Annotated in this window: 40 protein-coding genes, 2 tRNA genes, 1 rRNA gene, 1 other RNA gene and 1 pseudogene; 16 read left to right on the forward strand and 29 right to left on the reverse strand. The window is 71.0% G+C overall.

Annotation, left to right across the window (positions count from 1 at the left end):
* Positions 1–53 precede the first annotated feature (53 nt).
* Positions 54–1,613 (reverse strand): histidine ammonia-lyase, encoded by a 1,560-nt coding sequence (gene hutH, locus ABZW17_RS41735; protein WP_354826963.1) that lies wholly within the window; start codon positions 1,611–1,613, stop codon positions 54–56.
* 72 nt (positions 1,614–1,685) lie between these two features.
* On the opposite strand from hutH, the gene ABZW17_RS41740 reads away from it, so the two are divergent.
* On the forward strand, positions 1,686–2,468 hold the full coding sequence (locus tag ABZW17_RS41740; protein ID WP_354826966.1) for an IclR family transcriptional regulator: 783 nt from the start codon (positions 1,686–1,688) through the stop codon (positions 2,466–2,468).
* Between the two features lie 97 nt (positions 2,469–2,565).
* A complete protein-coding gene (locus ABZW17_RS41745) occupies positions 2,566–3,849 on the forward strand; it encodes a GGDEF domain-containing protein (RefSeq protein WP_354826969.1) in 1,284 nt (427 codons plus the stop codon).
* Position 3,850: 1 nt separating this feature from the next.
* On the opposite strand, the gene ABZW17_RS41750 is transcribed toward ABZW17_RS41745, so the two are convergent.
* Together ABZW17_RS41750 and ssrA are read right to left on the reverse strand one after the other, a co-directional pair.
* Positions 3,851–4,060 (reverse strand): hypothetical protein, encoded by a 210-nt coding sequence (locus ABZW17_RS41750; RefSeq protein WP_354826972.1) that lies wholly within the window; start codon positions 4,058–4,060, stop codon positions 3,851–3,853.
* Positions 4,061–4,260: 200 nt separating this feature from the next.
* Positions 4,261–4,628, reverse strand: a transfer-messenger RNA (tmRNA) gene (ssrA, locus tag ABZW17_RS41755).
* A gap of 150 nt (positions 4,629–4,778) precedes the next feature.
* On the opposite strand from ssrA, the gene ABZW17_RS41760 reads away from it, so the two are divergent.
* Genes ABZW17_RS41760 through ABZW17_RS41770 form a run of 3 tightly spaced genes read left to right on the forward strand, consistent with a single transcriptional unit; the run spans position 4,779 to position 7,261 of the window.
* Positions 4,779–5,453: a sensor domain-containing protein gene (locus ABZW17_RS41760; RefSeq protein WP_354826975.1), complete on the forward strand. Its 675-nt coding sequence runs from the start codon at positions 4,779–4,781 to the stop codon at positions 5,451–5,453.
* Positions 5,450–6,580 (forward strand): sensor histidine kinase, encoded by a 1,131-nt coding sequence (locus tag ABZW17_RS41765; RefSeq protein WP_354826977.1) that lies wholly within the window; start codon positions 5,450–5,452, stop codon positions 6,578–6,580. The genes ABZW17_RS41760 and ABZW17_RS41765 overlap by 4 nt, the downstream gene beginning before the upstream one ends.
* Before the next feature lie 39 nt (positions 6,581–6,619).
* Positions 6,620–7,261: a response regulator transcription factor gene (locus tag ABZW17_RS41770; RefSeq protein ID WP_003082082.1), complete on the forward strand. Its 642-nt coding sequence runs from the start codon at positions 6,620–6,622 to the stop codon at positions 7,259–7,261.
* Here ABZW17_RS41770 and ABZW17_RS41775 read toward each other — a convergent pair.
* Positions 7,246–7,677, reverse strand: a complete 432-nt coding sequence (locus ABZW17_RS41775) for a heme-binding protein (protein ID WP_354826979.1) — start codon at positions 7,675–7,677, stop codon at positions 7,246–7,248. The two genes, ABZW17_RS41770 and ABZW17_RS41775, sit on opposite strands and share 16 nt — an antisense overlap.
* A gap of 142 nt (positions 7,678–7,819) precedes the next feature.
* Here ABZW17_RS41775 and ABZW17_RS41780 point away from each other — a divergent pair, with 142 nt between their 5' ends.
* Positions 7,820–8,044 (forward strand): hypothetical protein, encoded by a 225-nt coding sequence (locus ABZW17_RS41780; protein ID WP_354826981.1) that lies wholly within the window; start codon positions 7,820–7,822, stop codon positions 8,042–8,044.
* A gap of 124 nt (positions 8,045–8,168) precedes the next feature.
* Positions 8,169–9,485: an acyltransferase gene (locus tag ABZW17_RS41785; protein ID WP_354826984.1), complete on the forward strand. Its 1,317-nt coding sequence runs from the start codon at positions 8,169–8,171 to the stop codon at positions 9,483–9,485.
* 43 nt (positions 9,486–9,528) lie between these two features.
* Here the strand turns inward: ABZW17_RS41785 and ABZW17_RS41790 are convergent, their stop codons facing one another.
* The 8 genes from ABZW17_RS41790 to ABZW17_RS41825 all read right to left on the reverse strand — a co-directional run bounded on the left by ABZW17_RS41790 (position 9,529) and on the right by ABZW17_RS41825 (position 15,325).
* Entirely contained in the window at positions 9,529–10,428 is a 900-nt protein-coding gene (locus tag ABZW17_RS41790) for an amidohydrolase family protein (protein ID WP_354826987.1), read from the reverse strand.
* Complete coding sequence (smpB, locus tag ABZW17_RS41795) at positions 10,425–10,907, reverse strand: SsrA-binding protein SmpB (RefSeq protein ID WP_354826990.1); 483 nt, start codon at positions 10,905–10,907, stop codon at positions 10,425–10,427. The genes ABZW17_RS41790 and smpB overlap by 4 nt, the downstream gene beginning before the upstream one ends.
* A 47-nt stretch (positions 10,908–10,954) precedes the next feature.
* Positions 10,955–11,848, reverse strand: a complete 894-nt coding sequence (gene ftsX / locus ABZW17_RS41800) for a permease-like cell division protein FtsX (RefSeq protein WP_354826993.1) — start codon at positions 11,846–11,848, stop codon at positions 10,955–10,957.
* A gap of 43 nt (positions 11,849–11,891) precedes the next feature.
* Entirely contained in the window at positions 11,892–12,581 is a 690-nt protein-coding gene (gene ftsE / locus ABZW17_RS41805) for a cell division ATP-binding protein FtsE (protein ID WP_003082104.1), read from the reverse strand.
* 112 nt (positions 12,582–12,693) lie between these two features.
* On the reverse strand, positions 12,694–13,791 hold the full coding sequence (prfB, locus tag ABZW17_RS41810; protein ID WP_354826996.1) for a peptide chain release factor 2: 1,098 nt from the start codon (positions 13,789–13,791) through the stop codon (positions 12,694–12,696).
* Between the two features lie 63 nt (positions 13,792–13,854).
* Positions 13,855–14,355 (reverse strand): helix-turn-helix transcriptional regulator, encoded by a 501-nt coding sequence (locus tag ABZW17_RS41815; protein WP_354826999.1) that lies wholly within the window; start codon positions 14,353–14,355, stop codon positions 13,855–13,857.
* A 380-nt stretch (positions 14,356–14,735) separates the two neighbouring features.
* Positions 14,736–14,812 (reverse strand) — tRNA-Met (locus ABZW17_RS41820).
* 21 nt (positions 14,813–14,833) lie between these two features.
* Positions 14,834–15,325, reverse strand: coding sequence for a TetR/AcrR family transcriptional regulator C-terminal domain-containing protein (locus tag ABZW17_RS41825; RefSeq protein WP_354827001.1), 492 nt, complete (start codon positions 15,323–15,325; stop codon positions 14,834–14,836).
* A gap of 41 nt (positions 15,326–15,366) precedes the next feature.
* Here ABZW17_RS41825 and ABZW17_RS41830 point away from each other — a divergent pair.
* Positions 15,367–15,588 (forward strand): annotated as a pseudogene (locus tag ABZW17_RS41830) (FAD-dependent monooxygenase); the annotation flags it as partial.
* A 555-nt stretch (positions 15,589–16,143) separates the two neighbouring features.
* Here ABZW17_RS41830 and ABZW17_RS41835 read toward each other — a convergent pair.
* Together ABZW17_RS41835 and ABZW17_RS41840 are read right to left on the reverse strand one after the other, a co-directional pair.
* Positions 16,144–16,217 (reverse strand) — tRNA-Met (locus ABZW17_RS41835).
* 67 nt (positions 16,218–16,284) lie between these two features.
* Positions 16,285–19,293, reverse strand: a complete 3,009-nt coding sequence (locus tag ABZW17_RS41840) for a UPF0182 family protein (protein WP_354827003.1) — start codon at positions 19,291–19,293, stop codon at positions 16,285–16,287.
* 149 nt (positions 19,294–19,442) lie between these two features.
* On the opposite strand from ABZW17_RS41840, the gene ABZW17_RS41845 reads away from it, so the two are divergent.
* The gene (locus ABZW17_RS41845) at positions 19,443–19,982 is read left to right on the forward strand and encodes a PPA1309 family protein (RefSeq protein ID WP_354827005.1); all 540 of its coding nucleotides are present in this window, start codon (positions 19,443–19,445) and stop codon (positions 19,980–19,982) included.
* Here ABZW17_RS41845 and ABZW17_RS41850 read toward each other — a convergent pair.
* Positions 19,979–21,085, reverse strand: a complete 1,107-nt coding sequence (locus ABZW17_RS41850; RefSeq protein ID WP_354827007.1) for a PDZ domain-containing protein — start codon at positions 21,083–21,085, stop codon at positions 19,979–19,981. The two genes, ABZW17_RS41845 and ABZW17_RS41850, sit on opposite strands and share 4 nt — an antisense overlap.
* Positions 21,086–21,186: 101 nt before the next feature.
* Here ABZW17_RS41850 and ABZW17_RS41855 point away from each other — a divergent pair, with 101 nt between their 5' ends.
* Positions 21,187–22,542, forward strand: a complete 1,356-nt coding sequence (locus ABZW17_RS41855; protein WP_354827010.1) for a zinc-dependent metalloprotease — start codon at positions 21,187–21,189, stop codon at positions 22,540–22,542.
* 158 nt (positions 22,543–22,700) lie between these two features.
* On the opposite strand, the gene ABZW17_RS41860 is transcribed toward ABZW17_RS41855, so the two are convergent.
* Positions 22,701–23,210, reverse strand: a complete 510-nt coding sequence (locus ABZW17_RS41860; protein ID WP_354827011.1) for a M48 family metallopeptidase — start codon at positions 23,208–23,210, stop codon at positions 22,701–22,703.
* Between the two features lie 230 nt (positions 23,211–23,440).
* On the opposite strand from ABZW17_RS41860, the gene ABZW17_RS41865 reads away from it, so the two are divergent.
* The 3 genes from ABZW17_RS41865 (at position 23,441) to ABZW17_RS41875 (ending at position 26,935) form a co-directional block, all read left to right on the forward strand.
* Complete coding sequence (locus ABZW17_RS41865) at positions 23,441–24,487, forward strand: hypothetical protein (RefSeq protein WP_354827013.1); 1,047 nt, start codon at positions 23,441–23,443, stop codon at positions 24,485–24,487.
* Positions 24,488–24,547: 60 nt separating this feature from the next.
* The gene (locus ABZW17_RS41870) at positions 24,548–25,888 is read left to right on the forward strand and encodes an AarF/ABC1/UbiB kinase family protein (RefSeq protein WP_354827016.1); all 1,341 of its coding nucleotides are present in this window, start codon (positions 24,548–24,550) and stop codon (positions 25,886–25,888) included.
* A gap of 162 nt (positions 25,889–26,050) precedes the next feature.
* Positions 26,051–26,935, forward strand: a complete 885-nt coding sequence (locus ABZW17_RS41875; RefSeq protein ID WP_354827055.1) for a hypothetical protein — start codon at positions 26,051–26,053, stop codon at positions 26,933–26,935.
* Positions 26,936–27,474: 539 nt separating this feature from the next.
* Here ABZW17_RS41875 and ABZW17_RS41880 read toward each other — a convergent pair.
* The 6 genes from ABZW17_RS41880 to ABZW17_RS41905 form a co-directional block, all read right to left on the reverse strand.
* Complete coding sequence (locus ABZW17_RS41880) at positions 27,475–27,660, reverse strand: hypothetical protein (protein WP_354827018.1); 186 nt, start codon at positions 27,658–27,660, stop codon at positions 27,475–27,477.
* Complete coding sequence (locus ABZW17_RS41885; RefSeq protein WP_354827021.1) at positions 27,657–28,517, reverse strand: class I SAM-dependent methyltransferase; 861 nt, start codon at positions 28,515–28,517, stop codon at positions 27,657–27,659. Before ABZW17_RS41885 ends, ABZW17_RS41880 begins: the two co-directional genes overlap by 4 nt.
* Before the next feature lie 58 nt (positions 28,518–28,575).
* Positions 28,576–28,830 carry a hypothetical protein gene (locus ABZW17_RS41890; RefSeq protein WP_354827024.1) on the reverse strand — a complete coding sequence of 85 codons (255 nt, stop codon included), beginning with the start codon at positions 28,828–28,830 and terminating at the stop codon, positions 28,576–28,578.
* Entirely contained in the window at positions 28,827–29,183 is a 357-nt protein-coding gene (locus tag ABZW17_RS41895; protein WP_354827027.1) for a WhiB family transcriptional regulator, read from the reverse strand. The genes ABZW17_RS41890 and ABZW17_RS41895 overlap by 4 nt, the downstream gene beginning before the upstream one ends.
* Before the next feature lie 150 nt (positions 29,184–29,333).
* A complete protein-coding gene (locus ABZW17_RS41900; RefSeq protein WP_354827030.1) occupies positions 29,334–29,591 on the reverse strand; it encodes a hypothetical protein in 258 nt (85 codons plus the stop codon).
* A gap of 207 nt (positions 29,592–29,798) precedes the next feature.
* Positions 29,799–31,895: an ATP-dependent DNA helicase UvrD2 gene (locus tag ABZW17_RS41905; RefSeq protein ID WP_354827032.1), complete on the reverse strand. Its 2,097-nt coding sequence runs from the start codon at positions 31,893–31,895 to the stop codon at positions 29,799–29,801.
* Positions 31,896–31,951: 56 nt separating this feature from the next.
* Between ABZW17_RS41905 and ABZW17_RS41910 the strand changes: the two genes are divergently transcribed.
* Positions 31,952–32,680 (forward strand): DUF4191 domain-containing protein, encoded by a 729-nt coding sequence (locus tag ABZW17_RS41910; RefSeq protein ID WP_354827034.1) that lies wholly within the window; start codon positions 31,952–31,954, stop codon positions 32,678–32,680.
* A gap of 158 nt (positions 32,681–32,838) precedes the next feature.
* Here ABZW17_RS41910 and ABZW17_RS41915 read toward each other — a convergent pair whose 3' ends face one another.
* Entirely contained in the window at positions 32,839–33,228 is a 390-nt protein-coding gene (locus tag ABZW17_RS41915) for an RDD family protein (protein WP_354827058.1), read from the reverse strand.
* A 269-nt stretch (positions 33,229–33,497) separates the two neighbouring features.
* Here ABZW17_RS41915 and glnA point away from each other — a divergent pair, with 269 nt between their 5' ends.
* The gene (gene glnA / locus ABZW17_RS41920; RefSeq protein ID WP_354827036.1) at positions 33,498–34,922 is read left to right on the forward strand and encodes a type I glutamate--ammonia ligase; all 1,425 of its coding nucleotides are present in this window, start codon (positions 33,498–33,500) and stop codon (positions 34,920–34,922) included.
* Between the two features lie 64 nt (positions 34,923–34,986).
* Here the strand turns inward: glnA and ABZW17_RS41925 are convergent, their stop codons facing one another.
* The 5 genes from ABZW17_RS41925 to ABZW17_RS41945 all read right to left on the reverse strand — a co-directional run bounded on the left by ABZW17_RS41925 (position 34,987) and on the right by ABZW17_RS41945 (position 40,847).
* On the reverse strand, positions 34,987–35,412 hold the full coding sequence (locus ABZW17_RS41925; protein ID WP_354827038.1) for an acyl-CoA thioesterase: 426 nt from the start codon (positions 35,410–35,412) through the stop codon (positions 34,987–34,989).
* A 15-nt stretch (positions 35,413–35,427) separates the two neighbouring features.
* Entirely contained in the window at positions 35,428–38,403 is a 2,976-nt protein-coding gene (locus ABZW17_RS41930) for a bifunctional [glutamine synthetase] adenylyltransferase/[glutamine synthetase]-adenylyl-L-tyrosine phosphorylase (protein ID WP_354827041.1), read from the reverse strand.
* 28 nt (positions 38,404–38,431) lie between these two features.
* Positions 38,432–39,565, reverse strand: coding sequence for an inorganic phosphate transporter (locus tag ABZW17_RS41935; RefSeq protein WP_354827044.1), 1,134 nt, complete (start codon positions 39,563–39,565; stop codon positions 38,432–38,434).
* Between the two features lie 95 nt (positions 39,566–39,660).
* Positions 39,661–40,410, reverse strand: coding sequence for a type 1 glutamine amidotransferase (locus ABZW17_RS41940; RefSeq protein WP_354827047.1), 750 nt, complete (start codon positions 40,408–40,410; stop codon positions 39,661–39,663).
* Positions 40,411–40,424: 14 nt separating this feature from the next.
* Positions 40,425–40,847, reverse strand: coding sequence for a rhodanese-like domain-containing protein (locus ABZW17_RS41945; protein WP_354827050.1), 423 nt, complete (start codon positions 40,845–40,847; stop codon positions 40,425–40,427).
* A 111-nt stretch (positions 40,848–40,958) separates the two neighbouring features.
* Here ABZW17_RS41945 and ABZW17_RS41950 point away from each other — a divergent pair, with 111 nt between their 5' ends.
* Positions 40,959–41,411: an Lrp/AsnC family transcriptional regulator gene (locus ABZW17_RS41950; protein WP_354827053.1), complete on the forward strand. Its 453-nt coding sequence runs from the start codon at positions 40,959–40,961 to the stop codon at positions 41,409–41,411.
* 156 nt (positions 41,412–41,567) lie between these two features.
* Here the strand turns inward: ABZW17_RS41950 and rrf are convergent.
* Positions 41,568–41,660, reverse strand: a 5S ribosomal RNA gene (rrf, locus tag ABZW17_RS41955); the annotation flags it as partial.

Below are 41,660 nucleotides of genomic sequence, written 5' to 3' on the forward strand. Positions count from 1 at the left end.
CGCTCTGGGGGGGGGGTTTGTTATACCCCCCCCCGGTGGGGGGGGGTCTTCTGTTAAAACTTTTTAACAACCCGTTCTCCCCCCCCCCGACCCTCCAGACGGGCGGCGTCGAGGACGGCGCCGGAGCGGACGAGTTCTTCGGCGGCCGCGATCTCGGGCGCCAGGTGCCGGTCCGGGCCGGGGCCCGGGACCTTCGTGCGGAGCAGGTCGCGCACCGCGCCGGTGACCGGCGACGGTTCCAGCGGCGCGCGGAAGTCCAGCGCGCGGGCCGCGGTCAGCAGCTCGACGGCGAGGACCGTGGTCAGGCCGTCGACGGCCTTGCGCAGCTTCCGCGCGGCCGACCAGCCCATCGAGACGTGGTCCTCCTGCATGGCGCTGCTCGGGATCGAGTCGACGGACGCGGGCACGGCGAGCCGCTTGAGCTCGCTGACCACGGCGGCTTGGGTGTACTGCGCGATCATGTGGCCGGAGTCGACGCCGGGGTCGTGGGCGAGGAACGGCGGCAGGCCGTGCGAGCGCGCCTTGTCGAGCATCCGGTCGGTGCGGCGCTCGGCGATGCTGGCGACGTCGGCGATCGGGATGGCCAGGAAGTCCAGCACGTACGCGACGGGCGCGCCGTGGAAGTTGCCGTTGGACTCGACGCGGCCGTCGGCGAGGACGACCGGGTTGTCCACTGCGGACATGAGCTCGCGCTCGCCGACGAGTTCGGCGTGCGCGAGGCTGTCGCGCGCGGCGCCGTGCACCTGCGGGGCGCACCGCAGCGAGTAGGCGTCCTGGACGCGGTTGCAGTCCGGGCCGCGGTGACTCTCGACGATCTTCGAGCCCTGCAGCGCCTGCCACATCCGGGCCGCGGACCTGGCCTGGCCGGGGTGCGGGCGCAGGGCCTGGAGGTCGGCGGCGAACGCGCGGTCGGTGCCGAGCAGGGCCTCGACGCTCATCGCGGCGGTGAGGTCGGCGACGTCGAACAGCTGGTGCAGGTCGGCGGCGGCGAGCAGGAGCATGCCGAGCATGCCGTCGGTGCCGTTGGTGAGCGCGAGGCCCTCCTTCTCGGCGAGCACGACCGGCTCGATGCCGGCGTGCTTCAGCGCTTCCGCTGCTTCGATGACTTCGCCGCGGTACGTCACTTCGCCTTCGCCCATGAGCGCGAGCGCGACGGCGGCCAGGGGCGCGAGATCACCGGAGCAGCCGAGCGAACCGTACTCGTGGACGATCGGGGTGATGTCGGCGTTGAGCAGGGCCGCAAGCGTTTGCGCGGTCCCGGGCCGGACCCCGGTGTACCCGCTGGCGAGGGTCCGCAGCCGCAGCAGCATCAGCGCCCGGACGACCTCGGCCTCGACGGCGGGCCCGGCCCCGGCGGCGTGCGAGCGGATCAGGCTCCGCTGCAGTGCGGTCCGGCTTTCGACCGGGATGTGACGGGTAGCGAGGGCGCCGAAGCCGGTCGAGACGCCGTAGGTGGGTGTGACGGCGTGGGCGAGGTTCTCGATGTGCTGGCGGGTCGCGGCGAGGTTCTTCTCGGCGGCGTCGCCGAGCCCGACGGGCGCGTGGCCCCGGACGACGTCGACGACCTGGGCGGCGGTCAGCGGTTCCGCTCCCAGGAGCACTTTTTCCGGCATGGGCTCATTGCACCTCCTCGGAACCGCTGGTGGGATGCCCCACGGAGTGGTTCTGTCTGGTATCCCAGACGTATGGGCGAAAGCAGCGAAGTGCCGGCGTTGCGCCGCGGGCTGGCGGTGCTGCGCCTGCTGGCCACGCGCCCGGGCCCGGTCACGGCGGCGGCGATCGCCCGCGAAGCCGGCCTCCCCCGGTCCACCACCTACCACCTGCTCAGTGAGCTCGAAGCGGCCGGTTTCGTCGTCCACCTGCCCGCCGAACGCCGCTACGGCCTGGGCATCGCCGCGTTCGAGCTGGGCTCGGCCTACCTGCGCCACGATCCGCTGGAACGGCTGGCCGGGCCGTTGCTGCGCAAGCTCGTCGACCGCGTCGGGCACACCGCCCACCTGGGTGTCCTGCACGGCAACGAGTCCCTCTACCTGATCAAGGAACGCCCGGTGCGCCCCGAGACGCTGGTGACGGAGGTCGGCGTCCGGCTGCCGGGCCAGCTGACCGCGTCCGGCCGCGCGATCCTGCGGCACCTGCCCGCACCGCACGTGCGCGCGCTCTTCCCGTCGGCGACGGCGTTCGTCCTCCGCACCGGCCGCGGCCCGCGCACGCTGGCCGAGCTGCGCCGCACGCTCACCGCGGAACGCCGGCTCGGCTGGTCGGTCGAGGACGGCCACGTCACAGCGGGCTTCGCGTCGGTGGCCGCCCCGGTCTTCGACCACGGCGCCCGCCCGATGGCGGCGATCAGCGTGACGCTGCGCCACCACTGCACCGTGGAGCCGTGCCCGGAGACGTGGCCGGACCTGGCCGCCGAAGTGGCGGCCACGGCAGCCGACCTGACGACCCGGATCGGCGGCCACCCGGGCTGACCCGCTGCGGCGATCGGGGCAACTGTCACCGAACGGCTCGATTCCGCTCCGTCAGCTCTTTACCGTGGCTGAGCAGCGGTTCCGAGGGGTACCAGCGATGGATGACGCGCGCGTGGCGAAGGTGCGGCTGGGCCGTGTCCTCGCCCCGCCGGCGCGGTGGGCGTTGTGGCGGCAGGGTCCACGGGTGGTCGGTTACGGCCTGGTGACCGAGGCCGTGGCGGTGGTGCTGGCGCTGCGGCCGGTCCCGCAGGCGGTCGACCGGCGGACGCTGCTCGTGCTGGGTGCGCTGCTCCTGCTCGGGGTGGCCCAGGCCGAAACCGGCCGGCGGGTGGAGCGCAACCAGCGCCGGGTGTCGGCGGGACCGCACATCAACATGACATCGGCGTGGACGTTCGCCGGCGTCCTGCTGCTCCCGCCGCTGCTGCTGGCGGCGCTGGTCGGCGGGCTCTACCTGCACCTGGCCCTGCGCAGCTGGTACCGCTTGCCACGGGTACCGGCGTGGCGCACGGTGAACAACGCGGCGATCATCCTCCTGTCCTGCCACGCGGCACAGGGGGTGTTGCGGCTGACCGGCGTCGAGGACATCCGGGCGGCGATCACCCGCGGCGGGGCCGGCGCGGCGGCGGTGGTGGCGGCCGCGGTGACGTTCTTCGTGGTGAACGCGCTACTGGTGCTCCCGGCGCGCCACGAGGTGGGCCGGACGCCGCTGGCGTTGTTCGGCACGTGGTCGGACAACGGCCTGGAGCTGACCACGCTGTGCCTCGGCGCGCTCAACGCGCTGACGCTGGTGACGTTGCCGGGTTTGACCGCGCTGGTGCTGCCCCCGGTTCTGCTGCTGCACCGGACGGTGCTGGTGAAGCAGCTGGAGGTGGCGGCTCACCGCGACGAGAAGACGGGTCTGTACAACGCGGGCGGCTGGCGCGAACTGGCCGAGCGGACGCTCGGGGACGCCCGGCGCCACGCCGCCCCGTTCGGCTTGCTGATGCTGGACCTGGACCACTTCAAGCAGGTCAACGACACGTACGGCCATCTGGCGGGTGACGCGGTCCTGCACGCGGTGGCCCACACGATCACCTCGGCGGTCCGCGGCCGGGCGGACGCGGTGGGCCGCTTCGGCGGCGAGGAGTTCGTGGTCCTCCTCCCGGGCCTCGCGCACCCGGCGTCGGCGGCGGTGGCCGAGCGCATCCGCAACGCGGTGAGCACGCTGACCGTCCCGGTGGGCCAGTTGTCGATCAAGAACCTGTCGGCGTCGATCGGCATCGCGGTGTACCCGACGGCCGGCACCTCGTTGCAGCGTCTGCTCGACGCGGCGGACACGGCGCTGTACCACGCGAAGGCGACCGGCCGGAACAAAGTGGTCCACGTGGCGGACCTGGTGTAGCTCAGGCGGTCTTGTGCCGCCGCCCGGCGTCGAGACCCAGCATGGCGAGGAGTTCGGCGCACTCTTGGACGTCCGAGGAGTGCTGGGCCACGGTGAGGACGGCCCGGTCGTTCTGTTCGGCGAGGCGAACGGCCTCTTCCGCGCGGATAACCCCCATCCGGCTGTCGTCGTCGTGGGCAAGAGAGCTGCCGCTGTGCCGGGCCCAGGTCATCTGGCCACCTACTTCCGGCTCTGCGGGTGCGGAGCCATGGTCGGGAGACCAGCATGACACTCACGAAAATTTCACCCGCACGTGGGCCCTGTCACAGGGATTCTGTTGCTGTGGGTAGCAGCGGATACTACGGCCCGGCAATGCCGCGTGGGGCAAATGAAGAGAGGGCCCCAGCTCCGAACGAGCTGGGGCCCTCTCCGCTGTGGAGGTGCCGGGAATTGAACCCGGGTCCTCTGGCGTATCAACAGGACTTCTCCGTGCGCAGTCCGCTACGTCTCTGCTTGGCTCCCTCAATCACGCGAACAAGCTGAGGTGACGAGCCCAGCCACTGTTTGCTTCACGACTGTTCCCCGTGGCCGGGACAGCCGCTGAGCCTCCTAGCTGATGCCGGTACCCGGGCCGGAGGCGAACCCGGGCCGACAGAGTCGCACTCGCTCAGGCGGCGAGGGCGAACTCGCGCTGACTGGAGTCGGCGCTTATTTGGTTGCGATGACGCTTACGGTGGTCTCTCGCCTGCACCGGCACGCTTCTCCTGAATCAACGTCCAAAGTCGAAACCGTTCACCCCCTTGTCGGGACACAACTTGTTCATCATAACGCCTGGCGCCATCCCTTTGGTCCGGGTGGGGTGGGGCCAGCCCTACCGCCGGGATGCCCGCTCGCACCATGTCGCACGCCGCCGTGAAGCGCGAGGCTGGTAGCCGATGAAGGGAGCGGTCATGGTGCGCGACAGGCGGGATCCGCCGTTCGGTGGCTCGGTGGTGTTCTTGCTGATGAACCTGCCGCTGGGGGTGCTGGCGTTCGGGTTCCTCGCCGCGTTCGTCCCGGCCGGGGCGGGGACCGCCGTGGTGTGGGTCGGGGTGGGGCTGCTCGCCCTCGTCGTCCTCGCCGTCCGGGGGGCCGCGCGGCTGGAGCGGGCGCGGGTCTACGCGCTGCTGGACCGCTACATCGACCTCCCCTACCTGCCCCTGCCCGCCGGGAAGCAGGGACAACGCTGGAAGGCGCGGCTGAAGGACCCCTCGACCTGGCGGGACCTCACCTACTTCGCGCTGCTCTTCCCCGTCGGGCTCGTCGAGTTCGTGCTCGTGACGACGTTCTGGGCGACGAGCCTGGCGCTCGTGGCCCTGCCGGTGTACTTCCGGTGGCTGCCGGGCGGGGAGTACCGGTTCCCCAACTCGGAGGTGCCGTGGCTGACCGTGGACTCCACCGTGGAGGCGCTACCGTGGGCGGCGCTGGGGGTGTTGTTCGTCGCCTTGTCCGTCGCGCTGACGAAGGCGCTGGCGGGGACGCACGCCCGGCTGGCGAACGCGCTGCTGGGGCCGACCGTGGCGCAGCGTCACCGGATGGAGCGCTGGTGGGAAGACGCGGAACAGAAGAACCTGGTGGCGGGATGACCGAGGCACGAGAAGCGGACCACCCGCGGCCGCACCCGGCGCGCACGATCCTCTACATGATCGTCAGCTTCTTCTTCCGGAGCCTGCAGTTCGTGCTGATCGTGACCGGGATCGCGGTGGGGGTGTCGACCGCGGTGATCTGGATCGGGTTCCCGATCCTGCTGGCGACGACGAGTTTCGTCCGCTGGTCGGGCGACCGCGAACGGGGCTGGGCCGGGCGGATGCTGCGGGTGCCGCTGCCGCCGGTCGAGCGCCGGACGGTCGAGGGGCAGACGCTGCTGCGGCGGTGGGCCACCCGGCTGAGCGATCCGACGACGTGGCGGGACCTCGCCTACCTGATGGCGGCGTTCCCGCTGGCCTGCGCGGAGGTCGCGATCGCGCTGGCGTCGATCGTGCTGCTGCCGATGGCGATCTGGGTGACGCCGTGGCTGGGCTGGCTGCACGGCGAGCTGGCCCTGGCACTGCTGGGCCCGGACCGCACCAAACGGCTGGAGCAGAAGGCCGAACGCCTGCAGGCGTCGCGGGCCCGCGGTGTCGACGCGGCGGAAGCCGAACGGCGGCGCATCGAGCGTGACCTGCACGACGGCGCCCAGCAGCGGCTGGTGGCCGTCGCGATGAGCCTCGGGCGGGCGAAGTCGAAGTTCGACCACGACCCGGATTCGGTGCGGGAGCTGATCGACGAGGCCCACGCGGACGCGAAGCTCGCCGTGTCGGAGCTGCGGGACCTCGCCCGCGGCATCTACCCCGCCGTCCTCGGGGACCGCGGGCTGGACGCGGCGCTGTCGGCGCAGGCGGCGAAGTCGCCGATCCCGGTCGACGTCCGGGTGGACGTCGAGCCGCGGCCGCCGGCGGCCGTCGAGACGACGGCGTACTTCATCGTCGGCGAGACCCTGACGAACATCGCGAAGCATTCCGGAGCGTCCGAAGCGGGCGTGAAGGTGTGGCGGACCGACGACCACGTCGTCGTCGAGATCACCGACAACGGCCACGGCGGCGCGGAGGTGCGGCCCGGCGGCGGGCTGGCCGGGCTGGCCGACCGCGCGGCGACGATCGACGGCGTGATCACCGTGGTCAGCCCGATGGGCGGGCCGACCGTGATCCGGGCTGACCTCCCCTGCCAGTGGTGAATATTCTGGACCCCGTTCATCCACGAACCTGGGGGCCGGATGCGGGTAGTCATCGCCGAGGACGCCGTCCTGCTGCGGGCGGGGGTCACGCGCCTGCTCGCCGATGAGGGGATCGAGACGGTCGCGGCCGTCGACAATGGGGACGACCTGCTCGGCGCGGTCACCGAGCACCGTCCCGACCTCGCGATCGTCGACGTCCGGATGCCGCCGACGTTCACCGACGAGGGCCTGCGCGCCGCGCTGGCGGCGCGCAAGGAGGTGCCGGGCCTGCCGGTCCTGGTGCTCTCTCAGTACGTCGAGGAGTCCTACGCCGTCGAGCTGCTCTCCGGCGGCGCCGGCGGGGTCGGCTACCTGCTGAAGGAGCGGGTGGCCGACGTCGGGGACTTCCTGGACGCGGTCCGCCGGGTGGCCGGCGGCGGCACGGCGATCGACCCGGACGTCATCGCCCAGCTGATGGCCCGCGGCCGCCGCAACCCGCTGGACGCGCTGACCGCCCGCGAGTCCGAGGTCCTCGGCCTGATGGCGCAGGGGCTGTCGAACACCGCGATCGCGAACTCACTGGTCGTCTCGCACGGCGCGGTCGAGAAGCACATCGGCAACATCTTCTCGAAACTCGGGCTCGAGGCGAGTGCGGAGGAACACCGTCGCGTTCGTGCGGTGTTGACCTACCTGGGCCGCTGAGCCCGCCACCGTTCGACGGCGACCTGCACCGCCTCCTCGTCCTCGCGGGCGTGCGCACCGGAGGCCCCGGCGGCGCCGAGGACGACCTCGCCGTCGGTGACGAGCACCCCGCCGGCGTACGGGACGTAGTCGCCGTGGAAGAGGTGCTGGATGCCGTCGACGATCGGGCCGGGCAGCTCCAGCCCGCCCGAACGGTTCAGCGTGAGCAGCGCGGTGCGGGCCTTGGCCACGGCGATCCGGCTGGTCATCGGCATCCCGCCGTCGGCGCGGCGCAACGTGATGACTTCGCCGGTGAGGTCGAGCACGGCCACGGCCAGCGGCGGGAACCCGCGCTCCGCCCCGGCCGTGAGGGCGGCGTCCACCAGCCGGTCGGCGTCCGCCAGCGTGAGGCCCGGGAGGCGGGGAGAACCGGTCATGGGACCGAGCCTAGTGGCCGCTGAGCAACAGACGGTGACCGGAAGTCCCGTAAGGTGGACAACGGGTCACCCGTTCCGCGGGCGGCACCCGGGTGAGCGCTCACCTACCATGAGCGGACCCATCGGCGAGAGGAGCGCGCAGATGTCCGACGAGATCCGCTGCGTCCGCTTCTTCGGCGGCCCGCTCGACGGCCGCGTCCAGGAGCTCGGGGACGCCGAGCCGGTGCCCGGCACCGTCATCCGGCACATCCACCTGCACGGGGGCCCGAAGATCGAAACCCGCTACGAGCTCGGCCTGACCGAGACGGGCTGGGAGTACCGGGTCACCGCGACGCAGCACGAACCGGAGCCGGACGGCTCGAGGTAGGGACAACCCCCGCGTCCGAAGAGGTGGTAGGGGTAACCCCCGTACCCACCGGGGGTGAACAGGACCCCGGAAAGGCCGGTCAGCACCGCTGTTTCGCCAGGTCGCAGCGGCCAGGCTGAACGGCATGCAGACAAGCCAGCCAGGTGCGAGCCGGGACCGGTTTCTCGACGTCGTCCGGGCGGGGGCCATCCTCGCCGTCATCGCCCAGCACTGGACCATGCCGGTGCTCTCCTACGCCGACGGGCACCTCGCCACCGGCAACGCCCTGGCCACGCCCGGCTGGTGGGTCGTCACCTGGCTCAGCCAGGTCATGCCGCTGGTCTTCTTCGCCGGGGGCGCGGCGAACCTGATCTCCTTCCGGCGCGCGGGTTCGACGCGCCAGTGGCTCGGCGCGCGCCTCAAGCGCCTGATGGTGCCGGTGCTGCCGCTGATGGCCGTCTGGCTGGTGATGCCGGACTTCCTGCGCGGGCTCGGCGTACCACCGCAGCCGCTCCAGGTCGCCAGCGCCATCGCCGCGCAGTTGCTGTGGTTCCTCGCCGTGTACGTGCTCGTCGTGCTGCTCACGCCGCTCATGGTCGCCGCGCACCGCCGCTGGGGGCTGAAGGTGCCGCTGGTCATGGGGGTGGCCGGCGTCCTCGTCGACGTCGCGCGCTTCAACGACTTCGGCTACATCGGGTACGCCAACGCGGTCTTCGTCTGGGTCGCGGTGCACCAGCTGGGCTTCCACTACGTCGAAGGCCGCCTCGGTTCGCTGACCCGCCGAGCCGCGCTGACGCTGTCGGCCGCCGGGTTCGGCGTCACCGCGCTGATGGTCGCGTTCGGGCCGTACCCGGCCAGCATGATCGGCATGCCGGGCGCGCCGGTGTCGAACATGAGCCCGCCGACCGTGCTGCTCGCCTTCCTCGCCGTCGGCCAGATCGGGCTGCTGCTCGCCTTCCGCCCGCAGCTCAACGCGCTCGCGGCCCGGCCGGGCGTCGGGAGCGCCCTCGGCTGGCTCGGCGCGCGGTTCATGAGCGTCTACCTCTGGCACATGCCGGCGCTGATCGTCGTGGCGGGCGTGACGGTCTACGGCCTCGGCTACGAAACCCCGGCGCCGGGCACGGTGTTCTGGCTGGTCATGGCGCCCGCGTGGTTCGCGGTGTGCGGCCTGGTGCTGCTCGGCCTGCTGCGGCTGTTCGCGCACTTCGAGATGCAGCGCGACACCGCCGGCGTCGCCGTGGGCATCCCGCAGCTGGTGGTGGCGGGCGTGCTGATCTCCGGCGGCCTGCTCGGCCTGGCGGCCCACGGGTTCGCCCCGCTGTCCGACGGCGTCGCGCACGGCCCGGTGCCGTGGGTGGTCCTGGCGACGGCCGGGTTCCTGCTGGCGAGCAAGCCGGTCCCGGTGGTCGACCTGCTGGGCCGCGCGGTCACCGTGACCGAACGAGCCACCGTCAAGCGCTGACCCGGTCGTGAGTGGTAAGGCGGGTTCTAACCCGCCTTACCACTCACGAGGCGTTGAGCAGGCGCAGCGGGGTGTCGTGCAGGACGGCCCGCAGGAACGGCTCCCCCAGGCGATCGCCGGCCGCCCAGCCGGCGATCGCCTGCAGCTGCGTCGCGTAGGAGTACGGGATGTTCGGGAAGTCCGTGCCGAGCACGACGCGGTCGGCGAACTCCGCCAGCCGCGCGGTCCAGTCCGGCGGCAGCGGCGACATCGCCTCGGCGAACGGGACGCCCACCATCGTCGTGTCCAGGTGCACCCGCGGGTACTTCGCCAGCAGCTCGAACGCCGTCCCGAACTCCGGCATCGCCGCGTGCGCGAGCACCGCCGTCAGGTTCGGGTGCCGCGCGAGCACCTCTTCGAACACCGACAACCCGGTGAAGTCGCCCCGCAACGGACCGTGTCCACAGTGGACGACGACCGGCACGCCGGCGTCGGCCAGCGCGCCCCACACCGGCTTCAGCAGGTCGTCACGCGGGTCGTACGCGCCGACCTGCACGTGCGCCTTGAACACCCGGGCGCCGGCCCGCAGCGCACCGTCCACAGCGGACCCGGCGCCGAGCTCGGGGTAGAACGTCCCGGCCGGGACCGCGTCCGGAACCCGCGCCGCGAACTCCAGCGCCCAGTCCGTCAGCCACTGCGCCATCCCCGGCTTGTGCGGGTAGACCAGCGGCGCGAACCGCGTCACGCCCAGCGAACGCAGCGTGGCCAGCCTGTCCTCTTCGGACGTCCGGTAGAACACCGGCCACTCGGTGCCGTAGTGCGTCGAGGCCGCGTCGAAGTACGCCCAGACCTTGTCCATCACCGGCTTCGGCAGGAAGTGGACGTGCAGGTCGACCAGGCCCGGCAGGCCCAGCGACGCCGTCCAGCGCGCGACGTCCGCATCGGTTGCCGGGCCCGGCGTCACTCCGTGAACCGGCCCTTCAGCGCGCGGCCCATGGCCTTCCGGATGTCGCGGTCCGCGTCCCGCTTGGCGAGCGTCTGCCGCTTGTCGTAGGCCTTCTTGCCCTGGGCCAGCGCGATCTCGACCTTGACCTTGCCGTCCTTGAAGTACATCGACAGCGGAACCAGGGAGAGCCCGCTCTCCTTGGTCTTGCCGATCAGCTTCTCGATCTCGCGCCGGTGCAGCAGCAGCTTCCGGGTGCGCCGGGGCGTGTGGTTGGTCCACGTGCCCTGCGTGTACTCCGGGATGTGCACGTTGCGCAGCCACACTTCGCCGTCGTCGACCGTCGCGAACGCGTCCGCCAGCGACGCCTTGCCCTCGCGCAGGCTCTTGACCTCGGTGCCGACGAGCACGAGACCGCACTCGTAGGTGTCGAGGATGGAGTAATCGTGCCGCGCCTTGCGGTTCGACACGATCACCTTCTGGCCACGTTCCTTGGGCATACGACCACTCTACGTGATTCTCGAAACGACAAGCAGCTGGTTAAACGCTAGTGCCGGACGTACAGGCGCAGCGTGACGTACCCGGTGATGGCGGAGATCACCACGGACACCGCCAGCAGGATCGGCGCGACCGGGAACAGCAGCTCCAGCGTGGTGATCTTCGGGAACACGTCCCCGGTGAACACCGAGTCGAGGAAACCGGCCTTCGTGATGATCAGCATGATGATCCCGAGGATCGCACCGACCGCGCCGGCGACCACCGCCTCCAGGAGGAACGGCAGCTGCGTGTACCACCGCGTCGCGCCGACGAGCCGCATGATGCCGACCTCGGTGCGGCGGGTGAACGCGGACACCTGGATCGTGTTGGCGATCAGCAGCAGCGCGGCGATGGCCATGATGAGCGCGGCGCCGAAGGCCATGTTGCGGACGCCGTTGAAGGCGTTGAACACGCGGTCGAGGAACTTCTTCTGGTCGTCGACCTTCCGCACACCCGGCTTCGTCGAGTACTCCTGCACGATCGCGTCGCTGCGGTCCGGGTCCTTCAGCTTCACGTGCAGCGACGCGGGCAGCGACTCGGGGCCGGTGAGCGCGATCAGCTCCGGCTGGCTCTCGAAGATCTTCTTGAACCGGTCGAACGCCTGGTCGCGGTTCTCGAACACGACCGACTCGACGCCGTTGTTGCTCTGCAGCGACGTCCGCAGCGACTGGCACAGCGCCTGCGTGCAGTTCTTGTCGCCCGCGCTGATGTCGTCGGTGAGGTAGACCGAAACCTCGACGTCGGCGAGGAAGTTGGACTTCATCTTGTCGATCGTGCGCACGGCCAGGAGGCCGCCGCCGAGCATGGCGAGCGACACGGCCGTGGTCAGGATCATCGCGATGGTCATCGTGACGTTCCGGCGCAGGCCGGTGATTACCTCACTGAAGACGAAACTGGCGCGCATGTCGGGGTCAGGTCCTTGAAAGTCGGGGGCTGGGGCGGGGAGGTCAGCGACCGATGCCGTAGACGCCGCGAGCGTCGTCGCGGATCACCCGGCCGAGCTGCAGCTCGACCACGCGGCGCCGCATGGAGTCCACGATGGAGTGATCGTGGGTGGCCATCAGGACGGTCGTGCCGGTGCGGTTGATCCGCTCCAGCAGCAGCATGATGTCCTGGCTCGTGTCGGGGTCCAGGTTCCCGGTCGGTTCGTCGGCGAGCAGCACCAGCGGCCGGTTCACGAACGCACGCGCGATCGCGACGCGCTGCTGCTCACCACCGGAGAGCTCGTTGGGCAGCCGGTCGGCCTTGCCGTCGAGGCCGACGAGCTCCAGCACCTCCGGGACGACCTTCTTGATGGTCGGCCCGGGCTTGCCGATGACCTCGAGGGCGAACGCGACGTTTTCGGCGACGGTCTTGTTCGCGAGCAGCCGGAAGTCCTGGAAGACGCAGCCGATGGTCTGCCGCAGGCGCGGGACCCTGCGGCGGGCCAGCTTGGCGACGTCGAAGTTGGACACCATCACGCGGCCCTTGCTCGGCGTCTCTTCGCGCAGCAGCAGCCGGAGGAAGGTCGACTTCCCCGATCCCGAGGGACCGATGAGGAAGACGAACTCACCCTTTTCGATGTCGACGGACACCCGCTCGAGCGCGGGCCGCGTCGAGGTCTTGTAGACCTTGGAAACCTCTTCGAGCCGGATCACGATTCGGCATACTACCCACCGGTCTCGTGAAGCCCCGGTTGCCCGGTCCACCCGGGTGGAGCAGCGGGTGTTTGCGTACGGTGAGCGGTCACGCAAACACCCCCTGCGCCGATCAAGCGGTCTGGACCCGCCAGCGGATGCCGGCGTCGAGGAAGCCGTCGATGTCGCCGTCGAGCACCGCGCTCGGGTTGCCGACCTCGAACTCGGTCCGCAGGTCCTTGACCATCTGGTACGGGTGCAGCACGTAGGAGCGCATCTGGTTGCCCCAGCTGGAGCCGCCGTCCTTGAGCGCGTCCATCTCCTTGCGCTCTTCTTCCTTCTTCCGCTGCAGCAGCCGCGACTGGAGGACCTTCATCGCGGCCGCCTTGTTCTGCAGCTGCGACTTCTCGTTCTGGCAGGAGACGACGATGTTCGTCGGGATGTGCGTGATGCGCACCGCACTGTCGGTCGTGTTGACGCTCTGGCCGCCGGGGCCCGACGAGCGGTAGACGTCGACCCGGATGTCCTTCTCCGGGATGTCGACGTGGTCGACCTCTTCGACCTCGGGCAGCACCTCGACGTGCGCGAACGACGTCTGGCGGCGGCCCTGGTTGTCGAAGGGCGAGATCCGGACGAGCCGGTGGGTGCCCTGCTCGACCGAGAGGGTGCCGTAGATGTAGGGCGCGCTGACCTTGAACGTCGCCGACTTGATGCCCGCCTCTTCGGCGTAGGAGATGTCGTAGACGTCGGTCGGGTAGCCGTGGCGCTCCGCCCAGCGCATGTACATGCGAAGGAGCATCTCGGCGAAGTCGGCCGCGTCGACGCCACCGGCCTCCGAGCGGATGGTGACGACGGCGTTGCGGTCGTCGTACTCGCCCGAGAGCAGGGTGCGGACCTCGAGGCCGTCGATGGCCTTGCCGAGGTCGGCGAGCTCGGTCTCGGCCTCGCCCAGGCTGCCGGAGTCGCCTTCGGCCTCGGCGAGCTCGTACAGCACGCCGAGGTCGTCGAGCCGCTGGCGCAGGTCGGAGACCCGGCGCAGCTCGCCCTGCCGGTGGGACAGCTGGCTGGTGACCTTCTGAGCCTCCTCCGGGTTGTCCCAGAGGGTGGGGCTCGAGGCCTGCTTCTCCAGGTCGGCGACCTGGGCGCGCAGCGCATCCAGGTCCATCACCGACTCGATCTGCGTCAGCTTGCCGGCCAGGTCCCTCAGTGCCGCGTCGAACTCATCACTCACGTTTGTCAAGGTTACGGCAAAACCCACGACCGGTTGCGAGCACCGGTCGTGGGCGCGCGAACCTCAGGCCGCGGGGATGGCGTCGAGCAGCTTGAGCGCGGCCTTCGCCTGAGCCTGGGCGAACTCGGCGACGGCCTTTTCGTAGGGCCCTTCGGCCGCCTTGGTGGCCGACCTCGCGTCGTCGAGCTGCTGGCTGTAGCTGGCCCGGGCCGAGTCGAGCAGCGACTGGCGCTGCTTCGCCGTCAGCGACCCCGCGTGCACGAGCCGCAGGATGAGCGGGCTGCGCAGGTGGTCGGGGCCGGCTTCGGACGTCAGCCAGGCCTTGAAGGCCTTCTTGCCGGCGGCGGTGATCAGGTACTGCTGGCTGGAGCGCGGGCCCTGCTTGCCGAGCCGGACGAGGCCTTCCTTGGACAGCGCCGGGAGCTCCCGGTACACCTGGCTGCGGGTGACGCTGAAGAAGGCACCGAACCGCTCTCCGGCTCCGGCGACGAGCTGCCCGCCGGTGGCGGGACCGTCGTGGAGCAGACCGAGCAGGGCGGCGGCTGTTGCATTCAATTCGGACACGTCCCCTAGATTCCCACTTATCGGCGGCTGTGTCCACAGTGGTCAGCGTATCTGTCCATTGTGGCTAGTGAGATCCCCTCGTTCGGCCCAATGGAACGCGGTCCACTGTGGACGTGAATACGCTCTGCAACCGCTCCCAGGTTTTTTTGGTCCAACCAGACGCACGCGAACCACCTCGGCAACCTCCAGGCAGGTGAGTTCGCCGGGCGGCACTCCCCGGCTTGGCGGACCGCGGACACGCACCGCAACCACACCGAAGGTGCGTCCACATCGTGGGATCCGCAGTTTTCGGCGCGTTCCACGGAAAAGTCGGCAGCGAAAGTGTCCCGAGCATGAAAAAAGAGGCACGTTCCCGGATTTCCCGAGAACGTGCCTCTTGGTGGTAGCGGGGACAGGATTTGAACCTGCGACCTCTGGGTTATGAGCCCAGCGAGCTACCGAGCTGCTCCACCCCGCGCCGTTGTGGTACTTGAATAGATTACACGGCGTCGTCAGGGGCCGGACACCGGGGTGCCCAAACCGCCTGACCTGGCGTTACGCCGTCTCGAGCCACTGACGGGCTCCACTGAGGACCATCGCCAGCCCGTCCTCGAACCGCGCTTCGGCGTCCCCGCGCACCGCCTCGCCGGACGAAGCAGACGATGAAGGTGGCCCGGCTGGCCCGCCCCTCGTCGAGGCCGGCCTCGATGCTGCGGCGCAGCGGGTGCGGACCGACGAGATCGGTGTCGTCAAGGTACGTACCAGCGAAAACCTTGCCGCCGTCGCGGTAGGCGAGCATCATCCGCCGCAGCGCGCGGGCGCTGTGCGCAACCCCCTCCCACTCCCCCATCGACGCCGGCGGCTGCCGATCGGCCGCGGAGTCGCGGTACATCTGCGTCGCCATCTCGTCGAGCAGGGTGAGCCCGTTGAGCCCGACGTCATTGAGCAGCTCCAGCCCGGATCGGGCGGTGTCCTGCCTGGTCAGGGCCATGTTCAGCGGTCTCCTTGAGCACCGGGGTCGACACCTTAACGATGTTAAGGGCACCTGCGGAGGTGGTGGTCGCCGGCGCGGGCCCGACGGGTCTGATGCCGGCGAGCGAACTGGCATTGGCCGGAGTGGACGTTCAGGTGCTTGAGCGGATGCACGAGCGAACGGGCCTGTCGAAGGCCCTGAACCTCCAGCCGCGCCCGGCGGAAATCCTGGATCTGCGGGGGTTGCTGGGCCGCGCGGAGAAGCGCTCGTTCGCGACTGTCGCGGACGAACACCGCCGGGAGCCCCCACCCAGTGGCGTTCGACGACGAACATGGTGACGTCCCAGAGCCCGGGCAAGTTCGTGGGAGTGATCCCCCTGTCCGAGCCGAACGAGCCCTCTTCCGAGACTTGGCAGAAATCCCCGAAGCCCAGCACCACCTATCAGGCCAAAGCATCAAATACCCCACAGACGACCCCCCACCCAGCAGCAGGAACCCGCCTCCCCACCATCCCACTGCCACACGGCCACGCAAGCACCCTGTTCCACAAAGGAACCTGGGTCTTCCTAACAAAACCCCCACCCACCCCCACACCCAGCAATCCTCGTAGCCAAAACCCCAGAACTACCCTGGCCAGAGGTGGAGAGGATCCCGATCCGCCCAAACGGCTAAACAGCAAACACAACAGGAGCCTGGCCAACCAGGTAAAGGAAGCCCCCGCAGGGGGGTCCAGGGGCGGCGAAGCCCCCCTGGCGGGGGTCTGGGGGTCCGACCCCCAGAGCCAATGCGAAAGAGGCGTGGCTCGCGCAAACCGCGAGCACACGCCTCCAACCTCTGTAGCGGGGACAGGATTTGAACCTGCGACCTCTGGGTTATGAGCCCAGCGAGCTACCGAGCTGCTCCACCCCGCGTCGTGGCACCTACCTTACGCCTGCCTTTCGGGTGGGTGCAAAGCAGGTGCCGTTGACGTTACCGATGTCACCCTCCGGGCTGGCTGCTCGGTGGTGGGGTGCTGGTGCCGGGGGCTGCGGTCTTGGCAGCTTCGTAGGCGCGGGCGGCCGCGTCGAGGGCGGCGAGGGCGGCGCCTTGGTCGGTGAAGTTGCCGGACTGCTGGGCGGCTTTGAGTTTGGCGAGGGCGGCCTGGATGTCGGTGACGGCCTTGTCGAGGGCCGCGTTGCCGCCGCCGTTGTTGGCGGGCGGGGTGGTGGTCGGGTTGGGGTTGGTGGACGACGGCGGGGTCGTGGTGGGCTGGCCGGCTTGGGGTGGGGTGGTGGTGGCTTCGCCGGTGCCGGCGCCGAAGACCTGGTCGAGGGCTTCCTGGAGGGTGGCGCCGTAGCCGACCTTGGGTCCGTAGGAGACGAGGACGCGGGCCAGCTGCGGGTAGCTGTTCTGGTTGCGCTGCCGGATGTAGACGGGTTCGACGTAAAGGAAGCCGTCGGCGACCGGGAGGGTGATCAGGTTGCCGTAGATCGGGGTGACGTTCGGGTTGTTGAACAGGGTGCGGTCCTGGGCGACGCGGGAGTCGCTCTGGAACCGGTTCTGGACCTGGACCGGGCCGTCGACCTGGGTGGCTCCGGTGGCCGCGCTGGGTAGCTGGAGGACGCGGATCTTGCCGTAGTCGGCCGGGTCGGAGGACACCGACATCCAGGACGCGAGGTACTGGCGTTGGAGGCCGGTCAGGGAGCTGGTGAGCTGGAACGTGGGCTTGGTCTGGCCGGGGGTGTCGGCGAGGACGTAGTAGCCGGGCTGGTTGGCCGCGCCGGCCGCGGCCGGGTTGGAGCCGCCTTCGGCCGTCGGGTCCTGCGGGACGCTCCAGAACGCCTGCTGTGAGTAGAACTCCTGCGGGTTGCTGACGTGGTAGCGCGACAGCAGTTCACGCTGGATCTTGAACAGGTCCTCCGGATAGCGGAAGTGCGACCGCAGGTCCGGTGAGATCTCGGAGCTCGGTTTCACGAGTCCGGGGAAGACCTTCTCCCAGGCGTTGAGGACCGGTTCCTTGTCGTCGATCGAGTACAGCGTCACGGTGCCGTTGAAGGCGTCGACGGTGGCCTTGACCGAGTTGCGGATGTAGTTGATGGAGCTGTTGGCCTGCCGGGCGACGCCGTTGAGGGAGTCGTTGGTGGCCGCGCCGAGCTGCGTCTGCTGGGCGTACGGGAAGTTGTTGAGCGTGGTGTAGCCGTCGATGATCCACTGGATCTTGCCGTCGACGACGGCCGGGTACGGGTCGCCGTCGAGGGTCAGCCACGGCGCGACCTTGCTGACGCGGTCGCGCGGGTCGCGGTTGTACATGATCTTGGAGTTGTCGCCGATGGCGTCGGAGAACAGGATGTTCCGTTCGCCGTATTCGGCGGCGAAGGCGAGGCGGTTGAACCAGTTGTCGATCGAAACGCCGCCGGTGCCCTTGTAGGTGTAGCGGTCGGTCGCGGTGTCGTACTCGCCCGGCGCGTTGCCGGAGGTGCCGCCGACGATGGCGTAGTCGGACTCCGCGGCGGACAGCTCGCCGTAGTAGATGCGGGGTTCCTTGACCTGGATGCCGGTCTGGTTCGCGCCGGCGGCGCCGGCGCCGGACGGGTTCTGCGTGTCGCTGGTCGTCGCGATCGGGTAGCCGCCGTCGGAGTTGGCGTCCTTGACCGCGCGGTCGATCGTGTTGGCGGGGGCGACGACGAAGCCGTTGCCGTGGGTGTAGACGAGGTGCTTGTTGATCCAGCTGGTCTGGTTGCCGGTGAGGCCCTCGGTCTTGATCTCCTTGGCGGCGACGATGTAGTCCTGCGTCACGCCGCCGACGGTGTAGCGGTCGATGTCCAGCTTGGCCGGGAAGCCGTAGAAGTTCTCGCGGCCGACGCGCTGGGTGAAGGTGTCGGAGAGGATGTTCGGGTCGAGCAGCCGGATGTTCGACATCGTGCCGGTGTCGGCCTTGATCTGGTCCGGGGTGGCGTCCGACTTGCCGGTGTAGGGCTGGTACTGGACGTCGGTGAGGCCGTAGGCGCGGCGGGTGGCGTCCATGTTGCGCTGGATGGACGTCGCTTCCTTCTCGTTGGCGTTCGGCTTCACCGAGAACTGGTCGAGGATGGCGGGCCAGGCGACGCCGACCAGGATGCTCGACAGGATCAGCAGCACCAGTGCGATGGCCGGGAGCTGCAGGTTGCGCAGGAACGCGCCGGCGAAGAACGCGATCGCGCAGATCACCGAGATGCACAGCAGGATCAGCTTGGCCGGCAGGACCGCGTTCAGGTCGGTGTAGGTGGCACCGATGAACAGCGGGGCCCCGCGGTCGGACAGCAGCAGGTTGTAGCGGTCGAAGAAGTACTCGACCGCCTTCAGCAGCACGAAGAGCCCGACGGTGATGGCGAGCTGCGCGCGGGTCGGGCCGGCGAGCTGGCCGCCCTTGCCGGCCAGCCGGATGCCGCCGAAGACGTAGTGGGAGATCAGCGCGCCGAAGAAGGAGATGACGACGGTGATGAACAGCCAGCCGAGCAGCCAGTTGAAGAACGGGAGGTCGAAGGCGTAGAAGCCGACGTCGTTGCCGAACTCGGGGTCGGTCTGGCCGAACGAGGTGCCGTTGAGGAACAGCTGCACGACCTGCCAGTCGCCCTGGGCGGACAGGCCGGCGATGAGCCCGGTGAGCACCGGGATGCCGACGCCGAAGAGGCGGATGCGGGCGACGATCGCGGAGCGGTAGCGCGCCAGCGGGTCGTCGGCGCCGGAGATCGGCACGAACACCGGGCGGGTGCGGTAGGCGATCATCAGGCTGATCGCCAGCGCGCCGCCGACGAGCAGCCCGACGGCGAAGAAGAGGATGACCCGGGTGATCACCTGGGTGGTGAACACCCCGCGCGCCCCGACTTCGCCGAACCACAGCCAATCGACGTACGTGTCGAGGAGGCGGGCCCCGAGCAGCAGCGCCAGCACGATCACCGCGGCGATGATGAGGAGGATCCGGCTCCGCCGGGACAGCTTCGGCAGGCTCACCGGGGGCCGAGTCGCCACGGCACACGCTCCTGTCTTCGTCAACACTTGAGCAGGGGCGCGTGCGCCCCCTGATTCCCTAACTCTACGGATGCCCGGTGAAGTTCCCGGGACCCGCCCAAACCGGACTCGCGGCGTCGCCGCCCCGGCCGACCTGACACGATGTGCGCATGGCAGCGAACGAAGCGCGACAGGCCGGCGTGGCCGCGCTCGCCCGTGAAATCGAGGACTTCATGGCCGCGGGCGGCTGGGACCAGCCGCCGCAGCTGTTCGCGCTGGTCCCGACGGCGGCGCTGCTGGACGAGCAGCCGGAGCTGGCCGGCCAGCTGGACCGGGCGAACCCGCTGACCCCGGTGGCCCAGGAGGCGCTGCCCGAGGGCGACCTGGCCGACGCGCTGGCCCGGATCGCCTGGCCCGACCTGGTCGTCGGGTGCGCGCTGGCCCAGGAGATCATCGTGCTGCCGCCGGGCTCGGAGTCGGAGCTGCCGGACGTCGCCGAAGCGGACGCCGAGAGCCTCCGCCGCGCGGCCGCCGACCACCCGCAGCGCACGGAGGCCCGCCTGGTGGCCGCGGTCCTGCGCGACGGCGAAGGCGCCTGCGTGATGCGGCTGCGCGGGGCCGGCACGGACGAATCGGTCGACGAGATCGTGGAAAGCCCCGACCTGGCCCCGAATCTGGTCGAGGCGTTGAAGGCCACGCTGCTGCCCTAGCAGGAGGCTGTCGGGCGGCCCGCCTTCAGGTTGGCCAGCTGCGCGAGCGCGTCGTCCAGTGTGGACACCTTGATGAGGTTGAGCCCGGCGGGGGCGTTGGACTTCGCCTCGGCGCAGTTGTGCTCGGGGACCAGGAAGTCGGTGGCACCCGCCTCCCGGGCACCGACGACCTTGAACGAGATGCCCCCGATCGGGTCGACCTCGCCGGTCTCGGTGATCTCGCCGGTGCCGGCGATGTGCCGGCCGCCGGCCAGGTCGCCGGACTGCAGCCGGTCGATGATGGCGAGGGTGAACATCAGGCCGGCCGACGGGCCGCCGACGTCCTGCAGGGAGATGTTGACGGTGAACGGCGCGTCGGCCCGGTCGACCGCGGTGAGGCCGACGAAGCCCTCCTTGCGGTCGGGGCGCGCGGCGAGGGTGAGCGGCACGGTCCGCTCGGGCTGGCCGTCGGACTGGAAGGTGATCTGCACGGTCTGGCCGGGCAGGGTGCCGGTGAGCGCGGCCCGCACGTCGGCGGCCTCGACGATCTTCTTGCCGTTGACGGTGATCAGCTTGTCGCCGGGCGAGAGCACGTGGTCGGCGGGGCTGCCGGAGACGATCTGCTTCGCCAGCACCTTGACCGGGTAGCCCAGCTTGCGCAGGGCGGCGACCTGGGCGTTCGTCTGCGAGTCCTGCAGCTGCTGGATGTTCTCCTGCTTGACCTGCTCGTTCGTCTCGCCCGGCTTGAAGTACTCCTCGCGCGGCGCGAGCGCGTACCGGCCGCTGGCCCAGAAGCCGAGGCCCTGGAAGAGGGTGACGCCGTCGTGCAGGGAGACGGTCGTCATCCGCAGCTCGCCGGTGGTCTGGAAGGTGTCGTGGCCGGTGACCTGGATGACCGGGTTGCCGGCGGCGTCGCGACCGAGCGTGTCGTAGGTCGGGCCCGGGCTGATCGCCACGAACGGCACCGGCACGACCGAGCCGAGCACCACGAAGATCAGGAACAGCGCGCCGCTGACCACCAGAGTCCAGCCGCGCCGGGTCATCCGCCGGGCCTCGCCGGGCGGGTCTGCCGCCGGGTCCGGAGCGCTCTTCGCGGGGGCGGTCTCCTCGGAAGACTTGGTCACGCCCGACAGCGTACGGTGACCGCGTTCGCTTCTCGGTGAAGGCCACGCACATGGGTCCGGTTGACGCGCTCGGCGGCCCTCGACCCGCGTACGGTGGACACATGAGCAAACCCCCGTTCGGCTTCGGACCTTCCGATCCCGACAAACGAGGTGAGAACGACCCCTCGGAAGGCGGGCAGCAGTCCGGCGCCGAGGCCTTCAACCAGCTCGGGCAGATGCTGAGCCAGCTGGGCCAGATGCTCAGCCAGGCGGGCACCTCCAGCGGGCCGGTGAACTACGACCTCGCCAAGCAGATCGCCCTGCAGACGCTGGGCAGTGCCGGCAACACCGGCGAGAGCAAGCTCGGCTTCCGCGGCGGCGACGACGCGAACGCGGCGGTCCGTGACGCGGCCCACCTGGCCGAGCTCTGGCTCGACGCGGCGACGGTGTTCCCGGCCGGCGCGACGTCGACGGTGGCCTGGTCCCCGCGGTCCTGGGTGGAGAAGACGCTCCCGACGTGGCAGCGGCTGTGCGACCCGGTGGCGCGGCAGGTCTCGGGTGCCTGGATGCAGGCGCTGCCCGAGGAGGCCAAGCAGGCCGCGGGCCCGCTGCTGCAGATGATGGGCCAGATGGGCGGGATGGCCTTCGGCTCCCAGCTCGGCAACGCGCTGGCCCAGCTGGCGTCGGAAATGCTGACGTCGTCGGAGATCGGCCTGCCGCTGGCCCCGGCGGGCACGTCGGCGCTGCTGCCGGCGAACATCGAGAAGTTCGCCGAGGGCCTGGAGCTGCCGAACAGCGAGATCCTGGTCTTCCTGGCGGCCCGCGAGGCGGCGCACCAGCGCCTGTTCACGCACGTGCCGTGGCTGCGGCAGCGCCTGCTGGCGACGGTCGAGGAGTTCGCGCACGGCATTTCGGTGGACACCTCGGCGCTGGAGTCCCTGGCCGGCCAGATCGACCCGGCGAACCCGGCGAGCATCGAGGAAGCGATGTCGTCCGGGCTGCTGGAGCCCCAGACGACGGACGAGCAGAAGGCGGCGCTGCGGCGTTTGGAGACGCTGCTGGCCCTGGTCGAGGGCTGGGTCGACGTGGTGGTGGCCGAAGCGGTGGGAGACCGCCTGCCGGGAGCGGACGCCCTGCGCGAGACGCTCCGCCGCCGCCGCGCCACGGGCGGCCCGGCCGAGCAGACGTTCGCCACCCTGGTCGGCCTGGAGCTGCGCCCCCGCCGCATGCGGGACGCGTCGAACCTGTGGAAGCTGGTGGGCGACCGCCACGGAACGGAGAAGCGCGACGGCCTCTGGTCGCACCCGGACCTGATGCCGACGGCGGAGGACCTGGACGAGCCGATCGACTTCGCGGACCGCGTGGGCTCCCCCGACCTGCTCGACGGCCTCGACCCGATCGCCGAGCTGGAGCGCACGGAGAAGGCCGAGCGCGAAGGGCGTGAGGAAAAGCCCGAGGAGGGCGAGAACCCGGCGTAGGTCCGGGAGGTCTTGGAGAGGCCGGTGGTCCGCAACGCGGGTCACCGGCCTTTCTGCTGCTCGGGCGCACTTCTCCGGCCTGACCTGCGCAAGCCCTCGGGGGCGGAATCAACCGGGGCGGCCCCGATCCACGGGCCGCCCCGATCCGCCTCACCCGCTCAACACTCCGTGTCGATCCCCCACCCGGCGGCCGCCGCCAGCCCCTCGAGGTACCCCATCGCGCGTTCCGTCTTCGGGTACCGCCGCACCAGCGCCCAGAACGCGGCGTCGTGCCCCGGCTCCCGCAGGTGCGCCAGCTCGTGCACCAGCACGTAGTCGAGCACCCACGGAGGCACCTTCCGCAGCCGGTCGCTGACCCTGATGGTCGCGTCGACCGGCGTGCAGGAAGCCCACCGCGTGCGCATCGGCTGCACCCAGCGCACGCTCGCCGGCGTCGCGGTGCCGTCCAGGTACTTGCCCGACAGCAGCGCGCACCGCGCCAGCAGGGCTTCGTCCGACGTCTTCGGGGCCGCCGGCCGACGTGGTTCCGCGCGCTGCAGCTTGCGCTCCATCTCGGCGACCCAGTGTTTCTCCTCCGCCCTGGTCATCCGCGCGGGGATGAGCACGACGAGCGTGTCGTCCTTCCAATACGCGGTGACCGTCCGGTGCCGGCGCTGGCTGCGCCGCACTTCGACCTTGTGTCCGGGTGTGTCCGACGGGGGGTTCGTCTCCCCCCTGCCTCTCAGCGAGGGCGTCCGTGCTTCGACCACCCGACAACGGTAAGGCCAGGCACCGACAACTCCGAGCGCCTTCGGGTCACAGACCCGAGTTGTCCACAGCCGGTTCCACTTGTGGACAACTCGGCCGATCCGGCGCCTTCCCGGCCTTCCCCGTCGCCGCCGGATGCCATCCTGCGGACATGCTCCTCGCCACCGCCGACATGCCCCCGGTCCTCCTGCCCGCCCATCCCGCCCTGCTCCCGGGCCTCACCGTGCTGGAACGCGGCCCGCGCGAGATCCAGATCGGCCTCGACCCGCGCCACGGCGTGATCGTCGAAAACCTCACCCCGGACCTCGCCGCGAAGGTGCGCGCCCTCGACGGCAGCAAGCCCGTCGAACGCCTTCTGCTCGCCGAGAGCGAACACCGCGACCAGCTTCGGACGCTCCTGCGGCAGCTGACCGCGCTCGGCCTGGTCACCGACGCCGGCCGCCCCGACGGCCCGGGGCTCCGCGGCGAGTGCGGGCTCTGGTCGCTGCGGGCGCGCCACCACCAGGCCGCGCTCGCGGAGCGCAGGCGCGCCGCCGCGGTCACGGTGCACGGCGAAGGCCGGGTGGCGGTCGCGGTCGCCGTGCTGCTGGCCAACGCCGGCGTCGGGCACGTCGAGCTGCGGGCGTCCGGCGCGGTGACCGAGCACGACCTCGGCTCCGGCCTCACCGACGCGGACCTGGGACGGCCCCGGCGGCAGGCGCTCGCCGACCTGCTCCGCCGGGTCGACCCCCGCGTCCGGGTCACCCGGCTGCACGACCGGTACCCGGACGTGGCCCTGCTCACCGACGCCGTCGTGCCCGCCCCCGAGCAGGTCGCCCAGCTGATGGAGGACGGCGTCCCGCACCTGGCGGCGCGCGTCCGCGACGGCACGGCCATCGTCGGGCCCCTGGTGGTGCCGGGCCGCAGCTCGTGCCTGCGCTGCGCCGACCTGCACCGCACGGACCGCGACCCGTGCTGGCCGCGCGTCGCCGGGCAGCTCGCCGGCCGCCACCAGCGGCCCGACCTCGGCGCGGTCCACGCCTGCGCGTCGCTGGCGGTCGCCCAGGCCATGCGGCTGCTCTCCCCCGCCGCGCCGGCGCCGCCGGCGTGGAACGCCACCCTCGAGATCGACGCCTTCGACGGCCGCATCCGGCACCGCGGCTGGCCCCCGCACCCGCGGTGCGGCTGTGGCGCCCAGGGGGTACCGCGGGAGACGTAGACCACTAAGTCGTCGCGCGCAGGCTGCGCGCCGTCGTGGCCGCAGGGCAGAATCGCCGGTGTGACCGACTTCCGCGACCCGGGCGATCGTGACACCGCGATGCCGCGCAAAGGTGCCGCCCGCACCGCCAAGCTCGCCAGTCTTCCGCTCGGCATCGCCGGCCGGGCGGTGGGCGGCTGGGGCAAGAGGCTCGCGGGCCAGAGCGCCGAGCAGGTGAACGCGACGCTGTCGGCCAAGGCGGCCGAGCAGCTGTTCGAGGTGCTCGGCACGCTCAAGGGCGGGGCGATGAAGTTCGGCCAGGCGCTGAGCGTGTTCGAGGCGGCGGTGCCGGACGACATGGCGAAGCCCTACCGCGAAGCCCTGACGAAGCTGCAGGCCGCGGCGCCGCCGATGCCGGCCCGGCAGACCCACCGGGTGCTCGCCGAGCAGCTGGGCCGCACCTGGACCAGCCGGTTCGCGTCGTTCGACGACGAGCCGGCGGCGGCCGCCAGCATCGGCCAGGTGCACCGCGCGGTCTGGCACGACGGCCGCACGGTCGCCGTCAAGGTGCAGTACCCGGGCGCCGACGAGGCCCTGCGCAGCGACCTGCGCCAGCTGCAGCGGTTCAGCCGGCTGTTCCAGGCGTTCGTGCCCGGGACCGAGGTCAAGCCGCTGCTGGCCGAGCTCGCCGAGCGGATGAACGAAGAGCTGGACTACCAGTCCGAGGCCCAGCACCAGCGGGCCTTCGCGAAGGCGTTCGACGGCGATCCCGGCATCCTGGTGCCGCGGGTGGTCGCCAGCGCGCCGAAGGTCGTGGTCACCGAGTGGGTGACGGGCACCCCCTTGTCCCAGGTGATCGCGGACGGCGACCGGGAGACGCGGAACCTGGCGGGCCGGCTGCTGGCGGAGTTCCACTACTCCTCGCCCGAGCGCGTCCACCTGCTGCACTCGGACCCGCACCCGGGCAACTTCATGATCACCGAAGACGAGCGGCTGTGCGTCATCGACTTCGGCGGCGTCGCCCGGCTGCCCGAGGGCATCCCCCGCCACCTGGGCGAGATGACGCGGCTGGCCCTCGACGGCCAGTCCGCCGAGCTGATGCGCCTGCTGCGCGAGAACCGGTTCATCCGGCCGGACAGCGACCTGACGGCGGAGGAGGTGCTGGCGTACCTGGCGCCGTTCACCGAGCCGCTGGCCGCGCCGACGTTCCACTTCACCCGCCGCTGGATGCAGAAGCAGGCCGGCCGGGTCGGCGACAGCCGCGGCAACGACTTCCGCGTCGGCCGGATGCTCAACCTGCCGCCCGAGTACCTGATGATCCACCGGGTGACGGCGGGGTCGACGGGCATCCTCTGCCAGCTCGACGCGGAGATCCCGGCCCGCGGCATCGTGGAGCGCTGGCAGCCCGGGTTCGCCGCCTGAGTTGTCCACAGGTGGGGCCGCGAACGGGCGGAATCCGCCGAGTTGTCCACAGCCGGCGGGAACGGGGTTCCACCCGGTTGGCCGAGCCGCCATGCTCGAAGGATGACTGCTACTCAGTGCACCGACCCGCTGGCCCTCGGTAATCCCGGCGCGGGCGAGGTGATGAACCTCGAACAGTTGCGAAGGGCCGGGGTATCGGACCGAAGAACCCGGCGGCTCTGCGGCCCCGGCGGGCCGTGGCGCCGCCTGCACCCCGGTGTCGTCCTGCTGCGCAACACCGCGCCGACGCGGCAGGAGCTGCTGCGCGCGCTGCTGGTGCGGTACGGGCCGAAGGTGGTGATCACCGGCGCCGACGCCCTGCAGGCCCACGGCGTCAAGTGCGAGGCGGGCGACATCCGCCTGCTGGTCCCCGACCACTGCCGGGTGGTGGCGGGCGAAGGGGTGCGCCTGGCCCGGACGGCACACATCCCGGAGCCGGTCATGGTCGACGACCTGCCGTTCGCCCCACCGGCCCGGGCCACCCTTGACCTGGCCCGCACCGAACCGGACCCGGCCCGCATCCGGCACCTGCTGACGCTCCCGCTGTACTGGGGCCTGTGCAGCCTCCAGGAGCTGCTCCTGGAGCTGGACGAAGGCCCCCAACGCGGCACGGCGGCGGTCCGCAAGGTGCTGCGCTACCTCGACGAGGGCCCGATCCAGGCCCACGGCCTCGCCGCGCGCATCCTGGACCTGGTCCCCATCCCCCCACCGAGCTGGGACCAGACGATCTGCGACCGCCGGGGCCGCCCCCTCGGCGAAGCGGACGCGTGGTGGGACGAGATCGGCCTGGCCTGGCAGTACCGCTGCACCCCAGGAGTGGGCGGCGGCTTCAGCCACCTCGCCCTGGCGGCGACGGGCATAGTCCTGGTCCGCTGCACGGTCCGCCAGCTCCGCCAGGTCCCGGACGAGGTGGCCCAGGAGCTGGCCCGCGCCTTCGGCGACGCCTCCCGCACCCCCCGCCCCAAGGTCCGCACAACCCCCCAATCCCCCGAAGGAGACGCCGCCTGACCCACCCGTCAGATCCCGCCAGCCTCCCCAACCGACCCTCCAGGCCCGCGGACCGACCCCCGGGGCACGCCAACCGACCCTCCAGGCCCGCGGACCGACCCGGGGGCACGCGAGCCGACCCGCCAGATACGCGAGCCGACCTCCTAGGTACGCGAGCCGACCCTCCAACTTCGCGAGATGCCCCTCCAGTCACGCGTGATGCCTTCCCAATCACGCGAGATGCCCTTACAAGCACGCGAGTTCCGCTTTCAATCACACGAGGTACGGCTGCGATCACGCGAGTTCGCGTGCCGGAAGGGGTCGGCTCGCGTACCGAGACGGTCGACTCGCGTGCCGGGACAGTCGGCTCGCGTACCTAGGCGGTCGGCTCGCGTGCCGGAAAGGTCGGCTCGCGTATCTGGAGGGTCGGCTCGCGTACCGGAGAGGTCGGCTCGCGTACCGGGACGGTCGGCTCGTGTGCCAGGAGGTCACCTGCCCGAACCGAGCCAACTTCCCGCACGAACCCCGCGGGCGAAACCCCACTCAGGAGCGTGACTTGATCACCAGTACTCGTCCGGCAGCTTGCCCTCGATGTCCCGCACATGCTGACGCGCGCAGGTCGGGCACAGCCACCGCACCGCGCCCCGCTCGCGGGTCGATACCCAGGCGAGGGCCGTGACCGGGTCTTCGTCGGCCGTCCGGGTGTGGCCGCAGCGGGTGCACACGCGGGGCTCCGGCTCGCTCATCGCGACCGTCCACTGTGGATCGCCTTGGCGCCGAAGAGGTACAGATCATCCCTATGGCCGAGGAAATGCGGACTCCTCGGATCGGTCAGGGTCGCCACCGCGGCGCGGTCGTCGGGGTCGAGCCACTCCGTGGCCCAGTCCGCGAGCCAGCCGATGCGGTGCACCACGTACTCGCGAAGGAGGTCCGAACCCGGCATCGGGTGATCGATGAGCGCACCGAACGACTCGACGTCCGAGAGGCCGGCTTCGCGGAGTGCGCGCGTCCAGCCGTACAGCATCGGGACGCTGCCCGGCAGCCCGGCGCGCATCCGGGTGAACCACGCCGCCCGCGCCGCGTGCAAGCGCTGCTCCAGCCCCGGCCTGCCGACCCCGAGCTCCCACGGGAGGCACCGCAGCTCCAGCCCGCCCTCGGCGATGGCCAGCACCCCACCCGGCCGCACCAGCCCGGCGAGCGTGCGCAACGCGGCCTGCTGGTCACCGACGTGGTGGACGACGCCGGACGCCCACACCAGATCAGCTGCGGGCGCGGCCAGCCCGGGATCGGCGAGGTCCCCCTGCAGGCTGACGACCTCCACCGAGCCGGCGGCAGCCTCCGCGACCGCCCGCTCTGCCTCGGCGAGCAGCTTCGGCGTGGCATCGACGAGCACGAGCGTGCCCCCGCGAGCCAGTTCGCGCGCGAACAGCACGCTCATCCCGCCCGCGCCGCAGCCGACGTCGACGATCGTCGGGTGCTCCGGCAGCCCGGCCAGCAGGCGCCGGGCGACCGGGGTCAACGCCGACGCGTCGAGCGTGTCCGCCATGCGCAGCTGGGTCAGGCGGTCCGCCCAGTCGATGTCGTCGTGGGTGTGTCCGGACATCGGCCCATTGAACACCAGGAAGGGCCCCCGCCGCCCGGAAGCGGCAGGGGCCCTGCTCTCAGCTCTGCTCCTGGTGGCGCTCCACCCGGCGAGCCGCCCATCGGGCTACTCGCGTCCAGCGGCGGACCGCGCGTGCGCTACCTCGGGCCCGCTGGGCGCGGACCCCTTCCTCGAGGTCCCGTATTCGGGCCCTGGACAGTTCTTCGTAAAGCAACATCTCGCTGGTCTCCTCGATCTCGGTCTTCGTCAGCTGCAGCTGCGGACGGCACATCCGCGCTTCGTAGTCCTTCGCGGTAACCGGTTCGACGCTCATGCGGCGGCGCTCCGGTGATCGCCAGCGGCCTTGGCCGCGGCGGGCTCGACGACTGCGTTCTTGCGCGGGCGGCCGCGGGGCCGCTTGCGCGCGATCACGACGCCGCGCTCGAAGATCTCGCCGCCCCAGACGCCCCACGGCTCGCGACGGGCCAGGGCACCCGCGAGGCAGGCCTCGCGGACCGGGCAGTCGGCGCACTGGGCCTTGGCCCGCTCGAGCTCGGCCGGGGACTCGGCGAACCACAGGTCCGCGTCGCCGGAACGGCAGGGCAGCGCCACGTCGGGCACCGCGATCGGGTCGAGCAGGTCGGCGAATATTGCCTCACCGGAGGTGTAGGCGATGGCCGAAGACATGGGGGTTCCTCCTTGTGTCGTACGGGTTTTCGGTTGAGTGACGGAGCTGGGCAACGCTGGTTCCTCTTGGGTTGTGCAGCCAAAAACACGAAGGCCGCGGATCCGGGTTTTCCGGTTCCGCGGCCTTCGTGAGCCTCTGTCCTGACTAGGTCAGGAACTTCGCTCCCGTATCGACGACGGAACACGGAACTGCTTGATGGTCGGCAGATCGGCCTGCGGGTACGCGGCGAGAACGCCCTGCGTCCCGAAGACGACGACACCGGTGGCCCAACGACGCTCGACGCGCCGCATGCCACGGATCTCGTGCGCGCTCACGGACACACCGGTGCCCGGGCGCGAAGCGACCGCGGCTTCCGCGGCACAGGACAGACGGGTGCCCGGGTTCGTGAGCGTCATGTTGATGGTCATTTCACCGGCACCTCCTTCTGTACTCTGCACACACGGCCGCCGAGCGGCGCTGCAACGTGGATCCCCAGCCGAGCCCTTCGGGCTCGGTACTGGCAGGTTATTGCCCCGCACCACACGGGGGCAACTCAATTAACGGGAAAATCCTCGAAGTTACGAAGATCGCCCCTGAGCAGCGGGTTCGCCGCGTCGATCATGGTCCGGACGCGGTCAAGAACCCGTCGACGCCCGGACGACGCCGAGGATCTCCGCGCCGAACCGTTCGAGCTTCGTCGCGCCGATGCCGGAGATCGACACCAGTGCCGCCTCGTCGGCCGGGCGCTGCTCGGCGATGGCCATCAGCGTCGCGTCCGTGAACACGACGAACGCCGGCACCTTCAGCTCGCGCGCGCGGTCGCCGCGCCACGTCTTCAGCCGCTCCAGCAGGCCCTCATCCACTGTGGACGGGCAGCGCCCGCACCGGCCCAGCTTGACGTCGATGGTCTCCAGCAGCGGCCCGCCGCAGACGCGGCAGCGCGCCGCCTTCACCGGCGCCGCCTTCTGCTGGGCCGACCGCGCCACCCGGGCGGCCGGGTGGTCCTCCGGGATCAGGCCGTACAGGAACCGGCTGCGCCGCCGGTTGCGGCGCCCGCCCGGGGTCCGGGCCAGCGCCCAGGACAGCCAGAGGTGCTCGCGGGCCCGGGTGACGCCGACGTAGAAGAGCCGCCGCTCCTCCTCGATCGCCGCCTCGTCGTCGCCCGCGTGCAGGATCGGCAGCGTGCCCTCGGCCAGGCCGACGAGGAACACCGCGTCCCACTCCAGGCCCTTCGCGGCGTGCAGAGACGCCAGCGTCACGCCCTCGACCGTCGGCGGGTGCTGGGCCGCGGCGCGCTGGTCGAGCTCGGCGCAGAAGCGCGGCAGGTCCGCGTCCGCGACCGTCGAAGCGAGCTCTTCGGCCAGTTCGACGATCGCCAGGAGCGCGTCCCAGCGTTCCTTCGCCGCGCCACCCGCGGGCGGCGACTCGGTCAGGCCGACCCGCGCGAGCACCGAACGCACCGTCGTGACCAGGTCGGAGCTGCCGTCGCCGCTCGCCGCCCGCAGCGCGGACATCGCCTGCCGGACCTCCGTCCGGTTGAAGAACCGCTCGCCGCCGCGGACCAGGTACGGGACGCCGGCTTCGGCCAGCGCCGACTCGTAGGCCTCGGACTGCGCGTTGACCCGGTAGAGGATCGCGATCTCGCTCGCCGCGACGCCGCCGTCCAGCAGCTCGCGCACCCGCCGGGCGACGGCCTCGGCCTCGACCGCCTCGTCGTCGAACTCGGCGAAGCGCGGCTCCGGCCCCGGCGGCCGCTGCCCGATCAGCTTCAGCCGCGAGCCCGCCGGCCGGCCCCGCGCCGCGCCGATCACCCGGTTCGCCAGCGAGACGACCTCGGGCGTCGACCGGTAGTCGCGCTCCAGCCGGACGACGGTGGCGTCCGGGAAGCGGCGCGTGAACTCGAGCAACGACCGCGGCGACGCGCCGCCGAAGGAGTAGATGGTCTGGTTGGCGTCGCCGACGACGGTGAGGTCGTCGCGCCCGCCGAGCCACGCGTCGAGCAGGCGCTGCTGCAGCGGCGTCACGTCCTGGTACTCGTCGACGACGAAGCAGCGGTAGCGGTCGCGGAACTCCTCGGCGACGACGCCGTGTTCCTCGAGCACCGCCGTCGTGTGCAGCAGCAGGTCGTCGAAGTCGAGGACCTGCGCGGCGGTCTTCAGTTCTTCGTACGTGCGGTAGACCTCGGCGACCTGCGCCGCCGGCGCCGGGATGTCCCGCTGGGCGCGCGCGGTGACGGCCGGGTAGTCGTCCGGGCCGACCAGCGACGCCTTGGCCCACTCGATCTCGCTCGCGAGGTCGCGCAGCACCTCGACCTCGGTGCCGAGCCGGTGCCGGTTCGCGGCCTGGCCGACGAACCGCAGCTTGTTCTCCATCAGGTCCCACGGCCGGTCGCCGACCACGCGCGGCCAGAAGTAGCGCAGCTGACGGCGGGCGGCGGCGTGGAACGTCAAGGCCTGCGCCGCGTCGACGCCGAGCCCCCGCAGCCGGGTCCGCATCTCCCCCGCGGCGCGCGTCGTGAACGTGACGGCAAGCACCTGACCGGCGGAAACGTGCCCCGATCGGACGAGGTGGGCGATGCGGTGGGTGATCGTCCGGGTCTTGCCCGTGCCGGCCCCGGCGAGCACGCAGACCGGCCCCCGCGGGGCACTGGCGGCGGCGCGCTGCTCGGGGTCGAGACCATCCAGCAGACGGGTCACACTCTTGGGGGGAAGTACGCCGGTCACGTCCCGCATCCTCGCAGAGGGGGACGGGGAATCGGGTCAGGGGCACGCGGCCGTATCCTGGTCATATGGCGGGACAGCAGGACAAGGAAGCGGCCAAGCAGGCCAAGAAGGAGAAGCGCGCGGCGAGCAAGGCACGCCGTGGCCAGCTCTTCGAGGCCTTCAAGATGCAGCGCAAGGAAGACCCGTGGCTCATCCCGTGGATGGTCGGGGCGATCGTCGTCGTCGCCGGCGTCCTGTTCGGGGTCGGGTTCTTCTTCAACGCGCAGTGGGTGCTGCTCCCGCTGGGCCTGGTGCTCGGCGGCCTCCTCGCCATGATCATCTTCGGCCGACGCGTCCAGAAGACCGTCTACTCGAAGGCCGACGGCCAGCCCGGCGCCGCGGCGTGGGCGCTGGAGAACCTGCGCGGCCGCTGGAAGGTGACGCCGACGGTCGCGGCGACGACCCAGCTCGACGCGGTGCACCGGGTCCTCGGCGGCCCCGGCGTGGTGCTGGTGGCCGAAGGCGCGCCGCACCGCGTCAAGACCCTGCTCGCGCAGGAGAAGAAGCGCGTCTCCCGCCTGATCGGCGACACCCCGATCTACGACGTGACGATCGGCCACGAAGACGGCCAGCTCCCGCTGAAGAAGCTCCAGGGCTACCTGATGAAGCTGCCCCGCAACCTGAAGCCGGCCCAGGTCGACGCCCTCGAGGCGAAGCTGGCCGCCCTCGGCAACCGCGGCGCGGCGCTCCCCAAGGGCCCGATGCCGGCCGGCGCGAAGATGCGCAACGTTCAGCGGACGATCCGCCGCCGCTGACCCCCGCGTAAGGAAAAGGCCCCGCCCGGATCCCGGGCGGGGCCTTTTCACGCCCGGGATCGGGTGGGCGACGGCGACTCCTCGCGTGCAAGTGGGGCAGCCGAGCCGTCCGGCGGCAAGCACCGTGGCGGCAGGGCAGGCCGTCGAACGTCGGCCGCTCAGCGCATCCGGATGACGACGGTGCCGGTCAGCCGGTCGAGCCAGCTGCGGCCGTCGGCGTTGCGGACCGCCGCCGGGATGAGCACGAACGTCAGGGCCGCCCGGACCAGCGCGCGCACCGGGCCGACCAGCGCGGCGCCGTCGAGGCGGGCGACGCGGATGCCGACGGCGGCCATCCCGGGCGTGAAGCCGAAGAACCCGGCCGAGATGACCGAGATGACCGCCCACACGCCGCCGGACCACAGGTTGAACTGCTGCATCGCCGCCGGGTCCTGCAGGCTGGGGTGCAGGAAGATGGCCGTGACCAGGGCCGCGACCACCAGGTCGACGATCAGCCCGAGCAGCCGCGCGCCCCCGCTCGCCGCCGCGCCGACGCCGGACTCGGGCAAACCGAACTTCTCGCCCGGCCAGCGCGAGCCGTGTTGATCAGTGCCCGGGCCACCGTCGCCGGTGCCGGGTAGCCATTCACCGGTCCATCTCGCCACCCATCCAGGGTATGCCGGTGGCGTGGAGCACATCCGACCTGGTCGGATACCCGATATCGACCACCCGTTAACACCCGCGAAACATACGGGTGACGGTCGGGCAACACCGCACTTTTAGCGTGAGCCGAAGAGAGCACTGCCGTACGAGCTCGAACGAGAAGGAGTCACCGAGGGTGCCCACTACTCCAGACGACATCCAGCGCCTCATCGCCGACGAGGACGTCGAGGTCATCGACGTCCAGTTCTGCGACCTGCCCGGCGTGATGCAGCACTTCACGGTCCCCGCGAAGGCCTTCACCGAAGAGGCCTACGAAGAGGGTCTCGCGTTCGACGGCTCCTCGGTGCGCGGCTTCCAGTCCATCCACGAGTCCGACATGCTCCTGCTGCCGGACGCGGCGACCGCGCGGATCGACCCGTTCCGCAAGGCGAAGACGCTCGCGCTCAACTTCTTCGTGCACGACCCGTTCACCCGTGAGGCGTACAGCCGCGACCCGCGCAACATCGCGCGCAAGGCCGAGCAGTACATCTCCGAGTACGGCGTCGCCGACAACGTGTACTTCGGCCCCGAAGCCGAGTTCTACATCTTCGACTCGGTCCGCTTCGACTCCGCCGAGCACGCCTCCTTCCACGAGATCGACTCGATCGAGGGCTGGTGGAACACCGGCGCCGACGAGGTCGGCGGCAACCAGGGCTACAAGACGAAGTTCAAGGGCGGCTACTTCCCGGTCCCGCCGGTCGACCACTTCGCCGACCTGCGCGACGACATCGTCCGCAACCTGACGAACACCGGTTTCGAGATCGAGCGCGCGCACCACGAGGTGGGCACCGCCGGCCAGACCGAGATCAACTACAAGTTCAACACGCTGCTGCACGCGGCCGACGACCTGCAGCTGTTCAAGTACATCGTGAAGAACACGGTGTTCGCGGCGGGCAAGACGGCGACGTTCATGCCGAAGCCCCTGGCCGGCGACAACGGCTCGGGCATGCACTGCCACCAGTCGCTGTGGAAGGACGGCCAGCCGCTGTTCCACGACGAGTCGGGCTACGCCGGCCTGTCGGACACCGCGCGCCACTACATCGGCGGCCTGCTCAAGCATGCGCCGAGCCTGCTGGCCTTCACGAACCCGACGGTGAACTCCTACCACCGCCTGGTCCCGGGCTTCGAGGCCCCGGTTTCGCTGGTGTACTCGCAGCGCAACCGCTCGGCGTGCGTCCGCATCCCGATCACGGGCAACAACCCGAAGGCGAAGCGCGCCGAGTTCCGCTGCCCGGACTCGTCGGGCAACCCGTACCTGGCGTTCTCGGCGATGATGATGGCCGGCCTCGACGGCATCCGGAACAAGATCGAGCCGCCGGACCCGATCGACAAGGACCTGTACGAGCTCCCGCCGGAGGAGGCCAAGGACGTCAAGCTCGTCCCGGGCGACCTGGGCACGGTGCTGGACACCCTGGAAGCCGACCACGAGTACCTCCTCGAGGGCGGCGTGTTCACCCCGGACGTGATCGAGACGTGGATCTCGTACAAGCGCGAGAACGAGATCGACCCGCTGCGGCTGCGCCCGCACCCGTACGAGTTCGCCCTGTACTACGACGTGTGATCCGGTAGTACGGCCCTGAACACGCCGGTGGCGAGGAGCGAAGAGCCCTCGCCACCGGCGTTTCTTATTCCGCCGTCGACAGCAGCTTCAGATCAGCGCCCGCGGCTTCGAAACGGCCGCGCGGGTTCTCCACCAGTTTCCGGCGCTCCAGATCCATCAGCCCCAGCGTGCAGGTGATCTCCGCCGCCACCGTTCCGTCGAGTTTGGTGATCGTCGAATCCATCCGGAACGTCTTGCCGCTGCCGAACTTCACGTCGCAGGTCACGTCGACTTCGTCGCCCGCGCGCAGCTCGCGGCGGAACACCACGTGGGTCTCCAGCAGCACCGATGCCACGCCCGGCAGTCCCTTCACCGCGCCCGCTGCTTCGAGCAGCTCGAGGCGGGAGACCTCGCCGTACGAGTGGTACACGGCGTGGTTGAGGTGGCCCAGGGTGTCCAGCTCGTAGTGCCGGACCTTGATCCGGGTGCGGAACGGTTCGCGATCGGTCACCCGGCCCACTGTAGGTCAGGCTTCGTAGAACAGGTGCTCCACCACCGTGTGCGCGCGGCGGGTGATGCGGCGGTAGGTGTCCAGGAACTCGCCCGGGTCGTCTTCCGCCGGGCGGCCGAACACGCGGGCCACCGCCGCCAGGTCGCGGCCCGAGCCCGGGACCTCGTCGACCGCCTTGCCGCGGACCAGCATTCCCGCGTTGCGCACCCGGGTCGCCAGCAGCCACGCCTCGCGCAGCGAGTCCGCTTCGGACTGCGTGGCCAGGCCCGCGTCCGGCAAGCAGGCCAGCGCGTCCAGCGTCGACGTCGTCCGCAGGCCGGGGACCGAACACGCGTGCTGCAGCTGCAGGAGCTGCACCGTCCATTCGACGTCGGCGAGGCCGCCGCGGCCCAGTTTCGTGTGGCGGGTCGGGTCGGCGCCGCGGGGCATGCGCTCGGTCTCGACGCGGGCCTTGATGCGGCGGATCTCCCGGGCCTTCGTCGCGTCCAGGCCGCCTTCGGGGTAGCGGATCGGGTCGATCATCGCGATGAACCGCTCGCCGAGGTCGTCGTCGCCGGCGATGAACCGCGCGCGCAGCAGCGCCTGGGCCTCCCACACCTCGCCCCACCGCGCGTAGTAGGCGCGGTACGACTCCAAGGTGCGGACCAGCGGCCCGCTGCGGCCCTCCGGCCGCAGGTCGGCGTCGACCACCAGAGCCGGGTCCGAGCTCGGCGCGCCGAGCATCTTCCGGACCGTCTCCGCGACCGACGAAGCGAACTTCACCGCGTCGGCGTCCGAAACGCCTTCGGACGGCTCGCACACGAAGAGCACGTCGGCGTCGGAGCCGTAGCCGAGTTCCGCGCCGCCGAGCCGGCCCATTCCGATGACGGCGATGCGGGCCGGCGTGCGGCCGAGCTCGGCTTGACGCTGGCGGAACGCCGCGGCCAGCGCGCCCTGCAGGACCGCGACCCAAACCGAAGACAGCGCTTCGCACACCGCGGGGACGTCGAGCAGTCCGAGCAGATCCGCGCACGCGATGCGCAGGAGTTCGTGCCGCCGCAGGGAACGCGCCGCGGCGACGGCGGCGTTCAGCCCCGGCTGGCGCCGGACGGCAGCCCGCAGCGACGTCGCCACCTCGGCCGGCGTGCGCCCCACCAGGCGGGCCGGGTCGCCGAGGAGCTGCAACACCTCCGGCGCGCGGACCAGCAGGTCGGGCACCAGCCTCGACGTGCCCAGCAGCAGCGCCAGGTTCTCCACGACCGTGCCCTCGTCGCGCAGCACCCGCAGGTACCACGGAGTGTCTTCGAGCGCCTCGGACACCTTCCGGTACGACAGCAGCCCGCCGTCGGGGTCGGGCGTGTCGGCGAAGAGGTCGAGCAGCACCGGCAGCAGCGCCTGCTGGATCGCCGCGCGCCGCGAAACCCCCGAAGTGAGGGCCTTGATGTGCTGGAGCGCGCCGTCGGGCGCGGTGTAGCCGAGCGCGGCCAGCCGGCTGGCCGCCTGCTTGGTGGTCAGGCGCAGCGCCTCGGTGGGCACGTTCGCGACCGACTGCAGCAGGGGCCGGTAGAAGATCTTTTCGTGCAGGCGCCGGATGCCCTTGCCGTGCCGCCGGAACTCCGCTAGCAGCGCCTCGCCCTGGCTCTTGCCGCCGCTCGCCCTGATCCCGCTGGCCCGGGCCAGGATGCGCAGCTCGTCGGTGTCCGTCGTCGCCGGGAACAGGTGCGTCCGGCGCAGCCGCCGCAGCTGCAGCCGGTGCTCGATCATCCGCAGGAATTCGTACGACGCACCCAGTTCGGCCGCGTCCTGGCGGCCGACGTACCCGCCCTCGCCGAGCGCCGCGAGTGCGTCCATCGTGGACGGTGAACGCAGGTCCGCGTCGACCCGGCCGTGCACGAGCTGCAGCAGCTGCACGGCGAATTCGACGTCGCGCAGGCCGCCGCGGCCCAGCTTCAGCTCGCGTTCGGCGTGCTCGGACGGCACGTGCCCTTCGACGCGGCGGCGCATCTGCTGCACCTCGGCGACGAAGTTCTCGCGGTCGGCGGCCGACCACACCAGCGGCGCCACCATCTCGGCGTACTGGCGGCCGAGCTCGGCGTCGCCCGCCACCGGGCGCGCCTTGAGCAGCGCCTGGAACTCCCAGGTCTTGGCCCACTTCTGGTAGTAGCCGTGGTGCCCGTCGAGGGTGCGGACGAGCGCGCCGGCCTTGCCCTCGGGCCGCAGCGCCGCGTCGACCTCGAAGCACGCCTTCCCGACGACCCGCATCATCGTGCTCGCCAGCCGCGTCGCGAGGCCGAGGTCGCCCTCGCCGACGAAGATGACGTCGACGTCGCTGACGTAGTTGAGCTCCCGGCCGCCGCACTTGCCCATCGCGATGATCGCGAGGGTGCCTTCGGCGGACGCATCGCATTCGGCCTCGGCGACGACCAGTCCGGCGGCCAGCGCGGCTTCGGCGAGCTCGGTCAGCTGCGCCGCGACCTCGGCGTAGCTCGGGTGCTCGAGCCCGTCCTCGACGAGGTGGCCGAGGTCGGCGGCGGCGATGCCGAGCAGCTGGCCGCGATAGGCGACCTTGAGCGTCTGCTCGGCTTCGGTGCCGGTGAGCACCGAGCCGTCGTCGCGCAGGAGGGCCGTGCGCAGGGCTTCGCGGTAGCAGGCGGAGTCGGTGCACTTGTCGGCGGTGAGCGCGTGCCACTCGCCGGGGTTGGCGGCGAGGAAGTCGGCGAGCGCGCTCGACGTGCCCAGGACGCTGAGGAGCCGGCCGCGGAAGGTCCGGTGGGCGCGCAGCTGTTCTTCGAGGGCGGCCCACCCATCGGCGTCGGCCTCGCGGATCCGGTCCAGGCCGCGCAGCGCGAGGTCGGGGTCGGCGGTGCGCGACAACGCCGCGAGCACGTCGGCGGCCGTGGCGGCCGGGCCGGCGTCGGCCCACCAGCCGGCCGCGCGCAGCTGTCCCTCGGCACGGGCGTCGGTGAAGCCGTACCTCGCCGCCGAAGCGGTCGTTCGCGCGCGGTCTGCCATCACGACCACCGTAGCCGGGGAACGCGGGTCAGGCGGCGAGCCGGCCCGGCTCGGTTCCGGCGGGCGTCGGTTCGGGCACCTGGAAGCTGTGCGCGGTGACGGGGTGGCGGCGCGAAAGCAGGTAGATTCCGGCGCCCACGCCGATCCCGGCGACACCGACGGCGATCGTGCCCGCCGTGCCGAGGGACGCGACCTTGCCGGAGATCGCGCCGACGATCGCGGCCGCGGGCAGCGTGAACAGCCACGCGACGACCATCCGGCCCGCCATCCGCCAGCGGACCGGCGCGTCGCGGCGGCCGACGCCGGAGCCGACGATCCCGCCGGAGCACACGTGCGTCGTCGACAGCGGGAAACCCAGCCGCGACGAAACCAGGATGACCAGCGCCGAGCTCGTCTGGGCGGCGAAACCCTGCGGGCCTTCGATGTCGGTCAGGCCCTTGCCCAGGGTGTGGGTGATGCGCCAGCCGCCGAGGTAGGTGCCGGCCGCGAGGGCGCAGGCGGCGCTGATGATCACCCAGACGGGTGGTGCCGCGCCCGACGGGAGGCTGCCGGCGGTGACGAGGGTGAGCGTGATGACGCCCATCGTCTTCTGCGCGTCGTTGGTGCCGTGGGCGAGGGAGACCAGTGACGCCGAGACGATCTGGCCGACCTTGAACCCGCGCGTGGCCGGGCGGCCCCGCACCAGGAAGCGGTAGACGAGGTAGGTGGCGGCCATCGCGACGAGACCGGCGATGACCGGGCTGGCCGCCGCCGGGACCAGGACCTTCTCGACGATCTTTCCGAAGTGGACCGAATCGGCGCCCGCGGAGATCCAGGTGGCGCCGATCAGGCCGCCGAACAGCGCGTGCGACGAACTCGACGGCAGGCCGACGAACCACGTCACGAGGTTCCAGACGATCGCGCCGATCAGCCCGCCGAAGACGATCGACGGGCCGATCTTCGTGTCGTCCACCAGGCCGCTGGAGATCGTCTTGGCGACCTCGACCGACAGGAACGCGCCGACCAGGTTCAGCACCGCCGAGATCGCGACGGCCACCCGGGGTTTGAGGGCCCCGGTGGCGATCGACGTCGCCATCGAGTTCGCGGTGTCGTGGAACCCGTTCGTGAAATCGAAAACCAGGGCCGTGCCGACGACGACCACGACCAGCAACGAGGGTTGCACCCCGGACCTCCGCACCCTTGTGGGGACTCTGTCCGCAAGGTACCTGACGGGTGCGCCCGGCGTTAACGGGCCGTTGCTGGTTGTGACTTCTGTCGTTAAGCCAGCGGTAACGTGCGTTGACCGCCCACGGCGGGTTCGAGCTCGCCGGCGGCCAGCTTGACGAACCGCTGCGCGAAGGGACGCCAGGTCTCCTCGATGTCGGCGTGCACGGTGACCAGCTTGTCGTGGTCGAGCGCGCCGGGGCGGGCGAACTCGGCTTCGCCGGGGCATTCGACGGCCCAGCGCTCGACGACTTCCGGCGTCGTCTCGATGTGGAACTGGACACCGTAGCCGCACCGGCCGAGCCGGTAGGCCTGGTTCGGGTAGCGCGGCGAGGACGCGAGCAGCTCGGCGCCGGGCGGGAGGCGGGTGATCGCGTCGGTGTGGAACTGGAGGACGTCCTGCATGAGCGGCAGGTCGGCGAACAGCGGGTCGGTCCACGCCGCGTCCTTCTTGCTGACGAGGTACGGACCGACCTCGGGCCCGTCGGGACCGGCCTCGACGCGGCCGCCGGTCCCGACGGCCAGCAGCTGCGCGCCGAGACAGATCCCGAGCGTCGGCAGGCTCGCCGACACCGCCTTGGCCAGCAGCCGCCGGACGTCGGCGAGCCACGGGTGCGTGGCGTCGGCTTCCGCGGCCATGGTGCCGCCCAGGCAGACGACGCCCTGGTAGCCGTCGAGCCCGTCGGGCAGGCCGGAACCGGGGAGCAGGCGGACGTCGAGTTCGGCGCCGGCTCCGGAGAGCCAGTCGCCGAGGGGGCCGACCGGGTCCGACTCGTCCGGCTGGATGATCAGCAGTCGTGTCACGGGTCCAGGGTAGGTCAGCAGGCGCAGCGGATCGCCGGGGTCTTTTCCCCGTCCACGGGGTAGCCGGCGGCGAGCCAGCTGGTGATGCCGCCGGAGAGCCGTTTCACCTTGAAGCCGAGCTGGGCGAGCTTGAGCGCGCCCTTCGTGGCGGCGTTGCACTGGGCGCTCTCGCAGTAGCAGACGTAGACGACGTCGCCGTCGAGGTGTTTCGTGCTTTCGGCCGTCATGTCCCGGTAGGGCAGGTTGATCGCGCCGGGGATGCGAGCGTGAGCGAAGGCTTCGGGCGCGCGGGTCTCGACGACGACGTAGCCGTCGGTGCGTCCGGCTTCGAGGTCCTGGACGAGATCGTCGGGGTCGACCTCGAAGGCGAGTTCGGCACCGAAGTACTCGACGGCGGCGGCCGAAGCCGCGGCGGGGAAGGCGAGCGTGCGTGTCATGGGGTAAATCCTGCTGGGACGGGCGGTTTCCGGACAGGGCAGAATCGGCGTGGAAGCCCGGATCGGCCGGGGATTTCGCTGTTCTGGCCCTGCGAACCCGGGAGAGTTGCGGTGGACCACCTCGACGACGTCGACTGGCAGCTGCTGGAGCTCCTGCAAGCCGACGGGCGGCTGAGCTTTTCGGAGCTGGGGCGCCGGGTGTCGCTGTCCGGATCGGCGGTGACGGAGCGGGTGCGCCGGCTCGAGGAGCGCGGGGTGATCACCGGCTACACGGCGAGCGTCGACACGACGAAGCTGGGGCTACCGATCGAGGCGCTGGTGCGAGCGCGAGTGCGGAGCCTGGACACGCCGCGGTTCCGGACGGCGGTGTTGCCGCTGCCTCAGGTCGTCGCGGCGGACCACGTGACGGGGGACGAGTGCTGGGTGCTGCGGGTGCTCTGCCGGGACACCGCGGAGCTGGAGGCGTTGGTCGAGAAGGTGCAGCGGTACGGGGAGACGACGACGTCGTTGGTGTTGTCCTCGCCGTTGCGACGCCGGCCGCCGGCTCGTCCGGGGCCGCTTTGAGGCATCACGCGTGATCCGGGAGGTATCACGCGTGACTGGAAGGGCATCACGACGCCAGCTCCGGGCGTGGCCGGGGTGGCCTGGGGTGGAAACAGAGAAAGGGCCTGGGCCGGGAGACGTTAATCTCTACCGGGCCCAGGCCCTTCCTCAAAAAAAGTTCGGCGGTGTCCTACTCTCCCACAACCCTTCGGTTGCAGTACCATCGGCGCTGTCAGGCTTAGCTTCCGGGTTCGGAATGGGACCGGGCGT

This window comes from Amycolatopsis sp. NPDC004625 (assembly GCF_040609695.1).
Taxonomy (GTDB): domain Bacteria; phylum Actinomycetota; class Actinomycetes; order Mycobacteriales; family Pseudonocardiaceae; genus Amycolatopsis.

Excerpts from the sequence above, each read along its gene's own strand:
- hutH (WP_354826963.1), bottom strand. The coding sequence starts at position 1,613 with ATGCCGGAAAAAGTGCTCCTGGGAGCGGAACCGCTGACCGCCGCCCAG.
- ABZW17_RS41740 (WP_354826966.1), top strand. The coding sequence starts at position 1,686 with ATGGGCGAAAGCAGCGAAGTGCCGGCGTTGCGCCGCGGGCTGGCGGTG.
- ABZW17_RS41745 (WP_354826969.1), top strand. The coding sequence starts at position 2,566 with ATGGATGACGCGCGCGTGGCGAAGGTGCGGCTGGGCCGTGTCCTCGCC.
- ABZW17_RS41750 (WP_354826972.1), bottom strand. The coding sequence starts at position 4,060 with ATGACCTGGGCCCGGCACAGCGGCAGCTCTCTTGCCCACGACGACGAC.
- ABZW17_RS41760 (WP_354826975.1), top strand. The coding sequence starts at position 4,779 with ATGGTGCGCGACAGGCGGGATCCGCCGTTCGGTGGCTCGGTGGTGTTC.
- ABZW17_RS41765 (WP_354826977.1), top strand. The coding sequence starts at position 5,450 with ATGACCGAGGCACGAGAAGCGGACCACCCGCGGCCGCACCCGGCGCGC.
- ABZW17_RS41770 (WP_003082082.1), top strand. The coding sequence starts at position 6,620 with ATGCGGGTAGTCATCGCCGAGGACGCCGTCCTGCTGCGGGCGGGGGTC.
- ABZW17_RS41775 (WP_354826979.1), bottom strand. The coding sequence starts at position 7,677 with ATGACCGGTTCTCCCCGCCTCCCGGGCCTCACGCTGGCGGACGCCGAC.
- ABZW17_RS41780 (WP_354826981.1), top strand. The coding sequence starts at position 7,820 with ATGTCCGACGAGATCCGCTGCGTCCGCTTCTTCGGCGGCCCGCTCGAC.
- ABZW17_RS41785 (WP_354826984.1), top strand. The coding sequence starts at position 8,169 with ATGCAGACAAGCCAGCCAGGTGCGAGCCGGGACCGGTTTCTCGACGTC.
- smpB (WP_354826990.1), bottom strand. The coding sequence starts at position 10,907 with ATGCCCAAGGAACGTGGCCAGAAGGTGATCGTGTCGAACCGCAAGGCG.
- ftsX (WP_354826993.1), bottom strand. The coding sequence starts at position 11,848 with ATGCGCGCCAGTTTCGTCTTCAGTGAGGTAATCACCGGCCTGCGCCGG.
- ABZW17_RS41825 (WP_354827001.1), bottom strand. The coding sequence starts at position 15,325 with ATGGCCCTGACCAGGCAGGACACCGCCCGATCCGGGCTGGAGCTGCTC.
- ABZW17_RS41845 (WP_354827005.1), top strand. The coding sequence starts at position 19,443 with ATGGCAGCGAACGAAGCGCGACAGGCCGGCGTGGCCGCGCTCGCCCGT.
- ABZW17_RS41855 (WP_354827010.1), top strand. The coding sequence starts at position 21,187 with ATGAGCAAACCCCCGTTCGGCTTCGGACCTTCCGATCCCGACAAACGA.
- ABZW17_RS41865 (WP_354827013.1), top strand. The coding sequence starts at position 23,441 with ATGCTCCTCGCCACCGCCGACATGCCCCCGGTCCTCCTGCCCGCCCAT.
- ABZW17_RS41875 (WP_354827055.1), top strand. The coding sequence starts at position 26,051 with ATGAACCTCGAACAGTTGCGAAGGGCCGGGGTATCGGACCGAAGAACC.
- ABZW17_RS41880 (WP_354827018.1), bottom strand. The coding sequence starts at position 27,660 with ATGAGCGAGCCGGAGCCCCGCGTGTGCACCCGCTGCGGCCACACCCGG.
- ABZW17_RS41885 (WP_354827021.1), bottom strand. The coding sequence starts at position 28,517 with ATGTCCGGACACACCCACGACGACATCGACTGGGCGGACCGCCTGACC.
- ABZW17_RS41890 (WP_354827024.1), bottom strand. The coding sequence starts at position 28,830 with ATGAGCGTCGAACCGGTTACCGCGAAGGACTACGAAGCGCGGATGTGC.
- ABZW17_RS41895 (WP_354827027.1), bottom strand. The coding sequence starts at position 29,183 with ATGTCTTCGGCCATCGCCTACACCTCCGGTGAGGCAATATTCGCCGAC.
- ABZW17_RS41900 (WP_354827030.1), bottom strand. The coding sequence starts at position 29,591 with ATGACCATCAACATGACGCTCACGAACCCGGGCACCCGTCTGTCCTGT.
- ABZW17_RS41905 (WP_354827032.1), bottom strand. The coding sequence starts at position 31,895 with ATGCGGGACGTGACCGGCGTACTTCCCCCCAAGAGTGTGACCCGTCTG.
- ABZW17_RS41910 (WP_354827034.1), top strand. The coding sequence starts at position 31,952 with ATGGCGGGACAGCAGGACAAGGAAGCGGCCAAGCAGGCCAAGAAGGAG.
- ABZW17_RS41930 (WP_354827041.1), bottom strand. The coding sequence starts at position 38,403 with ATGGCAGACCGCGCGCGAACGACCGCTTCGGCGGCGAGGTACGGCTTC.
- ABZW17_RS41945 (WP_354827050.1), bottom strand. The coding sequence starts at position 40,847 with ATGACACGCACGCTCGCCTTCCCCGCCGCGGCTTCGGCCGCCGCCGTC.